This is a genomic window from Staphylococcus pseudoxylosus, assembly GCF_003697915.1.
In the GTDB taxonomy this organism is placed as follows: Bacteria; Bacillota; Bacilli; order Staphylococcales; family Staphylococcaceae; genus Staphylococcus; species Staphylococcus pseudoxylosus.
In genome coordinates, this window is sequence record NZ_RCVN01000006.1 from 115,343 (window position 1) to 173,013 (window position 57,671).

Below are 57,671 nucleotides of genomic sequence, written 5' to 3' on the forward strand. Positions count from 1 at the left end.
TTTTTATTGTATACCGACATTACACAACCCAACACAACATTGTTATTCAATAGAAGAAAAACAAAAAATTATCATGCAATGCGAACAACACGGTATGCCTATCGTAGAAGATGATGTTTATGGCGATTTATATTTTAAGCATGAACGTCCCAAACCCTTAAAATCATTTGATACAAATGATAATATTTTATACCTGAATAGCTTATCTAAAACTGTAAGTCCTGGTTTGCGTGTCGGTTGGATCGTTGCCAAACCTTCCGTTGCGGCACATTTAGCTGATTTAAAAATGCAAAATGACTATGGCGCAAGTTCTATATCACAATATATCGCAACAGAATGGTTAACACAGCCGCAATATCACGACCAACACCTCAAAAGACTAAAAGATAAACTTTTAATTAAAAGAAATTTATTTTTAGAAGCTCTAAACAAATATTTTAGTAATTTAGGTTCGTGGTCCACTCCAGAAGGGTCATTTTATATTTGGTTCCAATTTAAGTTCTCCATCGATATGAAAAAACTTTTCGATGCAGCTATTACAGAAAATATACTAATTAATCCCGGTGAAGTCTATGATAAACATGCGCGTCATTGTATCCGTTTCTCGTATGCTTATATCGATACTGATGCCATCGATGGCGCTTTAAAACAGTTAAGCGAAATGATCCTAACGCGTTTTATCCCATCGTCATCAATAGAGCGCGAGACAAAAATCTAACTTATTTAACAAGATGTGGTCTTCTCATTTAAGCAAAGTTGTCTAGGTTGATAAGGATACAAAGTTTACCTGAGCGAAACTCATCTAGACATACCACTAACTCAATAAGATGATAAAGGCTGAGACAATTAAATTTGCCTCAACCTTTATCTTACTCGCTATGCATTTGTAGGAATGACCATGTACACTATCAAAACAACGCTGCTCAGACGTTTTTTGATAAATCTTTATGATATCTAACATGTCTTTTAAGTGGATGATATTTACTAAGATTTGGATACTCAAAATAATCGTATAATTTCATACCAATTTTTTCCATTACTTTTCTAGAAGCTGCGTTATTTTCTGAAGTAAAGGCATAGACATCTTCTAAACCTTGAGATTTAGCATATGCCAATACAGCTTCTGCACCTTCTGTAGCAAAACCATTCCCCCATACTTCAGGGATTAAGCGCCACCCTATTTCATAAAACGGCAACTCTTCAAATGTATATTTACTTTCTTTAGGTACATAATTCAATCCAATAAAACCTAACCAGCCATTCGTCTCTTTCAATTCAACAGCGAATAGGCCAATATTATATTTTGATATAACTTCATCCATTTTATTCATATCGTGTTCTGAACGTCGATAACTTAATAAACTAGGGAAATATCTACGAACTTGTTGATTTGCATTCATTTGTTGAAATGGCAACAAGTCTTCCTCTCGCCAGTCACGTAACCTTAAACGTTCAGTTTCAATATAAACTGTCATATGTTACACCTCTATACTGAAAAATAAATTTCTATATAAAAGTAACGCGTTATGAAACAATTCATATCGCGCTACCTACATATTCTATCAATAATCAACATTTAAGCTCTTGAAATATAACTAATCAATTCTACGTTTACTGCAACTTCTTTCAAACGGCCGCGTTCACTTTTTGGTGCAGTGAATGTTGCATCAATAAAATCATTTTTATGATTTAATCTGTAAGTAGCTACAAAAGTATCTGTATCAGATTCAAAGTTTGGTAAGTGTGCAATCACACGTTTAATTTCACCTGTAGAGTCTTTTATTTCTCTACCTGTAATATTTTCTATTTCTCTACCTAATTCTGGTAAAGTGATAGTTCTGCCTTCTAATAAATTGAAATCTTGTTCGTGCATATTCATTACCTCTTTTCTATGTAAGGAAATTATCAAAATGTAACTTACTCCAAACTAGTCGTTAACTCAAGCCTGAATGGTTGATTAATAACTCCCTTATATTTCAACTTCTTTGCATTTTTATACGTATTTACTAATCCACATTATGTTTAATGATACCCATTATAACAATTAGTAAAACCATATTACAATGATTTCCTAGGAAATATTACAACATATTTTCAAAGTATAATTAAATCTAATTTCTATATATTATACAGATATATTTTTTCATTCTCCGTTTTTCATTCGACTATCCAACAATCTATGCGTTTTAAGTCTCTGAATTTATATCTTTTTCTAAGCTTTCAGATTTATCCTTCAGCTTATCATGTTCTTTTTCTAATTTATCTTTTTGCTTTTTCAAATCTTTTTGTTGTTTTTCTAATTTATCAACATCTTTTTCCAATGATGCTTTTTCATCATCTTTACCACAAGCTGTTAATGTAACTGTCGCTGCTAATATGAGTGCCAAACACCTTTTCATGTAAGAACTCCTTTTTCATTATAATATATTAATTTTATCATTAATTATTATTATCTTCATTAATTACTGATAGTTTTTTGGACATAATTACTTTCTCTACCTGATAATTCATGTTTAAATTCATTTCAATCATTTTTTTGTTGCTATATGCAACGGTACTTTCTATTTTTTGAGCACCATGACTCATCCCCCACGCTTCAATGGAAGATTTCAATTTGGCACCTATACCTTGGTGCCTATATTCAGGATGGACATAGAGCATTTCAATCACAACTTTACACCCAACTGCCTCAATCCTTCCCCATATAAATCCCAGTAAAACGCCATCCAATGTTTCAATTAAAATGCGACCCACTTCTAATTTCAAGCTCCGCTCAATCATTTCTATACGCAAAGCGACTGACAAATTAGTTTTTTTGTAATCATGATACTGTTGTTCAAGTTGTTGCTCATGTATGTTGGCAATTTCTTCTATAAATTGATTTTGCGATAGTGAAAGTTGTTCCATAATTCCTCCTTTAAAAAGTTAAGTTGATTTATATTGTGATATTCGTCATAATAAGCCATATCTTATTCTTACATTCTATAAAAAAGGTAGCGGAATTCAAATGAAATCTACTGAAAGATTAATGCGTGAAAATAATGTAAAATCACTACGATTAAACAATACTGATAGAGAAACATTCGAAAACTATATGACATATGTACGCGCGGATCTAAGTGTGAATCCCCATGATTCCGAAAAGATGTTGAATCGTATATTAACTCAATTATTACAAGCCGAAAAAGAAGGCACACTTGCTATGGATTTCTTTGATCATGATCCTAAATCACACGCAAAACAAGAAATAAAAAAATTGCCGAACGAGACACTCATCAACATATTCAAATATATTTTCCAACACATTTTACTTTTCTTTGGTATTTTTTGTTTTCTAAAAGGATTTATTGGCTTTTTTATCGGTGCTAAACGACTATATATATACACATTTCCGATAATGTTACTCGTGGGTATTAGCATTATTTTCATTTTTATATGGATGGTTTTTAAAACTGTACAAATGCAATGCTTTACTAAATCACATTGGACTTGGGTTATGACATACATCAGTATTATACTGTTGCTATGTGCGATATTTTATGTATTTTTTGTACCTCAAGCAGCACTCGCTGTAGGTCCTTACATTTTCATAAGTAATTGGAAATTTATTATTATTTCTTTCATAATTATTCCAATTTCATTGTATATCGATCATCACTATATTAATAAAGATGCAAATACTTCATTATGATTTAGTGAGAACATGATTTTAATATTAAAAAACAAAGCAAGAGCCTGAGACATATCGAGTTATGTCTCAGGCTCTTATTTTATCTAACTCAGTATCTAGCTAAATTAAAAATATTTCTACTTATGATTTCTAAAGTCTATTACCATTTCTGAACAAGTATCGTACAAGTGTCTATAGCAAGTTACATCTATATATTCTATATTTATTAACCATGACCGCATTAATTTAAGTTGTCATGCCCTCTTTTTTCTCAACTGCAACACTGATAAATAAGAATATTAAACCTATCGCTGTTAAAATAGGTGCGATAAGACTTAGGGACGCCACTGGTAAATGTGTAACGACTAGACCACCTATAAAGGCACCTAAGGCATTACCTAGATTAAATGCTGATTGATTCAATGTACTAGCAAGCGTTGGCGCATCTTTTGAAATTAAAGTACTTTTGAACTGTAGTGATGGACTCATACTAAATCCTATTAGACCAAAGAAGAATATACCTGCGACCATTAAGAACCCGTTCATTTGGATAAAGTATAACAGTACGAAATATAAAATAAATACTGTAAATATCATCTGTAATGCTTTATTTAAATTCCAATCTGCAAGTTTACCACCTACGACATTACCTAATGTAACACCTACACCAAATATAATTAGTAGGTATGAAATAAGATGTTCTTGAACATTAGATACATCAGTCAAGACTGTAGAGATATATGTGAAATAAGCAAACACACTACTAAAACCGAATAGTGTTACTGCTAATGTTAGCCATAAACGCTTCTCTTTTAAAATTTTCAATTCATTTAATACTGAAGATTTAACTGTTTCACGTTGCATTGGCACAAAAATAATGATGCCTACTAGAGCAATCGCCCCAATAACAGAAATAACAATAAATGTCATTGGCCAACCGAAATTCTGACCAACCAATGTACCGAATGGCACACCCAAGATGTTACTTAAACTTAGTCCCATAAACATTAAGGCCATGGCACTTGCTCTTTTCTCTGGTCTAACCATATTTGCGGCTAGTATAGAGCCTATACCAAAGAATGAACCATGTGCTAATGATGTAATAATACGGCTTGTCATCATAAATCCATAACTCGGACTAAATGAAGCAGCAAAATTACCTAAAATAAAGATGCCCATCAATACTAATAAGAGATACTTTCTATTCCATTTTATTGTTAACATAACTATGATTGGCCCACCAATGGCAACACCTAATGCATAACCAGTAATTAGCTGTCCTGCTTGACTCACAGTTACATCAAAGTCCCTTGCAATATTTGGTAAAAGTCCCATAATTACAAATTCTGTCATACCGATTGCAAACGCACCGATAGCAAGCATCCATATAGCTATTGGATATTTCATTTTGACTCCCCTCCTATTCCGTTTTTTAAACATGTTTGTGATTATACTAAAATAAAGTTAGTGAAAACAAGGCAATTGCTTAATTTTTTATTAATTTATTATATTAATGCGCTTTCATTAAAATTATATGTGTATTTAATCGTTCTAATTTAATTTTTGAGTGATAATTTTTCACAAAAAAAGAGCTAACAGTACTCTTAGAATTAAATGAATTGCTCACTTTATTCTCAAGATGAAACTATTAGCTCAAAATATGATTTTAATTAATTAGTAATGCATCTACAAAAAACCATACTACCATAATAATCATGATCATCGCTTGTGCAATAGTACTTGCTAAGAATGCTACAACTGAACCAAAACTTGCTTTTAAAGCTTTTGAAAAATTTGGTCCTTGAATCATTTCTACAATTAATACCGCAGCAAATGGAACAATAATAATGCCGAAAGGTGGAAATACAAAGCACCCTACAATCACACCAACAAGGGCTGCGTACTCACTTTTTTTTGAACCACCAAATTTATTAACAAAGTATTGATTCATTATAAAATCTGCAACGATTATAAAGAGTGTAAGCAAAATCATAGATACATAGAATACCCATGACAAGTTACCATTGTGAAAACCGAATTGATAAATTAGAAAACCGACCCATAAGACAAGCACAGATGGAATAACCGGCTTAATTAAACCGATAAACGCTAAGACAAATGCCGCTATAATACATAACCATAAAATAATTGTCATTATTAACTACTCATACTTTCTTCTGTAAATTTTTGATCTTTAGTAAAGAAAATGAGAATTATGCCTATAAAAATAGATCCTGCAGAAACATAGAAAACATTTCCTAAACCAACCCATTGACTCATTATACCACCTAACAAGTTACCACATAATTGTCCAATAACCATCGCATTAGCAAATAATGTTGAGGCATACCCCGGAAAGTCTGGCAATATATCCTGAAAGTAACTAATTCCTAAACCGAGTAGTATCGCTAAAAATATCGCTAAAAATACTTGGCCTACAAACATCATGGCTAAACTTTCGAACACGCCGATACTAAAATAAAATAGTCCTCCGAAGAGACCACCTAACATGAGTAAGGTACGTGTTGTCAGTTTTGCTGACAATATGCCTAAAATAACCATAAACGGCACTTCCAAGCCAGCACACAAACTTGCTAATCCACCAACAAAACCTTCTGGTTCATTAAGGTATTTCGTCACAAATAGCGGCATATTCAATGTATAGATCCATTGCCCTATATGCAGTAAAATAAACGCTAAAAATGGAACAAACAGTGACTTGTCCTTTAACATATTGGGAGCTGTTGTCTCAACATGGTTTACATCAGAAACAGTGTGTTCTGTCTTTATATCTTTAAAGAAAAATACTTGCAATAGTAAGGTGAAGATAATGATTGTAATCGTACCACCAAACAAGCCGGAATATCCATTAGCACTTAGTAGTAAGGCACCGATCAAAGGACCAAATAAAAAGCCAAATGAAAACATAGACCGCAAAACTGCATTGGCAAATTTAGCTTTATTCCTTGATGCAGAAGCATTAATTGATTCACGTGCTGATGCATACATTTGAGGCATCGCTGGTGCAAAACATCCTTGGAAAATAGCGTACATTGCTATAAAGATCCATATTTCATGTATATAGAAATAAATTGAAAAACTAACTGCCCCCATAAATAAAGCAGCAATTATTATTAATTTTCTATTAATATTATGTGTATCAGAAAAACGCGCAACTATCGTATTCATTATAAATTGACTAATTGCAGCTAAGGCTAACAATAGTCCATATTGCGTGGAAGTCATACCTAAATCATTTGTGGCAAATAATACTAAATATGGTACTGTAATTGCGATCCCCATACCTAACAGCATCATATTCACTACAAATAATTTGTAGTTTTTAATATGTAATAAGGCACTAAACATGCAGACAACCTCTATTCTCTTAATAATATATTTCTTCGTCAGTGCAATAATTTAAATATTATAAAATAAAAACTTAAATCAAATCTATATCTGTTTTATTACTCAACATATTCCATCATTAGATTTATAAATGACTCTACTTGGGGCAACTGCGTCATACTTGAATCGTAGCTTAAAAACGTAGAACGTATGAGCGATTTATTATCGATATCCACACGTTTAAATTCGAACAATTCGCGATCTAAATGTTTCATCATAATTTCTGGCAATATTGTTACGCCAACACCATTTAATAACATTTCTTTACAGGTTGCCACTTGATCTACTGTAATCATTGCGTGGTAATCTTGCCCAATTTGACTTCCATACCATTCTTTTATTTGATTAATATAAATTGGGTCTGCTTGGAATTCGATAAATGGCATTGTTTCTAGTTCATCATTCCTATTTTTAGGATAGATGAAGTAATGCTCGTCATTAAAAAGGTGTGTATTACTTAAATTCATAATCTTATTACCACGAATAATCATGACATGATAGTCTCTGTGGTTTGCTTTAATTTGTTCGCTTGAACCAACTTGAACTTGAATTTCTACATTAGGAAATTGTCTCGTGTATAAGTTCAACACTTCAGGTAACAAGGTTTGGCCAATTAAAGATGAACAACCGATTGATATTGTTCCATTAACTTCACCAATGTGCGCTTGCATTTTATCTAGAAACAAACGCTCTCTATTCAGCATTTCTCTAGCGTGTTCAATTATCATTGTACCTTCAGTCGTCGTAATCAATTGTTTCTTAGTTCGGATAAAAACGTTGACGCCAAAAGCATTTTCAATTGCTTTAAGTCTTTGTGTAACTGCAGGTTGTGAAATATAGAGAATTTCAGCTGCTTTCCTCAATGTTTTTGTTTCATCCAAAGTAGTTAACAAGCGATAATCGTCAATCTTCATAATTATCCCCCTATTTTTATAAGCCCCTGTTAATTATCGTGTAATATATCTCATTTTTATTTGTGTAGATTACATGCATTTCTAAGTTTTACATTATACATGCAATGTTCACTATAACACGTTTATTTATATACTTATATGCCTTTTCAATACATGATTTTTTGTAGTTCGCATCGTTTGCGATTCGTATTAACTACACTTTACTTACATTACATTTATTAGCTCTTTTCATGATGTGAAGACTTTTGTTGTCCTTGTTTATGCGTTGATGTATGTTTATGTTGTTTATGTTTATCATGTGTATGTTGTTTGGGTTTATGCGTATGATGTTTGTTCACTTTCGGCTTATGTTTACTATGTTTCTGCCCTTTTGCTTTCTGTTTGATTTTATGATAACAATACATAATTTTGTCTTGCATAGTTGGAAAATCGGCATCAATTTTTATCATAAGCTGATGCGCGATTACATATGCTTCATGATATTGTTTCTTAGTAATTTGTCCTGTATCCAATGCTCGTTGTAAATCATCTTCATCAACAAGTTCATAAGACCCATTTGGCAATACAAGCACATCTAAACATAAATCAATCGTACGTGCATTTCCTTTCTGTGTAACATTCTTTAAATTGATATCAAAATAATATTCTAATGGGTTGCCCTTGTCATCTAACATCACTGTAATACTATAACGTTTTTTCTCAGGTAAGATTTGTAACCATTGATAGTTGTCATCAGCAACAATAATGTTTTGTCCAACAACTGATACCTCTAATGGCTCTCGAACTTTTTTCATAGTGACTAAACCAATAATACCTTTAAACTTATTATTGTTCACTTTAACCTCTGTGTATTCTCTATCAATGATGCGACGCCAGTGACGCTTATCAATATATTTTACTTTCACTGTCACCAACTCCTTGTCATTATTATATAAAACTGTTTCTCCCATGTCATCTCATGAATTATATTGATGTCTTTTATTTTTAACTTTAAAATTTGATTAGTATTATTGTACTATATTTCATAGTGTAAAAGCGAAATTGACAATTCCCCAGAAGTCTGTTAAATTTTATCTATATTTTTCAGAAAATTCCATAAATAAAGGAGCCTAACCATGACAGTTATCCATAGACCATTTAGAGCAGATCATGTTGGTAGTTTATTACGACCAGATCGCTTAAAAAAAGCACGACAAGACTACAAAAATAATGTAATCGACGCACAAGCACTGAAAGCTATTGAAGATGAAGAGATTGAACATATCATCGAAAAGCAATTAGAAGTAGGATTACATAGTATTACAGATGGAGAATTTCGTAGAAGTTGGTGGCATTTTGATTTCTTAGAGAATTTAGAAGGTGTTCAAGGCTATACATCCGAACACGGTTTAGAATTCGAAGGTGTTGAAACTAGAAATCATAATGTGAAGATTGTAGACAAGGTTGCATTTAACCCGAACCACCCCCATTTTGAACATTTCCAATTCTTACATGAAAAAGTAAACGGCCGCGGCACATCAAAAGTCTCTATTCCAAGCCCTAACCAACTTTTCCATCCAAACATTTTAAATGAAACAATATATCCAGATATTGAAGCATATTCCCATGATGTTGCCAAAGCATATCATGATAGCCTATTAAAATTTTATGAACTGGGTGCGCGTTATATTCAATTAGATGACGTTTATTGGGCAAACCTAACATCAGGAACTCAAAAAACACGTGGTCGTGATCGCACTGAAGATGAAAAAGAAGCTGCACGTCAACTTGCATTCCGTGTCGTCAATGAAGCAGTACAAGGATTACCAGAAGATTTACTCATTACAACACACGTTTGTCGAGGGAACTACCAGTCTACTTGGGCAATTTCAGGTGGTTACGAACCAGTAGCTCCTTATTTATTCCAGGAAAATTTAGGTGGCTTTTTCTTAGAATATGACGATGATCGCTCTGGAGACTTTGAACCTTTACGCTATTTCCCAAATGATAAATCAGCAGCAGTACTAGGTTTATTCACTTCAAAAACTGGTGAACTTGAGGATAAAAATGCGATACTTAAGCGTATCGAAGAAGCTCAGCAATACGTGAAATTAGATCAAATTTGTTTGAGCCCTCAATGTGGATTTGCATCTACCGAAGAAGGTAATAAACTTACGGAAGATGCACAATGGCAAAAACTTGCTTATGTAGTAGAAATTGCAAAAGAAGTATTTGGTACTGCAAAATAACATAAAAGTGAAACAGTATTAACGATTTGAGAGCCCGAGACACAAAGTAATGTCTCGGGCTCTCAAATTTAATTTTTATAGAATTTAAAATTTGTTCTGTTCAATAGCTTCGGAAGATAATGCATAACGCATATTGATATTTTTTAAGTTAGGATATTGTTCGTTCAACCAACTTTGGCTTAATAATTCAAAATGTGCAAACTCAAATGCAGGTTGACACATGCAACCAACAAGTGCGTAATCATTTTGCCCTTCAACTGATGATGCGAATATGGTCCCTTTTGGTACCACATACTGTAATACGTCACCGGCTTCTATATGCTTCCCTAAAGATACTTGTTCGTATCTACCATCAGGGTGGATCATATGAATCGTAAGTGAGTCACCATCATGATAATACCAAATTTCATCTGCATCTATACGATGGAAATGTGAAATATTGTCATGCGTTAATAAGAAATAAATACTAGAATATTGAGCTCTTTGATTTGCATCTTCTGTAGTACCTTTAATGACTTCTTTATAATATCCACCTTCTGGGTGCGGTTGCAGTTGTAATTGTGAAATCCAAGTTTGTATGTGTTGATTCATGTTATTTCAAATCCACGTTATGAAATACGTTTTGCACATCATCTAGGTCTTCTAATACTTCAATAAGTGTTTCGAATTGTTCCTGATCTTCTTCTGATAATTCGATATCAGATTGGGGTAACATTTCAAATTCCGCAACTTTAAATGTTTCAATACCTATTGCTCTTAATGCATCTTGTACTTGTGCAAATTGGTCTGGTTCAGCGTATACAATAGTTAATCCATTTTCATCAATCACATCTCTGACATCCACATCTTTTTCCATTAATGCTTCTAATGTATCGTCTACTGATTTGCCTTCAAAACCAAATACAGCTGTATATTCAAACATATAAGCGACTGATCCTGATACGCCCATATTGCCTCCATTTTTACCGAAGGCTGCACGTACATCTGAAGCAGTTCTATTTACATTATCTGTCAAAGCATCAACAATTATCATTGAGCCATTTGGACCAAAACCTTCATATCTTAATTCATCATAATTTTCTTCACCAGAGCCCTTAGCTTTTTCAATCGCTTTCTCAATAATGTGGTTCGGAACTGAATAAGTTTTGGCACGCTCTAATGTTAAACGTAAAGCTTGATTGGCATGCGGATCAGGTTCACCTGATTTAGCTGCTACATAAATCTCTTTACCAAACTTCGCATAAATTTTACTTGTATTTTTATCTTTTTGGGCCTTTTTTTCTTTAATATTATTCCACTTACGTCCCATGATTTCATCTCGCTTTCTCGATTACTACATCTATTAATATGATATATTATACAATATTTTTGCTTTAGAATATAGATTTACGCACATCAGTTGAACCCAAGTCCTTTTCAAACTATAAAAACTACAGATATTTACCATATAAAGTAAATGTCTGTAGTTTTTATTTTAATATGCTATTCAGACTATTGAAGTTGTTAAATTACACTAGCGTTTACTTAACATATCCTTCAATATCATCTAATAAAGTTTTATAGTTTTGTGCATTGTCATTATTCATAAATAAGTATACTTTACGCTCATCTTCAGTTGAACGTATTTTACTTACTCTATCTTGATCAATCAATCTACGAATCGATGCAAGCACCTTAGTCCTACTTAACTCAAGTTCAGTAGTTGCAATTTTTAGAAATGGCTGCATTAACAAGTTATTTTCACTACAATTTTGCTCTATCAATTCTAAAATTGCAACGTCATTCATAGTCAATTTGTAGTTTGATTCAATGTAGTGCATTAAACTTTTATATTTTTTATAAATATTTAAAAATTGCTCTTTTTTGTCTTTATTCACTGTTGTTACACCTCCAAATGCTAGTAAGCAATACAATACAATTATCCATAAATTACAAGCCTATGTCCTTATTATTTATAATTATAGATTTGTCAAAATTACGAATAACGATAAATTGTATTTTGCTACGCATATTTTTTACAGGGTTAAAATATAATAATAATTTATTTTTTATAAATATCAATGATGTGAACGGTATTATAATTTAAATCAATAGTCAAATTCTCTTCTTCAAAATGATGTTGCATAACACTAAAATGCGGTTTATTATACTCATCGATCTTGCTAATTAATTCATCTGACCATGCATGTTTAATTCTTAAAGATGGTGCAATAATACCATTGATATTTCCAAATGTACTATTTATTTTTTCATAAAAAACAATGTAAGGGCGTTTCAGTGCTTTATCTTTAAAATTTAAATGTATTTGTATATTTTGCGGTTCACTCTCTGCAGTTTCACTTTCCCCTATGCGCCAATCATTTACAAAAACGGAAATTTTCTCTGGATGATTCACTATCGTATAATAGTCAAAATCTTTCACTTCATATCTCATTTTCTCCATTATTCTTTCATACATATTACCTAAAACGGAGCGAAAGCCTTTTTGATCATATAAATACAATGCATTTTTCTCACCTTGTTGCTGGAATAAATCTATCCCCACGCCTGTAAAATACTCACGCATCTGTTTAAACATCCCCATAAGTAACGGTGGACTTTCGATAATCTCCATATTGTCATCATTTAATAAATAATTATTATGCACATTCAAAAGAAAATATGCTCTTTCTTCCAATTCCATATCATTCATAATCTTTTTAATATTACTAAACTTAAATACTTGTTTTGTGAGCAAGTCTTCATGATCTTCACTCAAATAAGGAGAAGTTAATTTATGATTATCTATAAAAAAATAATCGAATCCTATGCGTTTCATCTGCTTCTCCATTAATTTAAAACATTCGGGATGATTGAATAAATGTGTAATATCAATTCCGAATTTTACATGCTCTCTATATTGCTGAATTTTAATAATATTACGATAAATTTCTTTGATAGACATACGCTCAACATTAAAGATATAACTCACTGAATGCATATGTTTTTCTGACAATTCTGGATGTGCTTGTAAATAAGCTTGATATTGACTATATATTTGGTCTATATAGATATTAACATCGTCATTACTAGTAATTTGAAATGCAAGGTTCACATTTGCATGATAAACAAAATTAATAAAGCCATAAGATTCATCCATAAATGTTTCCTGTAACTTTCTCGGATCTATCATGCAATAAACAATCACTTTTTGTGTACCTTCAAATAGATAATTCATACTCTTATTCGCAAGCAAATGATGAAACTCTGCTATACTATGAATTTGAATTATAATCGTATCGTTAGTAGATTCTTTAATATGCTGCAGATTAATACATATATAATTGTTCTGAACATTGAGTTTGTTAAGTCGTTCAGCTATTATATTCTGAATTTCAGTGACTGCTCTCATATTATAATCCTCGGCCGTAAAAGGAAATGATTTATCCAATTTTGAAAGTAGACGATAGTCCTTAGGTGAATAACCAAAATAATGTTTGAATTTTTTACTATAGATCGCAGAACTGCTAAATCCATAGTAATCGGACACCTCACTTATCGTAGATTTTCCTGTTAGCAAACTAGATATCGATGTTGAAAGTTTTAAAGTATCTATATACGTTTTAAAGCTCATCCCCAACGTATTATAAAATTGCGTCGATATATTTGATTGAGAAATAAAAAGTTTATTCGCAATTTCTTTTAACGTTAACTTTTTATCTAAATGGTTATTAACATAATCCAACATTTCACCGGTAATACCATAAAATGAATAGTCTGTTTGTTGTTTCAAATATTTTATATCGACTTTTGCTTCAGAAGCGATAATATCGACAATGTTATTCATGTAGGACTCGAATAACGGTTCAGTCAACGTTTTATTTAATTGATGTTGCGTTAAACTAAGTATAGATTGGAATAACGCATTGGAAGATTGAATTAAGTTAGATGTATATTGATACGCAAAAAAATCATAGCCACGATTATAAAACCAATCACTCGCAATATACAGCTTAATCGCTTGTTCATTTCTTTTTATTGTAAAAATTTCAGAGTTATTGATTATAAATAAGTCATTTTCAACTTCAATATCTGTTATAAAATGTTGTATCTCTGTGATTCCTTTTAAAGGGAATATTAGTAATAAGCCGTCAGCTACACGTTTCGTAGGATAATTATCCTTAGAAATAATATTTAAGCACTGCGCTTTCATAATTTAACCTCTTTCAAATATTGTCATACGCCATGCATTAATATGTCACTCTATCATAAAAGCTAAAGTTGGCACTTTATATCTTAATTATTTAAATAAGTATTTTTTGTCTTTAGATAATTTTGTATAAAACAAATAATTTTGTCAACTTTTTCATTAATTAAACTCAATTTTAAAAATGTTGCATTGTATTTTTTCAAAATTTAAAAATGTTGTTTTAACAAAGCATCTCATCAGATAAAAAATCACCTTCAAAAAACCTCTTATTTCACAAGGTATTTTTGAAGGTGTCTTCATCAAATTGAATATTAAAATTTTATTATTTTCTAAATTTAGTTGCAAGTCTTAATACATACTTGATGATGTGCAACAGATTCACAAATAAATTAAAGCCCATTTCTCTTGGAGAAAATTGTCCACGCTTCATACGATTGAAATCGTACAGTGTATAGAGTAGGAATAATAATAAGCCTACTACAGTTATAATCGTATGGAAAATTGGATTTTGTATAAACATACCGATTAAACTTGCTATAATAAGCACAACTAAAGTAACAAATAAATATTTCCCCATACTAGCCGCATTACCAATTAAGAAATAACCGATAATCCCAAAAACAATAAACGCTGAAATTGCTAAAATGATATTTTTGAAAAATACCTCTGGTCCTAAATTCTGTAAATATGCAGTGAAGGTTGCATAAGATAATAAACCTACAACAATCGCGTAAATATGGGAAATTACTAGACCGTATTTACGTGCCCGATTAAAGATAACCGTAATCAGTACTAAGGCAAGAAGTACGAATGAAAGTGGTTTTCTCCATTCCATAGGTAAGAACTGCCCAAAATAACAGCCAATGCCAAAAATAATCCAGTAATACATAAAGAATAGCCATACTTTACTATAAGCATGTGACTGTGATTTAGATTGTTTTTTAGATTGGTTTTGTTGCTTATTTACTTGTTGTGTTGATTCAGCCAATTTACTCACTCCTTCTCATTATAGAACTATTTATAAAAATAATATGCGTTTAATCATAACATTTATGGGATATATGTATAGCATGTAAATTTTCACAATGTCCTACGATTGCAATTATTAATACTTTAATGTTCACTGTTTCATTGATTAGCAAACATGATGAATGTATTTTCTAACAATTTTAATGTTAAAATCACTATTTTTGTTAATAGTTAATGTTACATTTCAAATAAAGTTAATTACAAGCGAAATGTAACGCATGCTTATAAACGCCTATACGAAGGTATTTATCGAATAATCCTCAGTGAAACACTAAATATTAATAATATTACAACTTTATAACAACGTACACAAAGCAAATGATTTTTGTTAGTATGAAACGTGAATTGAGATTAAAAAAACTAACGACATGTATTTATTTCAATAATCACTGTTAGACATAGGCATTGAAGGAGGAGTTTTTTTGAAAAAGTTAGCATTTGCAGTAACAGCTGCTTCAGGTGCAGCAGCATTCATAGCAAATCATGAAGCTGATGCATCAACACAGCATACAGTAAAATCTGGTGAGTCACTATGGTCAATTTCACAGCAATACGGTGTTTCAATTGATGAAATTAAACAAAATAATAACATTAACAATAACATTGTATTCCCAGGGCAAGTCATCGAAATTGGCGGAAGTGGCTCTCAGGGACAAGAATCATCTTCAAACGCTACTTCAGGTGGATCAAGTCACACTGTACAATCTGGTGAGTCTTTAAATATCATTGCAAATAAATATGGCGTTTCAGTTGAAGAAATTGTTTCAGCCAACAATTTAAATGGTTATATCATCTACCCTAATCAAACATTAACAATCCCTGGTGCAACAGGAACTGGTGGTGCGGGCGGAAGCTCAACAGAAACACCAAACACGAATACGGGTGGATCATCAGCAAGTGATGCTAACCTATACGATTGGGGACAATGTACTTGGCACGTGTTTAATCGTAGAGCAGAAACTGGTCAACCAATTAGTACTTATTGGTGGAACGCAGATCACTGGGCAAACAATGCCGCTGCAGACGGTTATACAGTAAATAATTCACCAAGTGCTGGTTCAATCATGCAAAATTATGAAGGACCTATTGGACACGTTGCTTACGTAGAACAAGTCAATCCAGATGGTAGTATTCTAATTTCAGAAATGAATTATAATACACCTCCAGGTACTGTTGATTATCGTACTATCCCTGCATCACAAGCTTCAAGTTATAATTACATCCATTAATTATAACCTTATTATGCAAATGAAATGATGACAGTAGTAAAATAAATCAAATAATAGCTTGAGACATTTATGTCTCAGGCTATTATTTTGTGCTCATGAACTCTAACCATTTTTCATCTCCAGCACCTTATATTTGGATCAAAAAAGTGTGAGACTGAAAAATATTAGATATGGTTAAAAGATTTGTCTTAACCAATACTCAAGCTTAAGTTCCATTAACTAAATGTACTTATAGCGACAATTGGCGCCCTTAAATAAGTAATACTAATTTTTATAAGTGTCACATTTGAGTATAAGCTCAAATGCAATAACCACTAACTCCATAAATTAAGCAGTGCGCCTTTAAACGATTGCTATAAAATAATTACGGCTGAGACAATTCATTTGTCTCAGCCGCTTTTGAATCACTTTATCTTAAATTATAAGAAAAAATTAATAATGTAATAAATCAATGCTGCAACTATTGCAGAAATTGGTAATGTAATCACCCACGTAACAATCATACGTTGCGCTGTATTCCACTTAACACCTTTAATACGATTAGAAGATCCCACACCTAAGATAGATGAAGAAACTACGTGTGTTGTAGATAGTGGGAAATGTAGTGATGATGCTACAAATATAGTTAACGCAGATGATAAATCTGCTGCAGCACCATTAGCTGGTCGTATTTTCATAATATTACCACCAACTGTTTTAATAATTTTCCAACCACCAACAGCGGTACCTAATCCCATCGCAGTAGCACAGGAAATTTTAACCCATAGTTGTGGTTCTACGCTAGAACCCGTTTGAATACCTGCAACAATTAAAGCTAATGTAATAATCCCCATTGATTTTTGCGCGTCATTCGTACCATGTGAGAACGATTGTAAAGACGCTGTGAAAATTTGAAAGAATCTAAAATTACGATTAGTTTTTGTAAGATTCGCATTTTTAAATACTACTTTTACAATCGAGTACATTATAAACCCTACACAGAATGCAATGACTGGTGATAAAAGTAATACGATTATGATTTTTGTAAAACCTTGATAATGTAATACAGCAAATGAACCTTGTGAAGCAATTGCCGCACCAGCGATAGAACCTATCAATGCATGTGAAGATGAACTTGGTATACCATAATACCAAGTTAATAAATTCCAGAAAATTGCAGCGATAATAGCTGCTAATACTACAACTAGACCATTTTCTAATTTAAATGGGTCTACGATATCTTTAGTTATTGTTCCTGCAACCCCAGTGAACGTTAAAGCACCGATAAAATTCATGACAGATGCCAAAAGTATAGCCGTTCTAGGAGTTAAGGCACGCGTTGAAACAGCAGTAGCAACAGCATTGGCTGTATCATGGAAACCATTGATAAAGTCAAATATAAGTGAAAAAATAACAATAGCTACTGTGATGATCAAAATATATTCCATAAGTTAGGACTCCTTAGCTATTTTTCATTATTATAGTTTCAAAGTTATTTGCTACGGCTTGGCATTTATCTGCAATTTCTTCTAAACTTTCATATATTTCTTTTATTTTAATTAATGTGATTGGGTCTGTTTCACTATTAAAGATATGCTTAATTGATTGACGTAAAATACCATCACAGTTTGTTTCAAATTCTTTAATATTAATAGAATGAATACGCATGTGTGATAATTTTTTATCTACTAATAATCCAACAGCTAATTTCATTTCTGCTATAGCTTTTTGAATATTATCTACAAATTCAGCCATATATTCATCCGTATATTCAATAGAATACATTTCAAACATACCTGAAGTTTCTTCAATTGCGTCTAATACGTCATCAATTGCATTACATAAAGAGAGGATATCCTCACGTTCGATTGGTGTAATAAAAGTTTGGTTTAAGTCTGAGATCACTTGATGCATTAATTCATCGCCGTGTGACTCATATGTTTTAATATTATCTGAGTATGCTTTCAAATCTAAGTGTGTATTAAAATCCATTTTCCCAAATTCAATTGCTGCTCTATCTAAATTGAACACCATTTCTTCTAGCTTCACCATGAACTTATCTTTTTTCTTGTTAAACATCCAAAAAATCCTCCATTTACAGCGATTGTCCCCAATCACCTTCAATAAATTTAAAAAATTTAAATACCTATATCTAAGATAAATTAAGATTCACAAGATTTACAATTCACTCATTATTTTGGATCATTTTACTATTGTTAAAATTGTGTAAATGAGTATTTGCTTCTATTGGTTAAAAAATCTCATAAATGTTGATTTATCCTTATTTGAAAATAGCACAAAATTTACAATCCTACAATTGCATTTACAAATTCTTAATATTACATTTTCGTAAAATTAACAAAATTTTACTACTTTTATTGGTATAAATCATAGTTGTCTATTTAGGAATTGTAACCTATCAGATTGAATTAATTTTAATAACTATTTCATATTAAACTCACCTTAAATATGATTGCATATTTATTATTTGTATTCAACAACTTTTTTCACTAATTTGCAAATATTTTTATAAATAATTTTAAATACATATCTATCCATCATATAATGTTAAGCACAAAAAGAACCTAAGAAACAAACAATCTTCTCAGGTTCTAAATACGTATTGGCTAACATCATTCATAATGCCTATACATTTATTTTTAAATTTTTGCAGTCACTCATTAATTTTATATATTTTCAGATAATCTTGATATCAATTCATTTTGCTTAGGAAAGATAAATTTCATAGTTGTCCCTACCTTCGGTTCCGAAGAAACTGATATTTGGACACCTAACTTTTCTTTTACATGATTGACAAGGTACAAACCAAGCCCAGAAGCTGACGTTTCATAACGATCGGTAGTGGAGGTAAAACCTTTTTCAAAAATACGCGGTAAATCTTTAGCACTTATCCCTTTACCTTCATCTGTAATTTTAAGAACTGTATGACCTTGATCTACATATGCATGAACATGAATTGTACTTTCTTCACTATATTTAACTGCATTTGATAAAATTTGTCTAATCATCATTCGACACCATTTAGCGTCGGTATATACTTTATAGTCATCTTCAAAATTCAAATCATAATCAATACCTTTAGACTGGCTAATATATCGTGTGATTTGTATTTCTTCAATTACAAGACGTTTCAGCGCCACATGCTCAAAATACATATCTTTATTTTGTGACTCTAAGCGCGTCAAAAATAACTGTCTATCCAACATGTCGTTTATGCGGGTCCACTCATATAAAAGCGCGTTTTTTCTAGTAGTATCTTGTTCTTTTTCTATTAATAGTTTCATTGCTGTTACAGGTGTTTTAATATCATGTACAAAATCTGTTAATGATGCTTCAGTAGATTGAATTTGCTTTTGCTGACGTGTAACTAATGATTTTTGATCTGTAATTTGACCGTATAAATAATCAACCATTTCTTGCTGTAAAGGCGTGTCAGCCAATGATTTATGCTTTAATGCTTCAGGTTCTATATTGTCATCTAAATGCTTAAAAAATTTAATTTCCTTTAAAAATGTGAACGACAAGAACAATATTGAAATTCCTAGATTTAAAATAATAATATAATATGTACTCCCCACGCTAATATCATAATCTAAATAAGCGATAAGTAGCGTGATAAAGTTTAACAAGATAAACCATAATATCCAATATATTCGTGACCTTAAAAAGATATAAACCCATTTTAAGTTATCCATGTGCCATATATCCTTTGCCTATTTTTGTTTCAATCGCGTCGCTCATATCAATATCCGCTAATTTCTTCCTTAAACGATTCACATTAACCGTTAATGTATTGTCACTAACGAATGCTTCATCATCCCATAATGCAGTAATCAATGTATCCCTCGTAACAATTTGGCCTTGCTTCTTAACTAACATTTCTAAAATAATCATTTCAGTTTTGGATAAGTAAATCTGTGCTTCGTTTTTACTAATACTATCTTTAGACAAATCTAAAGTTGCATCTTGCCAAGTAAGCACTCGCTTTTCTTCCAAACTAAATTGATATACTCTTCTATAAATTGCTTGTAGTTTAGCAATTAATATACTCGTATTGAATGGCTTTTGAACATAATCATCTGCCCCCAATTCCATACTCATCACATGATCCATTGGATTATCTCTCGACGACAAGAACAATATTGGCGTATTAGATGTTTCTCTTATCTTTCTAGTCCAGTAAAAACCATCATATTTAGGTAGTTTCACATCCATGATAACGATAGCAGGATTAACCGCTTCAAATTGAGTCATTACATCACTAAAGTCGTCAATACCATAAATTTTAAAATCCCATTGTTCTAATTCTTCACTTAATTCTTTAAACAATGTCATATCATCTTCTACTAATAAAATATCCACGTCATCACCACTTTATCTATTTAGTATATTTTATATCTTCCCCAGACTGAATTCTCCCGTTAAAGTGCTTAATTCTACAATCTATTTCAAAACCTCTCATCATCAAACCTTGGAAGGGTGACTGAATTAAATAATACACCGGCCAAACAAGTTTAGGTATATAATCATATAAATGGACTACTACAGTTTGCGTATTTTTGAGCCTACGAAATTCTAACTTACCTTGTTTCAATAAATTAGGTTTAACTAATGTACCATCCACTAAATGTAATGAAATGATATCTTCCTCTATTTGTATTTTATGAAAAACAAGAACAGGCTTAGCTTTGTCTTTAAGGTATATGACATAATTCTCATCTTCTTTGTAAGTGTGCAGTAATGTGCCTTTAGTTTCATTCAACCATTTAAAATAATATTCTACCATTTGTTCTAGTGTCCAATTCATAGGAAGCTGCATGCTTAAGGCGCTACGAACATCATCGTATTTGGAAGATTGAAGTTCGACCGACACATGTGGGCGCGATACAGTTGTTTCAGTTTTTTCTACAAAAACACCATATGACGACAAGCGTTGGATGGTTTCATAGTCGAATCTACTTCCGCTAATATAAATAATTTTACTTATACCATTTTTAGCAGCTGCCCGACCAAAGTTATCTGCAGCGATTAAATTCAAATCCCTTGCTGTGGCTTGTGTTAATTTCGCAGAGTGTTTAGTTGGATCCAAATAATAAATAGCTATATCCATACCTTCCATCGCTGATAACACATCCATATAATTATAAATATCTTTCTTTAACCAGGTCACTTCTTTAAAGTCTTCTTCTTTAGGATATTTTGATAATGTATATAAATTAGCTTCACTTTTTATATGTTGGATTAAATTTTTACCTATATATCCTGTGACACCAGCCAATAAAATGTTAGGTTTCATAATCATACTTCCTTTATATTAGTTTAGCGCAACATAAATATGTCCTAGTAATACCACGCTAATGATGTTAAGTTATACTATAACTAAGCATTAGCAAAATAGAAATAAGGAGTGGACACACATGGTTCATCAAATACGTGAAATCGGTATCAATGATGTAGATCCATTTGTTAAATTATTAACGACAATTTATGATGAATCTGATTATTTAATATACAATCCAGGGGAATACGCACCTTCTAATAACGATGCGCTTTCAAACCTAGAGCACTATATTACATCACCTTCCAATGCCATTTATATCGCTGAAAATAACGGCGAACTCGTCGGCTTTGCAATCGTTACGACAGAAAATTTTGAACGCACACGTCATGAAGCTCATTTTTCAATGGGCGTCATTAGACACTACAGAGAAAAAGGCCTCGGCCAATCTTTAATTAATTCTGTAGATGCATGGTGCTTAAATCATAACATTCGTCGTATAGAAGCAACAGTAGTACCCGAAAATACGACAGCTGTTGAATTATTTAAAACTGCGGGTTATCAAATAGAAGGTGAACTTCGTGATAAATTATACATCGACGGTAGATATTACAACAAGTATGTCATGGCTAAGTTATTATTTTAATCTACCTCTAAGCATAATATTTAAACATGTCACACTAATAGTTTAATTGTAAATTAACAAAGACCCAAATAACAATATTGTCATATAAGCATTTAGTTATTGAAATTTAAAATATGGATGCCGTTTTATAGCCATTAATAGTTGACCTCTTTCAACTTCTTACTGCAATTTAAAAAGGAGTGAGACGATGAAATCATTATTGAAAATATGATTTCTGTCTCACTCCTTTTCTTTATAACTGGAATGTACTTAATTTTTTAAAATTAATTAAATTAATACTTATATTATGTGCGTTTAGCTCACTCTCATATTAAAGCTGTCGTAATTTAAAATTACTAACACTATATCATAAGATATACATAACCCTTCATAAATTCTTATTATTTAATAAGGATTTAATTCTACTCCATTAGGGTTCGTCGTTTCTTCACTAACATTTGTTTCTACGCCCGATGAACTTGTATTTCTGCTTAAAAATCTTAGAACGTCTTTCATGTTTTGTTGTGATTCTGGTAAATCCATATGGAATTGGTATTGGTGTCTCAAATTATGGGAGCCATCATAAAATAATTTATCCACCGGGATATCCATTGATTTTAGCTTTTTATAAAATGATACATTTTGACTATAAAATGGATCAGCATCACCTACAGATAAAAACGTTGGCGGGTAATCTTTGGTAACCTGATTTATCGTAGACATTTCACTAATATATTTAAATTGCTGTTCCCAATCTCGTTTTCCAGTATAACTTTCCATAAAAAGTTGTATCCTCGGAAACTCAGTAGCTTTTACTGTTTTCATATCATAAAAGCCACCGAAAAATATTGCTGCCTTCAATTGATCTGACTCAAATTGTTGTTCAAATGACATATCTTCTCTTAAAGATTTATTTGTTTGAATCGCCGTGTATTGGCTAGATAATTGTGCACCAGCAGAGTCGCCACCAAAAATAACCTGATCAAAATCCATCGGTAATTCATGCTTATTACGCTTTATAAATTTTACGGCTTGGTCAATTTGATGTAGCTGCGTCGGATATTTATTATCTGGTGCAAGTGCATAATTAATATTTACAACAATATAGCCTTGCTCAGCAATTTTGGTTAATAGTGGATTCTTATATTGCTTGTCTCCCGCTATAAAGCCACCACCATGCATCCAAAAAATGACAGGTAATTTATTATCCGAATCTAATTCAGTAGGTGTTAATATGTCTAGCTTACTATTAGGCATACCCGTACCATAAGTTATATTTGTAAATGCATTTACATTTTTATTGTTAATCTGTACTTTTTCTTTAATTTCTTGTGAATGTTGACGGTCATACTGTTGTTTTAATAACAGCGCAGTCAAGATTGCTACTACAATAACAATACTTAAAGTAATTATCGTCCATTTGTGTTTTTTCTTCATGCATTACCTTCCCTTTCGAAATGCATTGTACCATAATTAATTATTGCACAGTAGTGTTTATAAATTATCGGAATTATTAAAAATTCAGCTTGCACAAATTGTACAAGCTGAGACTTTATTTCTTATTTTAATATCATGAATCATTTATGCTATGAACTTTTTGTTTTGACGTTTTCTGCTATAGTATTTAATCAGCACGCCAATTACAACAACAAGTCCCACAATACCCATTATTGGATATAAGAAGTTAATCAAGCCTGCGAAACCTACGAAACTCAAACCATACCCTACAACCATTATAACTACGATAAATATATGATATTTTTTACTATATGGTTCTGTAAATCTCGCAGCAAATGAATACATTAAACCAAGAATTGTATTATACATCACAGCTAACATAATAACTGATAGTACAAGTGCAATCCAAGGGCTTATTTCATTTGCTAATGTCAGCATAGGAATATCAGCATTCTCAATTTTTGGGAATTCAGATTGCAACGCAAAGTTAATCAACGCTAATAATATTGTATAAACAATACCTCCAAATAATGCCCCAGCTCCAGATACTCTACGTCTAGAAGCATCACCGCCAATAGCTACAATCGTACTAAAGCCTACAGCAAACGCAAGTCCACCATAATTAATTCCTTTCAATATACCTAACCATAAGCTGGCTTCTGGTACAGTTTCATTCACTTTATCTATCGAAATACTGCCATTAAAAAGATAATACGCAGCAATGAATACAACCAAAATAATTAAGAAGGGTGTAACAATGCCTAATGCTCTAACAATTTTATTAAAATCCATCAATAATGTAATATAAATTGCAATGACCATAATCAATGCGCCTAGCCATGTTGGCACATTAAAGCTTTCTTGGAATGTTGATCCTGCTCCAGCAATCATTGTGACTGAAATGCCAAATAAGAAAAAGATAAGCAAATAGTCTACAAGTTTACTGAACTTATCACCAAACAAATAGTCTAAAGTTGACTCATGGTTTTGCGCATCAAACGCAGTACCAATCTTTGCAACTTGTCGACCTATAAAGCCTAATATTAAACCAGAAAGTATAACCCCAATATATGACCATAGGCCATATGGTGAGAAAAATTGCATAACTTCCTGTCCTGTTGAAAAGCCAGCACCTACAACGATACCGACATAAGCGAAACCAATTTTTATAGCTTCTTTATTCAACCCCATGTTATTTTAACCTCCTCATAGTTAACACATTGCATTATTATAACTTACTGATTATTTTTTGCAACTGCACAATATAAAATTTTACACTTCTAATTGCTCTCAATAATAATCATTAAGTTGAACATCGCTTTTAATCATTCATTATATTATTTAAATATAACAAATCTTAATACAACTATTGCATATTTATGGTTATCTTAATTTTATTTTTGCAATTTTATACATTACTAAAGGTATGCTTTAATAGTGTGTAAAATTCCAAAAAATAAAACAAAAAGAATCAAAATAGATACACCTTTTAACATGTATATTTCGATTCTTTAATAAATCACTTTAATGTGTTATTTTGTCAAGTTCTAATAATATGATTACTCAACTATGATAATTTTGCTATTAGTGTGCGTTTTTAAAACGATTAAGTTCATTAAAGTCAACAACTACGTTATCCATACGTTTGGCTGTTTCTTTCAGTACATTACGCGCAACACTGTTAGTTGGGTCCAATTTAAGTATTTGGCGAGAAATTTCAAATGCCTTTTTATCAGAAATGACTGGTTCAGGAACTGCATGTAATAATAACATTTGTAACAAACTTTTTACTTCTTTGCCCTCAGTAAGTTTTATGGATGACTCCGCATGATAATACGCAGAATCTAAAGCACCCTGAAGTTCACTTAATGGATAGACTAATAGTAGAAAAGCTAAGTCATGCATTTCTGCAGTTTCTTCTACCTTCATCATATCTAAAATACATGTATAAAACATAATGTTTTCAGCTTCATGTGCGCTTGAAATGTATACTTCTTCAAATTCCATAAAATCTGTTTGGGACATTAAACGTTTGACTGACTCAAATTCGCCGTTTAAGACATGCTTTAATATTAAATCTTTCATGGCAATGTCCTCCTAGATATCCAGATTTCTATTACAATTAATTTTCATTTTACCACATTTCAATTAAATATTCCTATAAAAAAGAAGTTTTTTGTTATATTAGTTGAGAACTTCATTTTAATTTATATTTAACATAGTAAAACAAATAACATTATTTAGCCAAACGTTTTATTTAATTCTCCCAAAACTTCTTCTATGGAACTACCAACTGATAATTGCACAGCTGCAGTAAAACTACCTTCAACAATTGGTGCCTCTACTTTTTCAATACGCTGCTCACCTTCATACATTTCAATCGCTAAATCTAAGTTCATTTCAGCAGAACCTATATCATAAAAGCACAATGCATCATCTGTTAATTCGTTTATTAATGTTTGAATATGATCATACGATGTACCAATTTTACCATCGACCCCACCTTGTACAATGACGTTAACATCACCGGCCATTTGATTTAATAGTGCTTTGGTACCTTCTGCAATTTCTTTACTATGGCTAATTATTACTATATTTGTCATTACGAGTCATCTCCAATCAACGCTTCCAATATATAAACACTACTTTGAGCTCCAGGGTCAACGTGTCCTAAGGAATCTTTTTTGAAATATGCGGCTCTACCTTTAGTTGCTTCGATATCTTTTGTTAAATCTGCGTAGGATTGTAATATATCACTTGTTAATATTTCATCATCTTGTGCAGCTTGGTTTGCACGCTCAATTACATCGTACATAGTTTTTTCATTCAACGTCACTTTACCTCTTTGAGCAATTGCCTCTGAAAAAGTTTTTAAGAGTACTTTTAAATTTGAACGATCTAGTTCATCTGATACTACTTGTGACATTTTTACAAAACTAAAACCGTATAATGGGCCAGAAGCACCACCAATATTAGACATAAGTGTCATACCCGTAGATTTCAATAAACTTTGCATAGAGCTATCATCAATATTATCTGGTAACGCTTTGAAACCTCTAACCATGTTCACTCCATGGTCGCCATCACCGATTGCTCTATCTAATTCTGTTAATAACGCTTCCTTTTCTTCAAACACATCTACTAATTTTAATAATCTTTCTTTTAGTTCAACGACATTCATCTATCTTTCGCCCCTTTCAATAATCACTTTATAATTAATGGAAATATGAACTCTCTGTTATATCTGTTAACGCTACTAACAATTCTTCTGAAGACGGTACAAACGTTAATGATAAACCTTGCATATCTAACGCAGTCATGTAATCTCCAACTAGCCAATGAGTAATCGATTTGCCCTTTTGCTCTAAGTTTTCACCGACATATTTTGCAGCGATATTAAGTTCTGACAAAGGCGTTGCTCCCATGCCATTGACCATTACAATGAGTTCATCTGATTCAACTTCTTTAAGTAAAACTTGAATTAATCGCTCTACAATTTGATCTACAGGTTCAACCTTTTCTCTGGACAATCCTTTTTCACCATGAATCCCCACACCAATTTCCATTTCATCTTCTTCAATATCAAATCCATATTGTCCAGTAGTAGGAACCATAGGTGCTGTTAAAGCCATACCAATACTTTTTATTTGAGGTAATAAACCTTCTACTTTTTCTTTTATTTCAGCCAATGATAACCCTTTTTCTGCCAAATGTCCTGCATACTTATGAACAATCACTGTACCTGCTACACCTCGACGTTGCGCCTCATCTTCCACTGCAACATCATCTTTTACAACGACAGTTGCCACTTGAATGTCTTCCATTTCTGCCATTTCTTGAGCCATCTCAAAGTTCATAACATCACCGGCATAGTTTTTTACTATAAACAATACACCATCGCCATTATCAACAGCTTTTATGGCACTAAGAATCTTATCTGGTGTCGGTGAAGTAAATACTTCTCCACAAACTGCAGCGTCTAACATACCGTTGGCAACATAACCCGCATGAGCTGGTTCGTGCCCACTTCCACCACCAGAAACTAAAGAAACGCCTTGTTCTTTTCTATCTTTTCTAACTACGACTGTGTCTGAAATAATTTCTATTTGATTGTTTGTTTTTGAAAGCCCGTCCAACATATCATTCAAAAAATTCGTTTTTTGTTTAATTAATTTTTTCATAATAACGACCTCCTATTTAAACTATTCAGTAATAGTATACCCTACACACAAATGCAAACGCTAACATATGAATGCAAATTTCATTTGCATGTGAAAAATGGAAGCACTACTCATATTTTCTAAAATCGGTTTATAGTATCAATGCACTGTTAGCAAAGTTGACTAATCGCAAAGAAGAGGCTGGGACATAAATCCCAGCCTCTTCTTATCCTTGGCTTTTTCTATTTTATAAACACTACGTAAAGTAGAATTTTTAGAATTTACATACTTTTAGCATTAAAACCAAATTATACTGATTTCGTTTTATACATTAAGTATAAGAAATAAGGAGCCCCTATAATAGCAACTACAATACCTGCTGGAACACCTGATGGTTGTAGTATAACTTGTCCAATAGTATCAGCTAGTACAAGTAAAAAAGCACCTATTAGTATTGAAATCGGTAAGAATAATTGATGTCTCGGGCCAACAATCGACTTAGCAATATGCGGTCCCAACAAACCAATAAATCCAATCGCACCCGCTACAGAAACAGCTGCTGATGATAACACAACTGCCACTAATAATGAGACAATGCGTTCGCGCCCTATCTTCACACCGACACCTTGAGCTATATACTGATGTGTGTTCAATAAATTTAGGACATTCGCTTTAAATAACAAGAATGGTATTAATACGATAACCCATGGTAAAAAGGCTATAACAAACGCCCATTCATCACCCCAAATATTACCAGCAAGCCAAGAAGCTATAAACTCTGATTGGTCTTCGTCAAATGTAGACATTAGTGTTAATGAACCACCACTAAGTGCAGTAGACATCCCCACACCTACAAGTACCATACTCGCTGGCGTAATACCTTCTCCTTTATTATAACTAAACGAGAAAATAATAAGCGCTGTTAAAACACCACCTATCATACTGATAAATGGTAAAACATACACAAAATTACTCGCGTCTACCTGTCCTACCACTATAAACAAAGCAATTACAAATCCACTTCCGGCATTAATACCTAATATACCAGGCTCTGCCAGTGGGTTTTTCGTTACACTTTGTATGACTGCACCACTCATGGCTAAAGCAGCACCAGCTAATATTGTAATAATCATACGCGGCAATCTAAATTCCATCAATATCAATGTATCTGTATATTCACCCTGGCCAATCAGCGTTTTGAAAAATGCCTCGACAGACATTTTATATTCTCCAGAAGTAATACTCCATGCGCACGCTAGCAAGACTAGAATCGAGAGTATAATCATCGTGAGCCACTGTTTATATCTTAACTTTGGATCTATCATGAGAAGCGACCTCCTCTTTTAACTAAATACAAGAAGTAAGGTACACCTATAAAGGAAATGATAGCTCCAACTGGTGCTTCTCCTAACATACGTGCAATCGTATCTGCAACTAGTAATAGCAAACCGCCGACTACAGCAGTTAAAGGTATCACTCTAGCATAGTCCGTACCCACTAAGTATCTCACTATATGTGGTACCATCAGGCCGACAAAGGCAATTTGACCAACCATTGCAACTGCAATACCAGCCAAAACCATGGATAATATCAGTGAAATAGCTCGTGTAAAAGCAACGTTTTGCCCTAGACCTTTGGCTAAAGTTTCACCTAAATTTAAAATTGTTAATTGCTTACTCATTGAAATGATAATAACAAGCGCAATGAGGATAAACGGTGCTGCCCAAACTAATTGGTTCCAAGTTGTACCAGATACACCACCAGCACTCCAAAACGTTAAACTTTGATTTAGCCTAAATAATAAAGCAACACCTTGGCTTAATGCAGTTAACAACGCACTAACAGCAGCACCCGCCAAAATAATTCTCATAGGATTGAACCCGTCACTTCTTGACCTTCCAATCATTAAAACGATAAAGCCACCCATTAACGCCCCTATAAAACCAGCAAACATCATCACAAGGAATGGCGCAGTAGGATAAAATGCAAACGTAAGCGCTAGCATAAATGATGCACCAGAGTTTAATCCTATAAGACTTGGATCAGCTAAACCATTTTTAGTCACGCCTTGAATAACAGCTCCGGAAGTCCCTAACGCAACGCCTACTAATATCGCCCCAATATCTCTTGGAATACGAATCTCACTGATAATATTATGTTGTTGATTTTTAGAATCGTAATTAAGCACCGCTTCAAAAATAGTGCTTAAGTGAATTTTGGCATCCCCAAACAATATCGAAATGATGAGTGCGCCGATTAATAATACTACAGCTATTATAAAAGTTGCTGTAAAACTTAACTTCCCTTTTCTCTTAGTAGTCATAATTTACCCCTAAACTTCTGAATAGCTTTTTCTGCACAAGTCATACGTTACTAACATTGGTTTGCCAGTTCTTGGGTCTGTACTAATTTCAACATCAATGTTGAATACCTTTTCTAATATTTCTTTCGTTAATACTTCCTCAGTATCACCATTGGCGATGATATCACCATTCTTCATAGTGATTAAATGATCAGAAAAGCGAACGGCTTGGTTAATATCATGTAATACCATAATAATAGTACAGCCTTGTTCTTTATTGAGCTGCGTAATTAATTCTAATATCTCTAACTGATGCGAAATATCTAAATATGTTGTTGGCTCATCTAAGAATATAATATCTGTACGTTGGGCTAACGCCATTGCAATCCATACACGTTGTCGTTGTCCTCCACTCAAATCATTTATCGGGCGCAATCTAAAATCGTAAGTACCTGTAACACACATTGCCCAGTCGATTTCTTTTTTATCTTCGGCAGATAGGCGTCCAAATCCTTTTTGATGTGGAAAACGACCATATGATACTAATTCACCAACTGTAAGGCCATCTGCAACCTCTGGAGATTGAGGTAAAATTGCAATTTTTTTAGCAATCTCTTTCGTAGATTGTGAGTGTATGTTTTCGTTATCTAATTTGATTTCTCCACCTTTAATTGGCAGTAGTCGTGATAACGCTTTAAGTAATGTCGACTTACCACAACCGTTTGGCCCTATAATTGAGGTAATCTTGCCATCAGGAATGTGAACATCTAAATTATCCACAATGACATTTTCTCCATAACCTATAGTGACCTGTTCTCCTTTTAAGCGATTCATAATTCCCCTTCTTCCTATATTAATAAGCATAACATCGTATATTTTCCCAATTAATTTATATTAAGTCATGTTAAATTTTCCAATTATCTCAAGTAAATGATAATCATTATCACAGATGATATTATATCATTTTTTACACCTATTGACTATTAATTATTTTTAACAGTCCCTTATATTTCGTTAGCTTTATAGGCATTCTGTTCACAAAATGACACGCTTAAATCTTAATTCGTTATATGATTTGTTGAGCTTCTTTTTATAATAAAAAGCCTAATTTATGATGGAAATATTCCAAATAAATTAGGCAACTTTATTATTCAACTTTAAATTGTTTTATCTTAATGTTCATCGATTAAGAAACCATTTCCGTATACATCACGTACATCATGAATAACTAGAAATGCATTATCATCGATTTTTTTTATTAAACGCTTTGCTTTCGTTACTTGTGTTTTAGTGATAACAACATACAAAACATCTTTATCTTCTTTTGAGAAGTAGCCACGCCCATTTAAAATGGTAAGTCCACGTCCTACTTGTTCATCAATTACTTTGGCAATTTCATCCGGCTTGCTTGAAATAATTGTCATTGCTTTCTTCGTATTTAAACCTTCAATGACGTAATCCATTACTTTCGTACCGATATACAATGAAATCACAGTAACCAATGCACTAGAAATTGGAATAACAGTCAGTGATATAGCTACAACAATTAAATCGAAGAATAGTAACGCATACGGTGTACTAACGTCTAGGTATTTATTAGCGATTCGAGCTAAAATTGTAGTCCCTGCTGTAGTACCACCTGCAAGCACAATCACACCTATACCAAGACCTACACAAAGACCACCAAATACTGCATTAACCAATATGTTACCTGTTTCAATTTCCCAACTTACAGTTAATTCTAAAAAGATAGAAATTAAAATCGTTGCAACAATAGTTAAATACATACTCCGTTTACTTAAAAATTTATAGCCTATCCCAATTAAAATGGCATTAAATACAAAGTTTGTAATACCTGGAGAAATGTGAAAAGCATAGTAAAGTACGATTGCTATACCAGTCACGCCTCCCTCACCTAAATCAGCAGATATAATAAACGTATTCACACCAGCTGAAAAAATGAACGACCCAAAAATAACTAATATTAAATCACGTACTGTTTTATTCACCCACACGACCCCCTTGAATTTGCACTAATCAATTGAATGTTAGCAAATTATCGGAAATACTACAACACGAATATAAGGAAAACTCTTTATATAATATATTTATTTTATATTGTAATTCCTTTATATTTAATTAAAATTCGTTAATTTTCAAAAATTCTGAAATTTCTGTTTACTTATTAATTTCTCTTTGATATAATAAAATTTATCTTCTTATTGGTAGCCAATAAGAAGCCATCTCCTTTGTGTTGTTTATAGTAACAAACAAAACAATTTTTGCTCGAGTATATACTTAGTACCTAGTCCTTACTATTTATATACAGTTAATTCATTTCCCGTAAAAGCCAAGTAATGATGAATGTGTCTCCTCACTTCAATTACTTGGCTTAATTTTTTTGCCTTTTATTTTATAATCATAATGTTTGATGGACACAACCATTATTTATAGCAAACTATAACGTTATATCTAATAAAGAACAAAAAAACTAGACATTCAAAAACGTATACAAACACTTTTAAACATCTAGTTATTTAATATGTTTCAATCAAAAATAAGTATATAACTTAACTTTAATATTTAAAGTTTACCAAGCAAATAATCCAACAAATCCTGCAGTCATCAACGATACTAAAATACCTGCAAGTAATAACATCGGTACATATTGTGATACGAAATCTGATGTTTTCTTATCTACAATTCCTTTTAAAGTACCTACAATCATACCGATTGTCGAGAAGTTCGCGAATGAAATTAAGAATGTTGTAATGACTGCACGTCTATGTGGCGAATAAGATTCAACAACATCTTTAATCTGTCCCATAACAACAAATTCATTAGTGACAATTTTTTTAGCCATCTGCTGTGCAACAATCCACGCTTCATCCCATGGTAAACCAAGCAATAACGCAAATGGATACATAAACGCACCAAGTATTTGATCTAAACCAAAACTACCTTTAATACCTGCCCAACCGCCAATGACGCCTGTAAGTAAATTAATCAATCGATCAATTAAATCTGATAGTGCAACGAAACTAATAACAAACGCTACAATAATTAGGATTAATTTACCTGCGTTTAATACTGAATCACCTAAGAACGAGAAGAACGGTTGACGTTCTAATTCATTACTTTGAATCGTGTAAATAATATCTTCTTTTTCTTCTACCGTAACTGGATTTAATATAGATGAAATGATAATCGCATTGATTATATTTAATGGAATAGCTGTCAATACTAAATCACCTGGAACCATAGAGACATATGCCCCTACAATAGCCCCAGATACAGAACTCATAGACATCATCGCCACCGTTAACACACGAGTTTCTTTCATACGTTTTAATTGTTCATTCGAAACTGCTAATGCTTCTGTATTACCTAAAAACATCATTTCAATACCAAAGAATGATTCGAACTTTGGTTGACGTGTGATTTTGGCTAAAACCCAACCAATACCACCAATTACTTTAGGTAAAATATTGAAATACATTAAAATGTCAAATAACGGAACAACTAATAATATTGGGAATAATGCACTTACTGCCATGTCCATTGCGCCTGGTTTTACCCAGCTAGAAAAAGCAAATCCTGTACCTGCATGTGCGGAATCAATCACCCAAGAAATACCATTAGCTAATGTTTGTACTGCAGTTTTTCCCCACGGAAAGTACATGAAGAACCAAGCTAAAAATAAGTTTAATACAACTAATATTGCAATTGATTTCCATTGAATATTCTTTTTGCTTCGAGAGAATAATACTGCAATCCCTAAAAACACAAACAATCCAATTATGTTAATCACTAAAAACATAATACACCCACCATTTCTTATTAAAATCATTGATAACAATGAATTTTTGAAAGTAATTTATGTAGCTATGTATTCAGAAGAATAAAGGTAAATGCATATTACTGACATAAACAATCATTCGTTCATAGACAGCATTGAACCATGCATTTACCTTAATTATTCCTAATCCCTAGTTTTGTTAATTCATTTTTGTAATTAATTTATACTTTCTCAAAACACTGTTTATTAATAATTCACAATAATTATAGCATGCATGTACTTTATATAAAATAACAATTTTATAGTTCGATAAACGTCACTTTTTGTACACAATCTAAGCTTAAACATTCGCCTTTCACTATGAAAACGCCTACACAACTATCGTCATCATTTACTTTTTACTCTTTTTCTTATTTCGTCAAATTCTGTGTGTTAACAAATTGTTGGTATTTCTCATGTTTCATAATCAATTCTTGATGTGTACCTTTACCAGTTACTTTACCAGCATCTACGAAAATAATTTGCTCTGCTTTTTTAATAGTAGACAATCTATGTGCGATCACTACAGTTGTACGGTTTTCCATTAATTCTTCTAGTGCATCTTGAATCTTTCTTTCACTTTCACTATCCAAGTTAGCTGTAGCTTCGTCTAATAATAAAATATCTGGATTTTTGACAAAACTACGAGCAATATCAATGCGTTGACGTTGGCCACCAGATAATTTCAATCCTCGTTCACCAACCATTGTATCGTAGCCATCTTCAAATTGTTCTATGAACTCATGACAGTTCGCTAATTTCGCAAAATGGATAAGTTCTTCGTCACTGACTTCACGGTTTATTCCATACAATATGTTATCTCTAATCGTACCATTCATCATTGAGTTTGATTGCATAACGTAGCCTATTTTGTCGCGCCATTCACCTAACCCAATGTCATAAATGGACTTATCACCATATTTAATATCACCTTGATCAATATCATACATCCGCTCAATAATATTAAAAATGGTACTCTTTCCTGACCCTGAAGGACCTACAAATGCAGTGACTTTACTCTGAGGTATTTCAAAACTAACATCACTCAGAATTGGCTTAACTCCATATTTAAAGTCAACCTGTTCAAATACCAAACTACCATCAGTAATCTTATCTTCTTGTTCTATATGGAATGCTTCCGTAGGTTCTTCCATAATTTCATAAATACGACCACTTGCACCTACAGCTTTTTTATAATCTGTAACAAGCGTTGAAAGATTAATCAGTGGTGTTGATAATTGTATAACATAGAAAATCATAGCAATCAGTGTGCCTGCTGTGATGGCACCAGTTGAAATTCTAATCGCACCAAACCCTAATATAATCGCGATTGTAAGTAACATAATTACGCCTGAAATAGGCTGAATTACTGCAGTAATTTTAGCTTGTTTTAATCCTAAAAAGTAAATCTCTTTTAAGTTTTTATGTGCATTATTTAGTTCTAAGTCTTCTGTATGTGAAACTTTCACTAAACGCATTTCTGTCAAGACACGACCTAATAAACCACTAAAATTAGCGATTTCAGCTTGTGTTTTTTTAGAAATCTTTTCCATAATTTTGCCTAATGGAAACATGATTAACACAAAAATTGGAATAGTGATGAATGTGACTAATGTCATCTTCCAATCCATAATGAATAACATAACCAGCGAACCTAGAATTGTTAATACTGATGGTAATAAATTAGGAAGTTTTTGAGAAATAAATTCATTGATCACTTTCGTATCATCCGTCAGTCGGCTCATCAATTGGCCACTTTCATTTCGGTCAAAAAATGGCATTTTTAAATGGATAATATGATGCCATAATACCGATCTAATCGCGTATATAACCTTTTCCCCAATTTTACTTAACAGATATAAACCCACACCACTAAGTAGTGCATTAACAATAAATATTGAAATAAAGCCTCCAACAAACATCCAGTTCATATTATCAAAGGAAAATTTATCTACCAGTTTCCCAGTAAATAATGGGACTAGAAGTCCAGTAATACTACCCAATGAAGAAATAAATACAGCAATAATGATAAGGCCAACAGGCCATGACAGTTTTTTAAATAAATAGAATAATGGATTTTCTTGCTTCATATTTTTACCTCTTCTATTTTTTATATTTTTATCTTTTTAAAATAATGCTAAAAATGAATCTGAGCAGAATAACATTATAATGGTTAATGCGTTAAATTCCAAGCAAACACAATTTTATTTTTTACAATCATTTTTGACAATGCAATAATTACAATAATTTCATGAATGTATTTTATTTAAACTTTACAATATGCTAAAATACTTCTATTGCAATAAAACTCAAAATATTAAGAGGGAATGTAATTATGAGAAAGTTAATTTTGACATTTATAACTGTACTCTTCACTGGTACAATTATAACACCCTTTGCTGAAGCTGAAACTGTTACACCTACACAAGCAGCAAATCAATATGGTTATAATGTATCTGAGTCCTATCAACCTGAGGGTGCAGTAAATGTTGCACAAACAGGTCAGCTACTTTATCAATACAATATGAATAAAAAGTGGTACCCCGCTTCAATGACCAAGCTTATGACCATGTATCTTACGCTTGATGCGGTCAATAAAGGCGAGTTATCTTTAAACGATAAAGTAAAAATTACGGATACACACTACCGTATGTCTACCTTACCAGAATTAAGCAATACCAAGTTATACCCTGGCGAAACGTATACTATTAAAGAATTACTTCAAATCACGGTTTCAAACTCAAGTAATGCAGCTGCACTCATTTTAGGAAAAGAAGTCTCAGGCAATCTTTCTGACTTCACCGATAAAATGAATAAAAAAGCAAAAGCATTAGGAATGGAAAATACGCATTTTGTAAATCCAACAGGTGCAGAAAATCACCAACTTCGTGACTTTGTTCCTAAAAAGTATAAAAATGAAAATGATAATACATCTACTGCCAAAGACTTCGGTATACTTTCGCAACGTGCCGTTCAAGACACGCCGAAAATATTAGATTTCACTAAGCAATTAGCACCTACACAACACGGTGTGACATATTATACTTTTAACCATTCGCTTGAAGGTGCAGATATGAGTTTGGAAGGAACTGACGGCTTAAAAACAGGCTCAAGCGATGTTGCTGACTATAACCATACAATAACAACAAAACGTGATGGTTTTAGAATTAACCAAGCTATTATGGGTGCAGGTAATTACGATAAACTTGGTGGAGAAAAGCAACGTAATATGATTGGTAATGCTTTAATGAACATGTCTTTCGATCAGTATAAATATGAAAAAGTATTGTCAAAAGGTGAACAAAAAATTAATGGGAAAACATATTTTGTAGAAAAAGATCTCTACGACGTGTTACCAAAAGATTTTGATAAAAAAGATTACAAAGTGGTAATTGAAGATGACAAAGCACACATTGAATATGACCGTGAGTTTATTAGTAGTAAATATGGTTCACCTTCAGTTGACGTCAACAAGCCACTCGTGCATCAAGCAACAACAGTTGTAAAATCATCTTGGGATGAGCATCCTATATTAACTTTATTAGGTACAATACTCATTATTGCAGCCATCGCAATCATTATTTATCTAATCATTGATTTAATCAGAAAAAAATCAAATAAAAAGAAATAATCATCATTCAAGTGATGGTTACATTGTTAAGTACTGCTCCTTTTCAATTAAAATTATACTCACGCAAAACGAACTTAATATAACTACTACTCATAACTAGGTAGTAACTGCTCAAACATATTGAGGATGTGAAGATGAAATCGAATTTTTGATTTTATTTTCACATCCTCTTTTCTTAATACCAAAACTAAACGAATCAATAAGAAAAATAAATTGCCCTTAAATACCTACTTGTTTCCCAACCGCATCTAAATAAACCTTTTAAACAGTTCATACTCAATACACGTCTTAATCGCAAATGAACACACAATAACAAAAAGAAGCTAGATTACATCAACGGGTATCGACCCCAAATTCCTGTAACCTAGCTTCTCAAAACACTTCACAATAAATAATTTATCAAACAGCAAAGCTATTTCTCATTATCACCATAAAGTTCTTTTTTAATTTTAGTCGTAGAGATACCTTCAGTACGATTTAGATAAATGACTTCACATTTATCTTTTAAGAAGTCGAATTCGCCTTCCCAATCGTGGCCCATAACAAATGTATCTATCTCATATCGATCAACATCAATTTCTTTTTGTCCCCAACCACTTTCAGGGATAACAAGATCGACATATCTAATTGATTCTAACATCATTTTTCTTTGTTCATAGTTATAATAAGATTTTTTATTTTTAACACGATTAAATTCATCTGTTGAGAGTGCAACGACTAAATAATCGCCCATTTCTCTCGCTCTTCTTAATAATTCAATATGGCCATAATGCAATAAATCATATGTTCCATAAGTAATAACTCGTTTCATTAGCATATGCTCCTTAACAAAATATTAATTTAATATTTACATTTTTAAAAATTATAGCATATTAAATCTTAGTTTACGAATTCTGACTATTTTCATCTTTTCAAAATTTGTTTTAATTTCATTTTACTTCTAAATTTTGCGCGTCTCGGTAGCACTTCCACTTTAAAACGATAATAATTAGGTCTCCCAATACCAACACTTAACAATGCATCTCTCCACTGATAATATAAAGTTTTATTCCATTTCACACTACCTTGTTCAATCACTTTAATTATTCCAAAAAATGCTTCACCAGCATAATCTGTTTTTTGCATTTCTTTAATATATGAGATAACAAGATCTAACATTTGTTGTGTAACGGTTTTATGCTGTCCGACATATGCTTGAATCAGATAACTTACAATCAATTCATCCATACGGTAACTATAATAGACTCTTGCTTCTCTTAGCAATAATGTATCCATTACACGTGCCCTAACTTTTTCTGCATCCCGCATATAAGATACAAATTGATTCGCAAGTTGATCAGTTATTGAACCAGCTTGCTCATTGTAGCCATAAACGATATCTGGCAATAATTGAATATCACGTGCTTTTTTGTATGCTTGGATAATAAAAGTATGTTCTTCACAAAAAACAACATCTTCATCGAATCTTAAATCAGCAAATTTTGCGCTAAACATTTTAGCTCCGGGACCAATTGATTGCATCACTTCAGGACATTGAGCAATATTTACAGTATCTAATTTCTTGATTACTTCGTGAGAATAAATGGTTTGCCAGTCGCCATTGTGTTCTCTTGCAATTTGTCCGATAACAATATCTACATTTTCATCTCGTTGATAATAATCAGCCATAAAATCTATTCTACTAGGTAAGAATTCATCGTCAGCATCTAAAAACATAAAAACGTCTCCTGACATATTAGCAATACCAACATTTCTGCTAGCTGCCGCACCTTGGTTTTCTTGGTTGATAATCGTTATATTTTTATATTCTTTTTGCAATTGTTCTAATACAAACTTACTATCATCTTCCGAACCATCATTGATGCATATAATTTCATAATTTTGCTTTGTATCAATCGATGCAATTGCTCTACGAATTGTTTTTTCTGCATTATACACAGGAATGATTATTGAAATTTTCATTTTTTCACCATCTTTTCAATTTCATTAACTATACTCGTCAAACTATCTTTTGTATTATATTCATGCCAATCTTCAAACAATAGCGCTGGCGCGTAACTTTTTTCATATAACTTATGCATTAATTCATCCTCACTATATGCCTTATATGCCTCTGGTATTTTTTCATAAAATACATTCAATCCACGGGTGTGATTATAATCCGCTTCATCATAAACATAAAAAAGTGTGGGTTTCTGTAAGATGCTCGCTTCAATTGCTAGTGAACTGTAATCACTTATAATCACGTCTGCTAATATCATTAACGATTGCAAGTTAATTGTCGTCTGTTGCTCTGTGGCAATAGAAGGATGTAATTTGCTCAATAATGTATACTCTGGTAACTTTGCTTCGAATTTCTGTTTATCTATCTCACGGTTAGCCTGCTTGTGTTCTCGATAGGTAGGGGCATAAACAGCTACCTTGCCATTTATTCCATATTGTTGTTTCAATTCTTGTTGTCTTTGTTCAACATCCAACCTCGCGTATGGTACCAACCTCGGCAATCCAGTTCTTAAAAATTGTTCTTCATTTGCTCCAAATGACTCTTGAAAGCAATACGCCATTGGTTCACCACCAATAATATACTTATCTGTTGCGTCATAAACTTTTTTATATTGTTGAACTATTTTGTTATTTGATAAGTCAACTTGTCTATCTGTCAATCCGAAATTTTTCAATGCACCCGCTGCGTGCCACGTTTGTATGACCGTTTGCTGTTTTTTCTTCTTAAATCCACCCATTATCAGATAATAAGTATCTATCACAATCACTTTTGCGCTACTCAACGCTTTGATATGCTTAAATACTTGTTTATTTCCTGCAGGTAAAAACACTGTATTCTCTATATGTTGGATATATTTACGATTTTTTTCTGTACCAATAACTGTCAGCTTATATCCTTTACGGTTTAACGCTTCAATAATAGGTAACACATCTTCAGCAAAAGTCATCATCACTACAATTTGGTCACTTTGCACTTTTTTCTTTCGATATATCATATTCAAAAAGCTAATAATAATGATATAAAGCTTTTTTATAATTTGTCTCAATACATTTCACCGCCGTTAATTATTAACTACCTTAGCTTTTATTATATCTATCCTACCAAAAAAATTATAGAAAAACCTTTTCTGTGATATATCATCAACACATCTTAAAAAACGTATTTTAATGCATCTATCAACTCACATAATTTTAAAATTTATGATTACCAGCTAAAGTTTTATGTTATTTAAGTATCGTACCAGTTCTGTAACAAAACGTTAACTATAAGCACCACCCTATTTAACAACTTTTAATTTAGAAGAAAATAAAAAAAACGGGAGTAGATATAGAAATCATTTTCAAAAAAATTGATTTCTGCCCTACTCCCACTACAACATTATTCAAACATATTCATTCCAATATTCTCATTACATAAAGTCTGCAAAATGATCTCTATAGCGCATATGCATAATTGAACCTACTATAAATAAGAACAAGATGATTAATAGATTATACAAAGTCAATTCCCAATGCGTTATAAAATACCACTCTTTATGTAACACAGCAGAACGATATGCTTCAGCTAGATAATATATTGGATTCAATTTCATTACTTCTTTTACAATGCCTTCTGGAGGCACAATTAAAATAGATGATGCAAAGAATACCATTCTCATGAGCGCTTGAATTGCCTGTTGCGTATCCTTTACAAGCACTCCTAACGTCGATGTAAACAACGCTATTGCAGTTGTTAATATTAATGCAAATGGTACATATAAGAAAAGTTGCAACGTGTATATCGTTGGATAGTAACCTGCCAACATACATAATAAAATGACTACAATAAGTAGTGCAAGGTGACCGTAAAACCTACTCATTACTATGTAAGAAGGTATGATTGATAACGGAAAATTCATCTTCGCTACTTGGTTATACTTCGTTGCTATTGATTTAGTACCTTCCAAAATTCCTTGGTTAACAAAGAACCACATACTGATACCTACGAGTAACCAGTAAATAAATGGCACACCATCTATAGGATCGTTACTTCTAATACCAAGACCAAATACAAACCAATAAACCATGATTTGCATAGCTGGATTAATTAACTCCCAAGCCATACCGAGATAGTTATTTGTATTAGAAATCTTCACTTGGAACTGTGCTAGTCTTTGTATTAGATAGAAATTTTTAAAATGCTCTCTAAATACTACCCATACTGCATTCATTTAAATAAACCACACTTTCAATCGATTTGCTTATCACAATTTACTTATGACACTATTATATTCAATTTCAATATACGCTTTATTAACTATCATAACAACTTTCAGTAACTTTCGGAAATAGTTATTTAAAAAAGTGTTAAAAAGTTGAATCTTTTGTATACTAAATAATGAAATAATTGTTGATATAAGTCTAAATAATAGCTATCGCACTTTATATATTTTTAAATTTCGTCGTTATAGTTGATTTTATAATTTTTATTCAGTAAAATTTAACAACTGTATAAGCATTAATTCCGTTAAATTATACTCACTTACTTTACAATAGGTTTATAAATTTAACAACTAATATAATGTATAATATAATAGTACTATCTGTAAACAAGGAAGGTAAAATCATGAATGTATCCGTTAACATTGAAAATGTAACTAAAGAGTACCGAATTTATCGTAATAATAAAGAACGTTTAAAGGATGTCTTACTCCCTTTTCATAAAAACAAAACATTTTACGCCTTAGATAACTTGTCTTTAAAAGCGTATGAAGGCGATGTGATTGGATTAGTTGGTATCAACGGTTCAGGAAAATCTACCTTAAGTAATATGATTGGTGGATCTCTATCCCCTACTGATGGTGGTATTAAGCGTGATGGCGATGTAAGTGTGATTGCGATTAACGCAGGACTAAATGGACAACTAACAGGCATTGAAAATATCGAGTTCAAAATGTTATGCATGGGATTCACTAGAAAACAAATCAAAGAATTAACACCTGAAGTTATTGAATTCAGTGAATTAGGAGAATTCATATACCAACCTGTTAAAAAATATTCTAGTGGTATGCGCGCTAAATTAGGCTTCTCAATTAACATTACAACCAACCCAGATATCCTGGTTATTGACGAAGCTTTATCCGTTGGTGACCAAACTTTTGCGCAAAAATGTTTAGATAAAATTTTTGAATACAAAGAACAAGGTAAAACTATATTCTTTGTGAGTCATAATATGAAACAAGTACGAGAATTCTGTACTAAGATTGCTTGGATAGAAGCTGGCAAACTGAAACAATTCGGTGAGTTAGATGAAGTCTTACCTGAATATGAAAAATTCTTAAACGACTTTAAAAAACGTTCTAAAGCAGAACAAAAGAAATTCAGAAGTGATTTAGACAATTCTAGATTTGTCGTAAAATAATATAAAACGTGATTAATACCCTAGCATTGATTTCATATCCAATGCTAGGGCTTTTTATATTTTATAGACTTTTGAATCAATGAATTACAAACAAAGTATAATTAACAAATACATTTAATGATCGACTTACAACATGCAAACCTATAAATCGACGCGTCTTTTTCCCTATTTTTTAAATTTAACTTTAGCTACTTTAAATAAAAATTTAGGTATCGATTTCATTCTGCCTATTCGCTTCCAATCAATTAACAAGCGATAAATCCACTCAATATTTAACTTCCTAAATACCATAGGCGCTCGTTTTTTTGCACCACTGAATACTTCGATTGAGCCACCTACCCCCATTAACACTGCTTGATTAAATTGATCTGAGTGACGTTCTATCCATTGTTCTTGTCTTGGATAGCCCATACCAACAAACACATAATCCGGATCAAAAGAAGTAACTTGTTTTAATACCATCTCATCTGATAAATCAAAGAAGCCATGGTGGCAATCAAAAATAACATTAGGGTATTTTTCAGCTAGTTTATGTTGCGCCGTTTTAACAACGTCATTTTCAGCACCTAGTAGAAATACTTTTTGTTGATTTGCATTGGCAATTTTTAAACATGCTTCCATCAATTCAATACCTGGAACTCTGGCTTTTAAAGGCGTATTAAGGATTCTCGCGGCTTTAACAACGCCAGTCCCATCTGGTACTACATAATCTGCACGGTTTATTAAATTTCTATAGTTCTCATTCTCCGTAGCATAATCTACAATTTCAGGATTTGCAGTTACAATAAATAAATTTCTAGAACTTGATGTTAAGAAAAATTGTTTAATATTGCCTTGCATTTCCTCTAGAGTAACGTTATCAAAATATACAGATAACACATTCACTTTATTTGTTTTGTTGCTTTCCGTCATGTTTTGGAATCTCCTAACTCATTTATAGCGCTTTATCATTATAGTTTATGCTTGTTATATTAACACATTATGATTTATCCATATAATATAAATAAGCACTAATCATCTTTATATTCTAAATCTACATCCAAAGTCCAAATGCTTTATTTCAAAATTTACTTTATACTTAATATTGCGCTATGACTGTTTTTACTTTCTATAAAAACGGTTATTGAAAATTAAAATCGAGGTTATATTATGTCATATTTACAATCATTTTTTAGCTCTGTAATACAACTCAATTTATACTGGGTCGTGTTTATAGCTTTAATATATGTATTGATTCATTCTTATCGCAACAAACCAATCAATCAAATTTTAGATATATACTTTAATTACATCCCTGTATTAACACATGAATTCGGACATATCTTATTTAATAAAATAAGTGGCGGCAAAGCTAAAGATTTGGTGATTGTTTCCTCACCTTCAGAGCGTATAGAAACTTCTCAACAAGGTTTCGCTATTACTCAATCAAAATCACGCCTAGGACAAGCCATAACCACTTTTGGTGGATATGTTATGCCACCACTAATGTTATTTATCGGTTTTTGGGCATTAGATTCACAATACCCTAGTTTATTTATTACGGCGTACTTAATCATTTTCATATATTTTTTAATATTAACTTCCAGAAAACTATTACCCATTATCATTGTAATATTGTTATTTGCTTTGCTTTATTTCTTGTTCCAAAGCGATAATCAACTCATGATGTTTTACATTGTAGCAATCACTTATCATTTCATTCTAGGTGTACTTTTAGGTGAAGTTATCCAATCTTCATGGACTATTTTTAAATTAACATTTTCACGTCAACCAACGACTTGGGATGGCTCAACACTAAAATCACTAACTTATATTCCAACATTTGTATTTAGTGCTATTTGGATAGCCATCAATCTATTTACTATTTATCAATTATTTCATGCCTATTTTACAACCTAAAACCTAGTTATATTGGTTACTGAAATAGTACAACAGTGTCATTGTAATTACTGATATCATGCATTAAAAACAAGGAAAGTGCATCCATAAAATATACAAATAAAAATCCCTCCAAAGTTTTCATTTTTTAATGATTACTTTGGAGGGATTTTATCATTATCAATCGTCTAAACAACTTCATAAAATGGAGGTGCTTGTTTGAGTACGTTATATGTCAAAGCTCAATTTACACCATCATTTTTCTGCATAGATATGTGCAGCGTTATCATAACTTAATACCGTAACTTGATCACCTTTTTTAACAATAATCACTTTGTTGGTATCATCTCTATTGATAATTTCTATTTGCTCGTCTATTAAAATGGCTTTACTTGATAAGTAAATTAATAAGTCCGTTCTATCTCGAACTCTTTTAATTGTTACTATATCACCAGTTTCAAAAGCCAATAGATTCGTTGTGTATAGTTCTTTATATTGATTTTCTCTTGGTATCACGCCCCCATGAGGACACGTGATTGGGTAATCCAATAATTTATCTAAACGATCAACAAACAAATGAGATACTCTATGTTCTAATACCTCTGCTTCTTGATGCACTTCTTCCCAATTATATTGCAAAATTTTTATTAAAAATAATTCTAATAAACGATGACGTTTAATTATATCTAAAGTATAAGTTAAACCAGTTTCAGAAAGTTTGACACCTTTATAAGGTTTTGTTTCTACATATCCCGACTTTTCCAAACGATTAACCATTTCACTTACAGAAGGTGGTTTAATGTTTAAATATTGGGAAAGTGTTTTATTTGAAACGAAAGAATGGTCACCATCATGCGTTAAAATTGCTTTTAAATAATCTTCCTTTTCTTCAGTTAGCATTATCTCACCTCTCAAGTCATTCATCTTATTGTATCACGAATCGACTTGACACGCTAAAAGTTCATGGTATATTATAAATGAAATTAGGTTAGCCTAAAATTATTATTAAGGAGGATGAAAATGTTAGAAATTGAGAATTTGAATCTTACATTAGGAAATAAACATGTGCTACAAAATGTTAATTTATCCATTCCTATTAATGGTGAAATAATTGGAATTATGGGTCCTAATGGAGCTGGGAAATCATCTTTAATTAAATCTCTTATCGGAGAATTTAAATCGACAGGCAAAGCCCAATTAAATGGTGATCCCATACAAAATGATTTAAAATCTATAACTTATATCTCACAAAAAGCACATATTGATCTAGATTTTCCTATCAATGTGGAACATGTAGTCATGTCAGGTGCATATAAGGATATAGGGTGGTTTAAATGGGTAAATTCCGAAACCAAACAAAGGTTAAATCAATTAATGGATACCTTAGAGTTAAAAGATTTACGTCATCGTCAAATTTCAGAACTGAGTGGTGGACAACTACAACGTGTGCTAGTAGCTCGTGCTTTAATGACTGATAGCTCATTATATTTATTAGATGAACCTTTTGTTGGCATTGACTTTCACAGTGAACAAATCATTATGTCACAATTACGAATTCTAAAAGAATCCGGAAAATTACTGCTCATTGTACATCATGATTTATCAAAAACTGATGAATATTTTGATCGTGTCATTCTTTTAAACAGAAATATTCGTTATTTTGGGGACAGCAGAACTGCTATGAAACCTGAGCATTTAAACAACACATTTATAAGTGCTCCGTCACAACATGAAACTGCCTAGTATTTTAGAAAGGACGTAACTTATAATGGAATTTTTTCAACAATTACTCGATTATAAATTTTTAAGCAATGCACTAATTATTTCAATTGTTGTAGGTATTGTATGTGGAACAGTCGGCTCTCTCATTGTTCTTAGAGGCCTTTCACTAATGGGAGATGCCATGAGCCATGCCGTACTACCAGGTGTAGCACTATCATTTTTATTCAATATACCTATGTTTATTGGTGCTTTAGCAACGGGGATGGTGGCAAGTATTTTTATTGGTTTTATTACTAAAAATAGTAAAACCAAATCCGACGCAGCTATCGGCATTAGCTATACTGCATTTTTAGCTTTAGGGATTATCTTAGTCAGTTTAATCAATAGTACAACCGATCTTTATCATATTTTATTCGGTAATTTACTCGCAGTTACACAAGTCACATTCTGGTCAACTATCGTTGTTGGAGTTTTAGTAATGTTATTAATTATTGTTTTTTATAGACCTTTAATGGTTTCAACTTTCGATCCAGTATTCAGTAGAATGAGTGGCTTAAATACTACATTAATTCATTACTTTGTAATGCTATTACTATCTCTTGTAACTGTAGCAAGCATTCAAACTGTCGGTATTATACTGGTGGTAGCTTTACTTATAACACCAGCATCTGCCGCATTTTTAATTTCTAAAAAATTACATACAATGATGATTGTAGCTAGTCTAATTAGTACTGTAAGTGCTATTGTCGGACTATATTTCAGCTACGTTTACAACATCCCTAGTGGTGCAACGATTGTATTCTTCGCATTCTTAATTTATATCGTTATTTTTGCATTAACTAAATTAGAACTTTTTAAAAAGAGAGGACAACAAACATGAAGAAATTACTATCAATCGCTTTAATATTTTTACTATTTTTAGCAGCCTGTGGTAACGACAAGAATGGCTCAGGTGCAAATTCAAACGAAAAATTAAAAGTTGTAACAACAAACTCTATTTTATATGACATGGTTAAAAACGCTGGCGGTAAAAACGTGGAAATTCACAGCATCGTACCAATAGGCCAAGATCCACATGAATACGAAGTTAAGCCTAAAGATATTAAAGCGTTAACTGATGCTGATATCGTTTTTTATAACGGCTTAAATTTAGAAACAGGTAATGGTTGGTTTGATAAAGCCTTATCTCAAGCTGGTAAGTCAGCAAAAGACGACAGTGTAGTAAAAGTGTCTGATAAAGTAAAACCATTATACTTAAACGGTGCTGAAGGCGATGAAAGTAAACAAGACCCACATGCTTGGTTAAGCCTTGAAAATGGCATAAAATACGTAGAAACAATTAGAGATAGCTTATTAAAACACGATAAAGCACATAATGATGATATCAAATCGCACAGCAAAGATTATATCGCTAAATTAGAAGAATTAAATAAAGAGAGTCATGAAAAATTCAATGATATACCAAAAGAACGCAGAGCCATGATTACAAGTGAAGGTGCATTTAAATACTTCTCTAAACAATATGACATCACACCAGGTTATATCTGGGAGATAAACACTGAAAAACAAGGTACACCAGAACAAATGAAGCAAGCGATTCAATTCGTAAAAGATCATGACTTAAAACATCTCCTTGTTGAAACAAGCGTAGATAAGAAGAGTATGCAAAGCTTAAGTGAAGAAACTAATAAAGATATATACGGTGAAGTATTTACTGATTCAATTGGTCAAGAAGGATCAAAAGGTGACTCTTATTACAATATGATGAAATCAAATATCGAAACTGTTCACGGCAGCATGGAATAAATGGTTTGGGCTATTTAACCTAGGTCATAGGTGAATAGTCCCATGCCGTACAGCTTTCCTCCTAATTGCGTACGGCATGGTGGTATTCAAGCCTTAAATCATCTCCCTAACTCCATCAATGGTCGGTTCCTCCCCCCATTGATGGAGATTTTTATAATACTTTTTAAATAAGAACATAGTTATATTTTGCTAAATCAAATCATAGATTTCATAAAAAAGCAGCGCCCTTTGATGGCAACAGCTCAGAACGTAGACAAACCTTAGGTGATAGTCCTAAGGTTTGTTTATTTATATTTGTATAGCTATTTTTCAAAATAATACTAAACTTTTAAACCAAAATCAGCGTTTTTTCAATATCATCAACACCGCTACTGGTTAATTTATATATTATCATCTTTTCAGTGTAATATTGACAGTCATTTAGTCGGACTCTTGTAGGAAGTGCACTAGCCGAAAACTACGGGCTATAGCAGCGCCCGCGCGAAAAGCGTGCACAAAAAAACTGCCAGCAAAGTCGGAGACTTTGTCGACAGTATGAATATATTCCATATAATTTAATCCGTCAGACTATCTACAATAATCATTTCATCGTAATTTATTGCTTCACGGATTTTTAATGCTGTCACTTCACTTACTTCTTCATCTTCAACAAGTTGATTTAAAATACGACGTTGCTCTTTAAGTGCAAGTAATTTAATTTTTGTTATTGAATTTTCATTTTTAGGATTAAAGAAATTAGAAGGTGTTAAGTTATCTATACGAAGAAGATAGCTATCACAAATCATACCGACTTCTAATTTATTATCTTCAGTTGTTTCTTTTGCTAAACGGCTCACAACGCGATAGTGAACTGTACGCATCACATTTGAAATCTCTTGTAAGTTATCAATTATGGATAACGGAGATGCCGCATTAGTTTTTACTTTATACTTAATCCTTCTTTTTAAAATCATTGCTCTGAATTCAACTTTTATACGTTGTATTAATGAAGCTTGTTTATAAACTTGAGTCCGTTCTGTATAACGCATATAGTTATCTAACACGTTAGTAGTAATATCGCCATTCTCAACTAAATTATTGAGTGTATGGTTCTCTACGTCAAATGCTAATTTTTGTAATCTTTGAAGTTCTTTAGTATTTTCATCTTCATTTTCAACAGTTCTAAGGAAAGCCAATTTATCATGATAATCCTTAATTACGTTGCCATATTGAAAACTAGATTCTACTGAAGACATTTGATTTAAATTATCTATTACTTTTTCTAAAATATAGACACGGGCTTGTTTGAAATTCATACCCACAACTTTAGGTTTCTTAGCGTTAGGAGTAACAACAGGAAGTACAAATTGTGCTACGATTAAACTAATAATGACCATGCCTGAAGCTATAAACAATAGATCATCTCTAAAAGTAAACGAGTGATGGTCTGCAAGCATATAAGGTAATGTTAAAGCAATGGCTAAAGAAATCGTCCCATGAACACCACATAAAGTCATGATAAAAGCATACATGCCACGTTTAGGTGGGGTTTCCTTTACTTTGGTTTCATCTTCATTATATGAAATCATTTTCTGGAATGGGCTGACTGGTAAGTAAAAATACGGATATAAAACAAAAACCCATAAAAATCTAAATAAATAAATAGCTAAGGCAATTAAACATGTCACCACTATTAAGAAAATTAAATTGTGTGGTTCATTTTCAATGATACGCCCCACTACTTCAGGGATTAGGTAACCTAAAATAGAAAATACAAAACCATTCAAAGCATATCCTAAAATATTCCAAGTATGGTTATAGCTCATCTGCAATCTTGTACGTGCTTGAGCAATACGATCACGTTCAAAACCATGAACTAAACCAGCAATTACTGCTGCAATAATACCAGAGGCATGGAACATTTCTGCCACGATATAAGTTACAAATGGTGTGACTAACTGAATAAATGTGAACATATTAATATTTTCAATACCACGACGAGACAGTGTCACTCTAAATCTAACTAGCGCAACACCTATGATTAACCCTACGACAAAGCCACCAATTGAAGAGATTAAGAACTGTTCAACAGCATTAATCATTGAGAAGCCACCTGTAATCAGCGCTGCTACAGCAATTTTAAAGGATATGATACCAGCTGCATCATTTAAGAGAGATTCACCCTCTAAAATTGTCATAGAACCCTTCGGTAATACTTTCCCATTAGTTATAGCTTGTACTGCGACTGCATCCGTTGGACATAGTATTGCGGCCAACGCAAAGGCAGCTGCCATTGGTAACTCTGGCCAAATCCAATGTACAAATAGTCCTACCACTATAACTGTCGTAACTACTAGTCCTAACGCCATCATTAAGACTGGTTTTATGTACCGTCGCAAATGGACACGTGAAACTTTAACACCTTCAACAAACAGTAGCGGTGCAATCAAAGCGACCATAAATAGTTCCGAATCAAATCGAAATTCAACGGGAATTGGTGTCACATACAATAACATACCTAGTATAATTTGGATAAAAGCCAACGGTACCTTAGGAAGTATTGTGTGCACCAGCGAACTTACAATAACAAGTGCTAAAAATATAAGTATCGTTTCAAATATTTGCAAGGTTTCACCTCTTTTCAACATAATTATTCATTCATAATTGTTGAGGTTGAAACATAAAATAATATTGTCTTTAATTGAACATATTGTGTTTCAAACTCTTACTCATCAAATACCAAACGTTTTTCATCCCCAATTTGATAATTAATTTAAAAATTAACATAATTACAAATATATATTATTTTATCATTTTATTGACTATCCCTTAAACGTAATGCACCTAAAACCTATAACTTTCTATTTTAAAGTAAATTTACGATTAATTAAGCCTTTTTAAACAAAAAGACACTTCTTAAAATATGAGAAGTGTCTCTTTGAAACAAATTAGTAATCATGTTCTTTTTCATACGTTTTTCTTCTACGTTCTTCACGCTCATGTGCACGTTTTTTCAATTGTTCAAATGTGTTATTCTCAGTAGCACTCAATAATATATTCGTTTGTCTAGGCGCATCACTTTTTCTATACATATACGCGCCAGTACGGTATGCTGCACGAGAAATTAAGTGCCCCCCAACAGGAGAAGTTAAATTAATAAACACTAAAGCGAGAATAAGTCTTACACTTAAATAACCTTGTGACGAAATAAAATAGATGATAACGCCCACAAGCGTCAATAATACAGATAACGTTGAACTTTTCGTTGCCGCATGACTACGTAAAAAGACATCTTGGAATTTAATTAAACCAATGGCACTAATTAAAGCTATAATACTTCCTAAAAATATCATAAAGGCTGCAATAAGATTAACGATTTCGCTTGTTATTTGCATTGAAGACGTGCCCCCCTTCTATAAATCTAGAAATTGACACTGTACTTACAAAGGAAATAATGGCAATAAGTAATATCGAATCCAAGAATGAGAATGTGCCGAACACGATGCTTAGCAATCCGACCATCGACATTAATATTGCACTGGCAGCATCAAATGCAACTACTCTATCTGCAGTAGTCGGACCCTTTATCAATCTAAATAGTGTTAATAACAAAGCTATGCCAAATATAATTAGCGCACTCGTAATAAAGAAATCTATTAGATATTCAATCATTCTGCCACCTCCAATATGAGTCCTTCATATTGTCTGATACTTTTCAGTAATTTCTGCTTTTCTTTATCTGAAACATCAATGGCATGTATAAAGAACTTTTGCTTTTCTTTCGAAATTCTAATAACTGTAGATCCAGGCGTGATAATAATTAAAATTGTTAGGAAAGATACTTCCCAATCTGTATCTAACGTCGTCTCATAAGTTACTAATCCAGGATTTAAGTCCTTTGTTTTAAATAATATATAATTGATTGTCGTTATACTTGAAGTAATTAGCTGGTAAAGATAAACTGCTAAAAATTTAATACTGACCCAAACTTTTTTCAAATAGAATTGTTGTCCAAAAAAACGATGTAAAATATAGATAACTAATAAACCTATGAGGTAACCTGCAAAAAAGGTCGATATTTTAAAAGAATCTTCATCTTGAAAAAGGACCCATAAAAAGGCAATGACAATATTAAGTAAGACTTGTCTCATTATTTATCCTCCTTCATTAAATGAGGATTAACCATTTTTTCGAACAATCCATCATCCATATTTAAGTGCGTCGCATTTTCAGTTACTTTAAATATTAACGGCGCCGCAATACCCATTGCGATAATCGTTGCTACTAAGATACCTATAAGGACTTTACGGTATTGTGGAATTTTTTTAAACACAATAGCCTCGCCTCTTTGTTCATTGCCGAGATACATCACAAAGAATACTCTAAATAAACTAAACATCGCTATTAAGCTTGTAATAATCATCAGCGTTAAACCAATGTAGTTCCCATTTTCAATTGCACCTTCAAAAATGAACACCTTACCAGGGAAACCACTTAACGGAGGCACCCCACCGATTGCTAAAATCATCACAACAAACGCTACACCAAAGAATGGCTCTTGTTTCGCCAACCCATGTAAACTTCGATATTGTCTATAACCCGTCACATATACCAGACTACCTATAATAAAGAATAGCAACGTTTTAACTACAATATCATTCGCTAAATAGAAAATAGCACCGTTCACACCTGCAAAAGTATTCGTTCCCAATCCTAAAATTACAAAACCGATAGACAAAATAACCTGATATGCTGCAATTTTTTTAATATCTTTATATGCAAGTACACCAAAAGCACCTATTAGCATTGTAATGCAAGATAAGAAAACTAATAACGGGTGTGAAATCCCATGATGTTCATCAAATATAAGTGTAAAGAAACGAATTAATGCGTAAGCACCAACTTTAGTCATTAATGCTGCGAATAGTGCTGCTAATTCTGTATTTAACACTGCATATGCTTTAGGTAACCACATAAATAGTACTAATGCAGCTTTTGCACCAAATGCAATTAAGAACACCATGGAAACAATTACGATAGAATTCTTATCATTCATTTCATTTAGTCGTTGAGATACAAGTGTGAAATTTAATGTACCTGTTAATTTGTACAATAAACCAATGCCTAATAATAGTAACCATGAACCTAAAATATTAAGTACGACATAGATAATTGCAGCACGTAATTGTTCTACTGATTGCCCTAATGTAATAAGTACAAATGATGCCAATAACATCACTTCAAACATCACATAGATATTGAATAAGTCTGCAGTTAGAAATGAGCCTATTACGCCGACAGTTAAGAATAAAATAAAACTAGGTAAATAGTAACGTATCGCTCTTTTCTCAGTTCGTCCAAAGCCATATGCCATAATCAGCGTAACGACAAAACTTGAAGTTACAACCAACAATAGACTTAAGGAATCTCCGACAAATTGAATACCATATGGCGCTTTCCAACCGCCAAAATCTAACGCGAGTGGTTTGTTATACATCACATAAATGAGCAATGCTAAAGAAACGAACGTTGTAAGAGCCATTGTACCAATTGAAAAGATCCTAGATAACCTACTGTGTGTACGAATGAACACTAAGCCTAAACCACAAACAGCTGGTAGTAGTAATGGTAATATTAATAAATTACTCATCATTGTCATCATCACCTCTCAGTACATCGATTTCATCTTCTTTAGTTACACGATATGTTCTATAAACAAGTACTAAGAGAAAGGCAGTCATTGCAAATCCGATAACAATTGCAGTTAATACAATCGCTTGTAATAAAGGATCCACAAATTGCTTACTTCCTTCACCAATTAAAGGTTCAACCATATCTTTGCTGTATTTACCCATACTCATAATAATTAGATTACCTGCATGCGTGTATATTGAAATTCCAATAACAATTCTTATTAAATTGACCGATAATATCATATACGTTCCAATAAATATTAAAAAGCCAATAACCATTAATAAAATTAAATTCATGAGCGACCACCACTAATTGAAAGCATAACTGTAACAACCACACCAACTACGGATAATACAATACCCGCTTCAAATAGCGTTACAGTTGATAAATGTACTTCACCTAGCAATGGTAGCTGTACATATGCATCTGTTTGGTAAAGGAACGGTTTACCAAAGAACATAGGTACAACTGCTGTAATAAATGATAGTAAAGAACCACAAATCATTAGAATTCTGAAATCTAATGGTAATGCGACTAAAACTTGTTTAACGTCGAAGGCCAAAAACATCAATAGAAATGCTGAGCTGAAAACGAGACCGCCAATAAAGCCACCACCTGGATTATTATGACCAGCTAAAAACAGATAAAATCCAAAAGTTAATAGTATAAATACGACAATCTTCGTTATCGTTCGTAATACAACATCATTCTCTTTCATCTTGACCCCTCCGTTCTTTAAAGTTAAGTAATGTATAAATACCTAAACCAGCTATGATTAACACCATACCTTCAAACAATGTATCTAAAGCACGGAAATCACCTAGTATTGAATTCACAATGTTTTTACCACCTGCTAAATTATAAGCATCATGATAAAACGTTGAAATTGTAGGCATTGAATCACTTTGTTGAGCGATAAACACCAGTGCCACGACAATGATTGCCATCAGTAGTGATACGACAATTTTGACTGCTTCACGCTTTTTGTGTACTTTTGCACGCGGAACGTTTGGTAGTCTTGAAAAACTGACGATAAACAGAATCGTAGTAATCGTTTCTACCACTAATTGTGTTAATGCTAAATCTGGCGCTTTCATTAAAATGAAGAAAATTGTGACACAATAACCAATAATTCCATTAAGTATGACCATAGTTAAACGTTGACGAATAAATGTTAAAGCTATACCGAGTACAAATACAACGATTAATGTAATTACTTCAATTGGACCAAATTCACTGACATGAATCTGTTGGACGCGTGGGAAGCCTGCTTGAATAATCCCATAAATGACAACCATACTAAATATTAATAAAGTCAATGTAATATAATGATTTAAGCGGTTATTCATTAAAGTACGGATACCATAACCAGAATAGTGTTCGAATTGATTATATGAACCTATATATAAGTCGGTGATAGATTTCACCTTAAGTTTGTCAGCATAATTTTTCCAATTTATTTTAAAGGCCATCGTAAACCCAACAACTATTACAATAATGCTTAATATGAGCGGTAAATTGAAGCCATGCCATTGAGCAATATGTGGCGCCACATTATCTACTTTTTCTCCAATTGTGATACTTCGTAATGCCGGTAAAATAACATGATGTCCAAAAACATTTGGGACAAAGAAGATAACCGGTAATAAAATCATCATAATTGCAGAAGGTAGAGTAAAGACAAACGGCTCATGCGGTGATGTTATCGGTAAATCTGCTTTTTGATAATCTCCCCAGAACACTTCTTTAATCATGTAAGCTGAATATATTAAAGTAAAGATACTTGCTAAAACCCCAATAACTGTTATCACTATAGTTAATGAAAGATTAAATTGAGGTAGTTCAACTGCACTAACTAGGCCATCAAAGAACATCTCTTTACTGAGGAATCCATTTAAAAATGGTATTCCAGCCATAGAGAACGCTGATAATAACATAACGATGTGTGTGATTGGAAACGCCTTTCTTAATCCAGATAATCGACGGATATCTCTCGTACCTGTTTCATGATCAATAATACCTACACCCATGAATAATGCACCTTTAAATAGTGCATGGTTCATAAGATGGAATAATGCTGCAAATAAGATAAATCCGTATGCTTCAGATAATGCACCAGTAGGATGTTGTGCAAATCCGCCCCCTAAACCAACCATGGCAACAATCATACCTAATTGACTTATTGTTGAATAAGCTAATATAGCTTTCATATCAAACTGTCTCGTTGCGTTTACTGCTCCAAATATCATGGTGATTAGACCAATAAATGTCACACAATAAATATAAAAATCACTCAATCCTAATAATGGTGTAAACCTAAATAATAAGAAAATACCTGCTTTAACCATTGTTGCAGAGTGTAAATAAGCACTTACTGGTGTAGGTGCAGCCATTGCTTTTGGTAACCATATGTGGAACGGAAACTGTGCTGACTTTGTAAATGCACCGATTAAGAATAATATAACAATTGGAATAAAAAGATTACTTTCGGCAATCTTATCGCTTTGTTCAATAATAGAAGATATAGAATTCGTACCTGTGACAGTATAGACCATGATGAATCCTACTAATAAAGCAAGTCCACCAAACACTGTAATCATAAACGATTGAATCGCACCAAATTGACTCTCACCTTTACTATACCAATATGCAATTAGTAAAAATGAAGAGACACTCGTTAATTCCCAGAATACATACATTAAAATGGTATTATTTGCAGTCACTACGCCTAACATACTAATCATAAAAAGTAATAAATATATATAAAAACGTGGTAAATTATCATGTTCTTTTGATAGATACTGCGTAGCATAGAAAAATACCGCTAATCCAATAAGCGAAATCAACAAGCTAAAGAATAAACTTAAGCCATCCAATCTAAAATCTATATTTATGTCCAACGATGTAAGCCACGGTATTTTTACTGATACAAAATGACCGTGCATTACTTGTGGTAATTGCCATAAAAAGTATATAGAGGCAACGATGGGTGCTAAGAGTGCAATATGACCTGTAAATCTTTGGATTTTAGGTATAGCCATTGTTACTAATAAAAGTAACATTATTAAAAATAAAGCTCCAAGTAGATAGACTAAACTCATCGTATTCCCCCTTTAATTATAATTTATAAATTTAAAGCTATTGTGGTATTGCTCTTCTTTGTAGAAATACCTATAAATTTCATCGTTTCATAAGTCGTTTGATGTCCGAGGTATTTTTGAATAATAGA

Annotated in this window: 57 protein-coding genes (2 of these 57 running past the window's edge); 11 read left to right on the plus strand and 46 right to left on the minus strand. The window is 32.4% G+C overall.

Features of this window, described 5'->3' with window-relative positions:
* Window positions 1-718: the final stretch of an aminotransferase-like domain-containing protein gene (locus D9V42_RS06865; RefSeq protein ID WP_122064099.1), read on the plus strand. Its footprint begins 734 nt before the window's first position; only the last 718 of its 1,452 coding nucleotides appear in the window; its start codon lies beyond the left edge, outside the window; it ends in the stop codon at window positions 716-718.
* Window positions 719-923: 205 nt separating this feature from the next.
* On the opposite strand, the gene D9V42_RS06870 is transcribed toward D9V42_RS06865, so the two are convergent.
* From D9V42_RS06870 to D9V42_RS06885, 4 genes are all read right to left on the minus strand, one after another.
* Window positions 924-1,475 carry a GNAT family N-acetyltransferase gene (locus D9V42_RS06870; RefSeq protein WP_107530494.1) on the minus strand — a complete coding sequence of 184 codons (552 nt, stop codon included), beginning with the start codon at window positions 1,473-1,475 and terminating at the stop codon, window positions 924-926.
* Window positions 1,476-1,576: 101 nt separating this feature from the next.
* Window positions 1,577-1,873 carry a hypothetical protein gene (locus D9V42_RS06875; RefSeq protein WP_017722579.1) on the minus strand — a complete coding sequence of 99 codons (297 nt, stop codon included), beginning with the start codon at window positions 1,871-1,873 and terminating at the stop codon, window positions 1,577-1,579.
* A gap of 313 nt (window positions 1,874-2,186) precedes the next feature.
* Window positions 2,187-2,399, minus strand: a complete 213-nt coding sequence (locus D9V42_RS06880; RefSeq protein WP_107531662.1) for an SA0632 family lipoprotein — start codon at window positions 2,397-2,399, stop codon at window positions 2,187-2,189.
* A gap of 40 nt (window positions 2,400-2,439) precedes the next feature.
* Window positions 2,440-2,907: a GNAT family N-acetyltransferase gene (locus tag D9V42_RS06885; protein ID WP_122064101.1), complete on the minus strand. Its 468-nt coding sequence runs from the start codon at window positions 2,905-2,907 to the stop codon at window positions 2,440-2,442.
* Between the two features lie 100 nt (window positions 2,908-3,007).
* Here D9V42_RS06885 and D9V42_RS06890 point away from each other — a divergent pair, with 100 nt between their 5' ends.
* Window positions 3,008-3,691, plus strand: a complete 684-nt coding sequence (locus tag D9V42_RS06890) for a DUF1129 family protein (protein WP_122064104.1) — start codon at window positions 3,008-3,010, stop codon at window positions 3,689-3,691.
* A 225-nt stretch (window positions 3,692-3,916) separates the two neighbouring features.
* On the opposite strand, the gene D9V42_RS06895 is transcribed toward D9V42_RS06890, so the two are convergent.
* The 5 genes from D9V42_RS06895 to D9V42_RS06915 all read right to left on the minus strand — a co-directional run bounded on the left by D9V42_RS06895 (window position 3,917) and on the right by D9V42_RS06915 (window position 8,897).
* Window positions 3,917-5,077, minus strand: coding sequence for an MFS transporter (locus D9V42_RS06895; RefSeq protein ID WP_107554511.1), 1,161 nt, complete (start codon window positions 5,075-5,077; stop codon window positions 3,917-3,919).
* Between the two features lie 259 nt (window positions 5,078-5,336).
* Entirely contained in the window at window positions 5,337-5,825 is a 489-nt protein-coding gene (locus D9V42_RS06900; RefSeq protein WP_122064107.1) for a DUF456 domain-containing protein, read from the minus strand.
* Between the two features lie 2 nt (window positions 5,826-5,827).
* Window positions 5,828-7,039 carry a sugar efflux transporter gene (locus D9V42_RS06905; protein WP_122064110.1) on the minus strand — a complete coding sequence of 404 codons (1,212 nt, stop codon included), beginning with the start codon at window positions 7,037-7,039 and terminating at the stop codon, window positions 5,828-5,830.
* Between the two features lie 98 nt (window positions 7,040-7,137).
* Window positions 7,138-7,992, minus strand: a complete 855-nt coding sequence (locus D9V42_RS06910; RefSeq protein WP_017722586.1) for a LysR family transcriptional regulator — start codon at window positions 7,990-7,992, stop codon at window positions 7,138-7,140.
* 218 nt (window positions 7,993-8,210) lie between these two features.
* On the minus strand, window positions 8,211-8,897 hold the full coding sequence (locus tag D9V42_RS06915) for a ribonuclease FAU-1 family protein (protein ID WP_167456094.1): 687 nt from the start codon (window positions 8,895-8,897) through the stop codon (window positions 8,211-8,213).
* Between the two features lie 210 nt (window positions 8,898-9,107).
* Between D9V42_RS06915 and D9V42_RS06920 the strand changes: the two genes are divergently transcribed.
* Window positions 9,108-10,220 carry a 5-methyltetrahydropteroyltriglutamate--homocysteine S-methyltransferase gene (locus D9V42_RS06920; protein WP_107554514.1) on the plus strand — a complete coding sequence of 371 codons (1,113 nt, stop codon included), beginning with the start codon at window positions 9,108-9,110 and terminating at the stop codon, window positions 10,218-10,220.
* A gap of 84 nt (window positions 10,221-10,304) precedes the next feature.
* Here D9V42_RS06920 and D9V42_RS06925 read toward each other — a convergent pair whose 3' ends face one another.
* From D9V42_RS06925 to D9V42_RS06945, 5 genes are all read right to left on the minus strand, one after another.
* Entirely contained in the window at window positions 10,305-10,811 is a 507-nt protein-coding gene (locus D9V42_RS06925; RefSeq protein WP_107554515.1) for a cupin domain-containing protein, read from the minus strand.
* A gap of 1 nt (window position 10,812) precedes the next feature.
* Window positions 10,813-11,529, minus strand: a complete 717-nt coding sequence (locus D9V42_RS06930) for a YebC/PmpR family DNA-binding transcriptional regulator (protein WP_107531672.1) — start codon at window positions 11,527-11,529, stop codon at window positions 10,813-10,815.
* A gap of 211 nt (window positions 11,530-11,740) precedes the next feature.
* The gene (locus tag D9V42_RS06935) at window positions 11,741-12,097 is read right to left on the minus strand and encodes a transcriptional regulator, SarA/Rot family (protein ID WP_107554516.1); all 357 of its coding nucleotides are present in this window, start codon (window positions 12,095-12,097) and stop codon (window positions 11,741-11,743) included.
* 164 nt (window positions 12,098-12,261) lie between these two features.
* Complete coding sequence (locus tag D9V42_RS06940) at window positions 12,262-14,412, minus strand: AraC family transcriptional regulator (RefSeq protein WP_122064112.1); 2,151 nt, start codon at window positions 14,410-14,412, stop codon at window positions 12,262-12,264.
* A gap of 319 nt (window positions 14,413-14,731) precedes the next feature.
* Window positions 14,732-15,397 (minus strand): Bax inhibitor-1/YccA family protein, encoded by a 666-nt coding sequence (locus tag D9V42_RS06945; protein WP_122064114.1) that lies wholly within the window; start codon window positions 15,395-15,397, stop codon window positions 14,732-14,734.
* 463 nt (window positions 15,398-15,860) lie between these two features.
* Here D9V42_RS06945 and D9V42_RS06950 point away from each other — a divergent pair, with 463 nt between their 5' ends.
* Complete coding sequence (locus D9V42_RS06950) at window positions 15,861-16,667, plus strand: LysM peptidoglycan-binding domain-containing protein (RefSeq protein ID WP_122064117.1); 807 nt, start codon at window positions 15,861-15,863, stop codon at window positions 16,665-16,667.
* Between the two features lie 419 nt (window positions 16,668-17,086).
* Here the strand turns inward: D9V42_RS06950 and D9V42_RS06955 are convergent, their stop codons facing one another.
* The 5 genes from D9V42_RS06955 to D9V42_RS06975 form a co-directional block, all read right to left on the minus strand.
* Complete coding sequence (locus tag D9V42_RS06955) at window positions 17,087-18,094, minus strand: inorganic phosphate transporter (RefSeq protein WP_017722595.1); 1,008 nt, start codon at window positions 18,092-18,094, stop codon at window positions 17,087-17,089.
* Between the two features lie 13 nt (window positions 18,095-18,107).
* A complete protein-coding gene (locus D9V42_RS06960) occupies window positions 18,108-18,725 on the minus strand; it encodes a DUF47 domain-containing protein (RefSeq protein ID WP_017722596.1) in 618 nt (205 codons plus the stop codon).
* A gap of 608 nt (window positions 18,726-19,333) precedes the next feature.
* Window positions 19,334-20,362, minus strand: a complete 1,029-nt coding sequence (locus tag D9V42_RS06965; protein ID WP_122064120.1) for a sensor histidine kinase — start codon at window positions 20,360-20,362, stop codon at window positions 19,334-19,336.
* Window positions 20,355-21,029 carry a response regulator transcription factor gene (locus D9V42_RS06970; RefSeq protein ID WP_107554521.1) on the minus strand — a complete coding sequence of 225 codons (675 nt, stop codon included), beginning with the start codon at window positions 21,027-21,029 and terminating at the stop codon, window positions 20,355-20,357. The genes D9V42_RS06965 and D9V42_RS06970 overlap by 8 nt, the downstream gene beginning before the upstream one ends.
* 16 nt (window positions 21,030-21,045) lie before the next feature.
* On the minus strand, window positions 21,046-21,963 hold the full coding sequence (locus tag D9V42_RS06975; RefSeq protein WP_122064122.1) for a Rossmann-fold NAD(P)-binding domain-containing protein: 918 nt from the start codon (window positions 21,961-21,963) through the stop codon (window positions 21,046-21,048).
* Window positions 21,964-22,084: 121 nt separating this feature from the next.
* Here D9V42_RS06975 and D9V42_RS06980 point away from each other — a divergent pair, with 121 nt between their 5' ends.
* Complete coding sequence (locus D9V42_RS06980) at window positions 22,085-22,591, plus strand: GNAT family N-acetyltransferase (RefSeq protein WP_017722600.1); 507 nt, start codon at window positions 22,085-22,087, stop codon at window positions 22,589-22,591.
* 384 nt (window positions 22,592-22,975) lie between these two features.
* Here D9V42_RS06980 and D9V42_RS06985 read toward each other — a convergent pair whose 3' ends face one another.
* The 12 genes from D9V42_RS06985 to D9V42_RS07040 all read right to left on the minus strand — a co-directional run bounded on the left by D9V42_RS06985 (window position 22,976) and on the right by D9V42_RS07040 (window position 36,418).
* Window positions 22,976-24,007 carry an alpha/beta hydrolase gene (locus D9V42_RS06985; protein ID WP_122064125.1) on the minus strand — a complete coding sequence of 344 codons (1,032 nt, stop codon included), beginning with the start codon at window positions 24,005-24,007 and terminating at the stop codon, window positions 22,976-22,978.
* Window positions 24,008-24,151: 144 nt separating this feature from the next.
* On the minus strand, window positions 24,152-25,219 hold the full coding sequence (locus D9V42_RS06990) for a YkvI family membrane protein (RefSeq protein WP_107554523.1): 1,068 nt from the start codon (window positions 25,217-25,219) through the stop codon (window positions 24,152-24,154).
* 393 nt (window positions 25,220-25,612) lie between these two features.
* Window positions 25,613-26,113 (minus strand): hypothetical protein, encoded by a 501-nt coding sequence (locus D9V42_RS06995; RefSeq protein WP_017722603.1) that lies wholly within the window; start codon window positions 26,111-26,113, stop codon window positions 25,613-25,615.
* A gap of 155 nt (window positions 26,114-26,268) precedes the next feature.
* The gene (dhaM, locus tag D9V42_RS07000) at window positions 26,269-26,631 is read right to left on the minus strand and encodes a dihydroxyacetone kinase phosphoryl donor subunit DhaM (RefSeq protein WP_107554524.1); all 363 of its coding nucleotides are present in this window, start codon (window positions 26,629-26,631) and stop codon (window positions 26,269-26,271) included.
* Window positions 26,631-27,209 (minus strand): dihydroxyacetone kinase subunit DhaL, encoded by a 579-nt coding sequence (dhaL, locus tag D9V42_RS07005; protein WP_107554525.1) that lies wholly within the window; start codon window positions 27,207-27,209, stop codon window positions 26,631-26,633. Before dhaL ends, dhaM begins: the two co-directional genes overlap by 1 nt.
* A 34-nt stretch (window positions 27,210-27,243) precedes the next feature.
* Window positions 27,244-28,209, minus strand: a complete 966-nt coding sequence (dhaK, locus tag D9V42_RS07010; RefSeq protein ID WP_122064127.1) for a dihydroxyacetone kinase subunit DhaK — start codon at window positions 28,207-28,209, stop codon at window positions 27,244-27,246.
* A 287-nt stretch (window positions 28,210-28,496) separates the two neighbouring features.
* Window positions 28,497-29,513 (minus strand): FecCD family ABC transporter permease, encoded by a 1,017-nt coding sequence (locus tag D9V42_RS07015; protein ID WP_122064130.1) that lies wholly within the window; start codon window positions 29,511-29,513, stop codon window positions 28,497-28,499.
* On the minus strand, window positions 29,510-30,511 hold the full coding sequence (locus tag D9V42_RS07020) for a FecCD family ABC transporter permease (protein WP_122064132.1): 1,002 nt from the start codon (window positions 30,509-30,511) through the stop codon (window positions 29,510-29,512). Before D9V42_RS07020 ends, D9V42_RS07015 begins: the two co-directional genes overlap by 4 nt.
* A 9-nt stretch (window positions 30,512-30,520) precedes the next feature.
* Window positions 30,521-31,324 (minus strand): ABC transporter ATP-binding protein, encoded by an 804-nt coding sequence (locus tag D9V42_RS07025; RefSeq protein ID WP_107554529.1) that lies wholly within the window; start codon window positions 31,322-31,324, stop codon window positions 30,521-30,523.
* A 338-nt stretch (window positions 31,325-31,662) separates the two neighbouring features.
* Window positions 31,663-32,499, minus strand: coding sequence for a YitT family protein (locus D9V42_RS07030; protein ID WP_107529840.1), 837 nt, complete (start codon window positions 32,497-32,499; stop codon window positions 31,663-31,665).
* Window positions 32,500-33,080: 581 nt separating this feature from the next.
* Entirely contained in the window at window positions 33,081-34,310 is a 1,230-nt protein-coding gene (locus D9V42_RS07035) for a NupC/NupG family nucleoside CNT transporter (protein ID WP_107529839.1), read from the minus strand.
* 389 nt (window positions 34,311-34,699) lie between these two features.
* Window positions 34,700-36,418 (minus strand): ABC transporter ATP-binding protein, encoded by a 1,719-nt coding sequence (locus D9V42_RS07040; RefSeq protein WP_107554530.1) that lies wholly within the window; start codon window positions 36,416-36,418, stop codon window positions 34,700-34,702.
* Window positions 36,419-36,663: 245 nt separating this feature from the next.
* Here D9V42_RS07040 and pbp4 point away from each other — a divergent pair, with 245 nt between their 5' ends.
* Window positions 36,664-37,959: a penicillin-binding protein PBP4 gene (gene pbp4, locus D9V42_RS07045; protein ID WP_122064136.1), complete on the plus strand. Its 1,296-nt coding sequence runs from the start codon at window positions 36,664-36,666 to the stop codon at window positions 37,957-37,959.
* A 412-nt stretch (window positions 37,960-38,371) separates the two neighbouring features.
* On the opposite strand, the gene tagD is transcribed toward pbp4, so the two are convergent.
* The 4 genes from tagD to D9V42_RS07065 all read right to left on the minus strand — a co-directional run bounded on the left by tagD (window position 38,372) and on the right by D9V42_RS07065 (window position 42,173).
* A complete protein-coding gene (gene tagD / locus D9V42_RS07050) occupies window positions 38,372-38,770 on the minus strand; it encodes a glycerol-3-phosphate cytidylyltransferase (RefSeq protein ID WP_017722614.1) in 399 nt (132 codons plus the stop codon).
* Between the two features lie 92 nt (window positions 38,771-38,862).
* Entirely contained in the window at window positions 38,863-39,921 is a 1,059-nt protein-coding gene (locus D9V42_RS07055) for a glycosyltransferase family 2 protein (protein WP_122064139.1), read from the minus strand.
* Window positions 39,918-41,009 carry a teichoic acid glycerol-phosphate primase TarB gene (tarB, locus tag D9V42_RS07060; protein ID WP_122064141.1) on the minus strand — a complete coding sequence of 364 codons (1,092 nt, stop codon included), beginning with the start codon at window positions 41,007-41,009 and terminating at the stop codon, window positions 39,918-39,920. Before tarB ends, D9V42_RS07055 begins: the two co-directional genes overlap by 4 nt.
* Window positions 41,010-41,372: 363 nt before the next feature.
* On the minus strand, window positions 41,373-42,173 hold the full coding sequence (locus D9V42_RS07065) for an ABC transporter permease (protein ID WP_107529833.1): 801 nt from the start codon (window positions 42,171-42,173) through the stop codon (window positions 41,373-41,375).
* Window positions 42,174-42,568: 395 nt separating this feature from the next.
* On the opposite strand from D9V42_RS07065, the gene tagH reads away from it, so the two are divergent.
* Window positions 42,569-43,363, plus strand: a complete 795-nt coding sequence (tagH, locus tag D9V42_RS07070; RefSeq protein WP_029377784.1) for a teichoic acids export ABC transporter ATP-binding subunit TagH — start codon at window positions 42,569-42,571, stop codon at window positions 43,361-43,363.
* A 165-nt stretch (window positions 43,364-43,528) separates the two neighbouring features.
* On the opposite strand, the gene tarA is transcribed toward tagH, so the two are convergent.
* Complete coding sequence (gene tarA / locus D9V42_RS07075) at window positions 43,529-44,275, minus strand: N-acetylglucosaminyldiphosphoundecaprenol N-acetyl-beta-D-mannosaminyltransferase TarA (protein ID WP_107554534.1); 747 nt, start codon at window positions 44,273-44,275, stop codon at window positions 43,529-43,531.
* 237 nt (window positions 44,276-44,512) lie between these two features.
* Between tarA and D9V42_RS07080 the strand changes: the two genes are divergently transcribed.
* The gene (locus tag D9V42_RS07080) at window positions 44,513-45,262 is read left to right on the plus strand and encodes a M50 family metallopeptidase (RefSeq protein ID WP_107554535.1); all 750 of its coding nucleotides are present in this window, start codon (window positions 44,513-44,515) and stop codon (window positions 45,260-45,262) included.
* A 234-nt stretch (window positions 45,263-45,496) separates the two neighbouring features.
* On the opposite strand, the gene D9V42_RS07085 is transcribed toward D9V42_RS07080, so the two are convergent.
* The gene (locus tag D9V42_RS07085) at window positions 45,497-46,141 is read right to left on the minus strand and encodes a metal-dependent transcriptional regulator (RefSeq protein ID WP_107554536.1); all 645 of its coding nucleotides are present in this window, start codon (window positions 46,139-46,141) and stop codon (window positions 45,497-45,499) included.
* Window positions 46,142-46,261: 120 nt separating this feature from the next.
* Between D9V42_RS07085 and D9V42_RS07090 the strand changes: the two genes are divergently transcribed.
* Genes D9V42_RS07090 through mntC form a run of 3 tightly spaced genes read left to right on the plus strand, consistent with a single transcriptional unit; the run spans window position 46,262 to window position 48,769 of the window.
* Window positions 46,262-46,984 carry a metal ABC transporter ATP-binding protein gene (locus D9V42_RS07090; RefSeq protein ID WP_122064144.1) on the plus strand — a complete coding sequence of 241 codons (723 nt, stop codon included), beginning with the start codon at window positions 46,262-46,264 and terminating at the stop codon, window positions 46,982-46,984.
* Between the two features lie 25 nt (window positions 46,985-47,009).
* Window positions 47,010-47,843: a metal ABC transporter permease gene (locus D9V42_RS07095; protein WP_017722625.1), complete on the plus strand. Its 834-nt coding sequence runs from the start codon at window positions 47,010-47,012 to the stop codon at window positions 47,841-47,843.
* Window positions 47,840-48,769, plus strand: a complete 930-nt coding sequence (gene mntC, locus D9V42_RS07100) for a manganese ABC transporter substrate-binding lipoprotein MntC (protein ID WP_107554538.1) — start codon at window positions 47,840-47,842, stop codon at window positions 48,767-48,769. The genes D9V42_RS07095 and mntC overlap by 4 nt, the downstream gene beginning before the upstream one ends.
* Window positions 48,770-49,323: 554 nt before the next feature.
* Here the strand turns inward: mntC and D9V42_RS07105 are convergent.
* The 9 genes from D9V42_RS07105 to D9V42_RS07145 all read right to left on the minus strand — a co-directional run.
* The gene (locus D9V42_RS07105) at window positions 49,324-51,375 is read right to left on the minus strand and encodes a cation:proton antiporter (protein ID WP_107554539.1); all 2,052 of its coding nucleotides are present in this window, start codon (window positions 51,373-51,375) and stop codon (window positions 49,324-49,326) included.
* A gap of 321 nt (window positions 51,376-51,696) precedes the next feature.
* Entirely contained in the window at window positions 51,697-52,143 is a 447-nt protein-coding gene (locus tag D9V42_RS07110; protein ID WP_017722629.1) for a Na+/H+ antiporter subunit G, read from the minus strand.
* Entirely contained in the window at window positions 52,118-52,420 is a 303-nt protein-coding gene (gene mnhF2, locus D9V42_RS07115; protein WP_017722630.1) for a Na+/H+ antiporter Mnh2 subunit F, read from the minus strand. Before mnhF2 ends, D9V42_RS07110 begins: the two co-directional genes overlap by 26 nt.
* A complete protein-coding gene (gene mnhE2, locus D9V42_RS07120) occupies window positions 52,417-52,899 on the minus strand; it encodes a Na+/H+ antiporter Mnh2 subunit E (RefSeq protein WP_107529823.1) in 483 nt (160 codons plus the stop codon). Before mnhE2 ends, mnhF2 begins: the two co-directional genes overlap by 4 nt.
* Window positions 52,899-54,401, minus strand: coding sequence for a Na+/H+ antiporter Mnh2 subunit D (gene mnhD2 / locus D9V42_RS07125; RefSeq protein WP_122064146.1), 1,503 nt, complete (start codon window positions 54,399-54,401; stop codon window positions 52,899-52,901). Before mnhD2 ends, mnhE2 begins: the two co-directional genes overlap by 1 nt.
* On the minus strand, window positions 54,391-54,738 hold the full coding sequence (mnhC2, locus tag D9V42_RS07130) for a Na+/H+ antiporter Mnh2 subunit C (protein ID WP_017722633.1): 348 nt from the start codon (window positions 54,736-54,738) through the stop codon (window positions 54,391-54,393). The genes mnhD2 and mnhC2 overlap by 11 nt, the downstream gene beginning before the upstream one ends.
* Window positions 54,735-55,160 (minus strand): Na+/H+ antiporter Mnh2 subunit B, encoded by a 426-nt coding sequence (gene mnhB2, locus D9V42_RS07135; protein ID WP_017722634.1) that lies wholly within the window; start codon window positions 55,158-55,160, stop codon window positions 54,735-54,737. The genes mnhC2 and mnhB2 overlap by 4 nt, the downstream gene beginning before the upstream one ends.
* Entirely contained in the window at window positions 55,147-57,543 is a 2,397-nt protein-coding gene (locus tag D9V42_RS07140; RefSeq protein ID WP_122064150.1) for a DUF4040 family protein, read from the minus strand. The genes mnhB2 and D9V42_RS07140 overlap by 14 nt, the downstream gene beginning before the upstream one ends.
* Window positions 57,544-57,566: 23 nt before the next feature.
* A protein-coding gene (locus D9V42_RS07145; protein WP_122064152.1) for a tyrosine-type recombinase/integrase crosses the window boundary here: on the minus strand, window positions 57,567-57,671 show its final stretch. Its footprint extends 447 nt past the window's final position; 105 of the gene's 552 nt are visible here — the last part of the coding sequence; the start codon falls outside the window, past its right edge; the stop codon is at window positions 57,567-57,569.

Bases quoted from the DNA above. Each gene is read 5' to 3' on its own strand.
- D9V42_RS06870 (WP_107530494.1), bottom strand. From the start codon at position 1,475: ATGACAGTTTATATTGAAACTGAACGTTTAAGGTTACGTGACTGGCGA.
- D9V42_RS06875 (WP_017722579.1), bottom strand. From the start codon at position 1,873: ATGCACGAACAAGATTTCAATTTATTAGAAGGCAGAACTATCACTTTA.
- D9V42_RS06880 (WP_107531662.1), bottom strand. From the start codon at position 2,399: ATGAAAAGGTGTTTGGCACTCATATTAGCAGCGACAGTTACATTAACA.
- D9V42_RS06885 (WP_122064101.1), bottom strand. From the start codon at position 2,907: ATGGAACAACTTTCACTATCGCAAAATCAATTTATAGAAGAAATTGCC.
- D9V42_RS06890 (WP_122064104.1), top strand. From the start codon at position 3,008: ATGAAATCTACTGAAAGATTAATGCGTGAAAATAATGTAAAATCACTA.
- D9V42_RS06895 (WP_107554511.1), bottom strand. From the start codon at position 5,077: ATGAAATATCCAATAGCTATATGGATGCTTGCTATCGGTGCGTTTGCA.
- D9V42_RS06900 (WP_122064107.1), bottom strand. From the start codon at position 5,825: ATGACAATTATTTTATGGTTATGTATTATAGCGGCATTTGTCTTAGCG.
- D9V42_RS06905 (WP_122064110.1), bottom strand. From the start codon at position 7,039: ATGTTTAGTGCCTTATTACATATTAAAAACTACAAATTATTTGTAGTG.
- D9V42_RS06910 (WP_017722586.1), bottom strand. From the start codon at position 7,992: ATGAAGATTGACGATTATCGCTTGTTAACTACTTTGGATGAAACAAAA.
- D9V42_RS06920 (WP_107554514.1), top strand. From the start codon at position 9,108: ATGACAGTTATCCATAGACCATTTAGAGCAGATCATGTTGGTAGTTTA.
- D9V42_RS06925 (WP_107554515.1), bottom strand. From the start codon at position 10,811: ATGAATCAACACATACAAACTTGGATTTCACAATTACAACTGCAACCG.
- D9V42_RS06930 (WP_107531672.1), bottom strand. From the start codon at position 11,529: ATGGGACGTAAGTGGAATAATATTAAAGAAAAAAAGGCCCAAAAAGAT.
- D9V42_RS06940 (WP_122064112.1), bottom strand. From the start codon at position 14,412: ATGAAAGCGCAGTGCTTAAATATTATTTCTAAGGATAATTATCCTACG.
- D9V42_RS06955 (WP_017722595.1), bottom strand. From the start codon at position 18,094: ATGGAATATATTTTGATCATCACAGTAGCTATTGTTATTTTTTCACTT.
- D9V42_RS06960 (WP_017722596.1), bottom strand. From the start codon at position 18,725: ATGTTTAACAAGAAAAAAGATAAGTTCATGGTGAAGCTAGAAGAAATG.
- D9V42_RS06965 (WP_122064120.1), bottom strand. From the start codon at position 20,362: ATGGATAACTTAAAATGGGTTTATATCTTTTTAAGGTCACGAATATAT.
- D9V42_RS06975 (WP_122064122.1), bottom strand. From the start codon at position 21,963: ATGAAACCTAACATTTTATTGGCTGGTGTCACAGGATATATAGGTAAA.
- D9V42_RS06980 (WP_017722600.1), top strand. From the start codon at position 22,085: ATGGTTCATCAAATACGTGAAATCGGTATCAATGATGTAGATCCATTT.
- D9V42_RS06985 (WP_122064125.1), bottom strand. From the start codon at position 24,007: ATGAAGAAAAAACACAAATGGACGATAATTACTTTAAGTATTGTTATT.
- D9V42_RS06990 (WP_107554523.1), bottom strand. From the start codon at position 25,219: ATGGGGTTGAATAAAGAAGCTATAAAAATTGGTTTCGCTTATGTCGGT.
- D9V42_RS06995 (WP_017722603.1), bottom strand. From the start codon at position 26,113: ATGAAAGATTTAATATTAAAGCATGTCTTAAACGGCGAATTTGAGTCA.
- dhaM (WP_107554524.1), bottom strand. From the start codon at position 26,631: ATGACAAATATAGTAATAATTAGCCATAGTAAAGAAATTGCAGAAGGT.
- dhaL (WP_107554525.1), bottom strand. From the start codon at position 27,209: ATGAATGTCGTTGAACTAAAAGAAAGATTATTAAAATTAGTAGATGTG.
- dhaK (WP_122064127.1), bottom strand. From the start codon at position 28,209: ATGAAAAAATTAATTAAACAAAAAACGAATTTTTTGAATGATATGTTG.
- D9V42_RS07015 (WP_122064130.1), bottom strand. From the start codon at position 29,513: ATGATAGATCCAAAGTTAAGATATAAACAGTGGCTCACGATGATTATA.
- D9V42_RS07020 (WP_122064132.1), bottom strand. From the start codon at position 30,511: ATGACTACTAAGAGAAAAGGGAAGTTAAGTTTTACAGCAACTTTTATA.
- D9V42_RS07025 (WP_107554529.1), bottom strand. From the start codon at position 31,324: ATGAATCGCTTAAAAGGAGAACAGGTCACTATAGGTTATGGAGAAAAT.
- D9V42_RS07035 (WP_107529839.1), bottom strand. From the start codon at position 34,310: ATGTTTTTAGTGATTAACATAATTGGATTGTTTGTGTTTTTAGGGATT.
- D9V42_RS07040 (WP_107554530.1), bottom strand. From the start codon at position 36,418: ATGAAGCAAGAAAATCCATTATTCTATTTATTTAAAAAACTGTCATGG.
- pbp4 (WP_122064136.1), top strand. From the start codon at position 36,664: ATGAGAAAGTTAATTTTGACATTTATAACTGTACTCTTCACTGGTACA.
- tagD (WP_017722614.1), bottom strand. From the start codon at position 38,770: ATGAAACGAGTTATTACTTATGGAACATATGATTTATTGCATTATGGC.
- D9V42_RS07055 (WP_122064139.1), bottom strand. From the start codon at position 39,921: ATGAAAATTTCAATAATCATTCCTGTGTATAATGCAGAAAAAACAATT.
- D9V42_RS07065 (WP_107529833.1), bottom strand. From the start codon at position 42,173: ATGAATGCAGTATGGGTAGTATTTAGAGAGCATTTTAAAAATTTCTAT.
- tagH (WP_029377784.1), top strand. From the start codon at position 42,569: ATGAATGTATCCGTTAACATTGAAAATGTAACTAAAGAGTACCGAATT.
- tarA (WP_107554534.1), bottom strand. From the start codon at position 44,275: ATGACGGAAAGCAACAAAACAAATAAAGTGAATGTGTTATCTGTATAT.
- D9V42_RS07080 (WP_107554535.1), top strand. From the start codon at position 44,513: ATGTCATATTTACAATCATTTTTTAGCTCTGTAATACAACTCAATTTA.
- D9V42_RS07085 (WP_107554536.1), bottom strand. From the start codon at position 46,141: ATGCTAACTGAAGAAAAGGAAGATTATTTAAAAGCAATTTTAACGCAT.
- D9V42_RS07090 (WP_122064144.1), top strand. From the start codon at position 46,262: ATGTTAGAAATTGAGAATTTGAATCTTACATTAGGAAATAAACATGTG.
- D9V42_RS07095 (WP_017722625.1), top strand. From the start codon at position 47,010: ATGGAATTTTTTCAACAATTACTCGATTATAAATTTTTAAGCAATGCA.
- mntC (WP_107554538.1), top strand. From the start codon at position 47,840: ATGAAGAAATTACTATCAATCGCTTTAATATTTTTACTATTTTTAGCA.
- D9V42_RS07110 (WP_017722629.1), bottom strand. From the start codon at position 52,143: ATGCAAATAACAAGCGAAATCGTTAATCTTATTGCAGCCTTTATGATA.
- mnhF2 (WP_017722630.1), bottom strand. From the start codon at position 52,420: ATGATTGAATATCTAATAGATTTCTTTATTACGAGTGCGCTAATTATA.
- mnhE2 (WP_107529823.1), bottom strand. From the start codon at position 52,899: ATGAGACAAGTCTTACTTAATATTGTCATTGCCTTTTTATGGGTCCTT.
- mnhD2 (WP_122064146.1), bottom strand. From the start codon at position 54,401: ATGATGAGTAATTTATTAATATTACCATTACTACTACCAGCTGTTTGT.
- mnhC2 (WP_017722633.1), bottom strand. From the start codon at position 54,738: ATGAATTTAATTTTATTAATGGTTATTGGCTTTTTAATATTTATTGGA.
- mnhB2 (WP_017722634.1), bottom strand. From the start codon at position 55,160: ATGAAAGAGAATGATGTTGTATTACGAACGATAACGAAGATTGTCGTA.
- D9V42_RS07140 (WP_122064150.1), bottom strand. From the start codon at position 57,543: ATGAGTTTAGTCTATCTACTTGGAGCTTTATTTTTAATAATGTTACTT.